At 51.9% G+C, this 56,240-nt stretch carries 54 protein-coding genes and 1 pseudogene (1 of these 55 running past the window's edge); 25 read left to right on the plus strand and 30 right to left on the minus strand.

The annotated features are described in order from the left end of the window. Positions 1–92: 92 nt before the first annotated feature. From ACFO4L_RS04855 to ACFO4L_RS04880, 6 genes are all read right to left on the minus strand, one after another. Positions 93–665, minus strand: coding sequence for a DJ-1/PfpI family protein (locus tag ACFO4L_RS04855; RefSeq protein ID WP_377908575.1), 573 nt, complete (start codon positions 663–665; stop codon positions 93–95). A 56-nt stretch (positions 666–721) separates the two neighbouring features. Then, positions 722–2,104 carry a cobyrinate a,c-diamide synthase gene (locus ACFO4L_RS04860; RefSeq protein ID WP_377908576.1) on the minus strand — a complete coding sequence of 461 codons (1,383 nt, stop codon included), beginning with the start codon at positions 2,102–2,104 and terminating at the stop codon, positions 722–724. Between the two features lie 451 nt (positions 2,105–2,555). Further along, a complete protein-coding gene (locus tag ACFO4L_RS04865) occupies positions 2,556–3,380 on the minus strand; it encodes an MIP/aquaporin family protein (protein WP_377908577.1) in 825 nt (274 codons plus the stop codon). 189 nt (positions 3,381–3,569) lie between these two features. Beyond that, positions 3,570–4,955 (minus strand): MFS transporter, encoded by a 1,386-nt coding sequence (locus ACFO4L_RS04870; protein ID WP_377908578.1) that lies wholly within the window; start codon positions 4,953–4,955, stop codon positions 3,570–3,572. Positions 4,956–4,983: 28 nt separating this feature from the next. Continuing rightward, positions 4,984–5,499, minus strand: a complete 516-nt coding sequence (locus ACFO4L_RS04875; protein WP_377908579.1) for a GNAT family N-acetyltransferase — start codon at positions 5,497–5,499, stop codon at positions 4,984–4,986. Between the two features lie 15 nt (positions 5,500–5,514). Beyond that, entirely contained in the window at positions 5,515–5,967 is a 453-nt protein-coding gene (locus ACFO4L_RS04880) for a MarR family winged helix-turn-helix transcriptional regulator (protein ID WP_377908580.1), read from the minus strand. A 274-nt stretch (positions 5,968–6,241) separates the two neighbouring features. Between ACFO4L_RS04880 and ACFO4L_RS04885 the strand changes: the two genes are divergently transcribed. After that, entirely contained in the window at positions 6,242–6,454 is a 213-nt protein-coding gene (locus ACFO4L_RS04885) for a hypothetical protein (protein WP_377908581.1), read from the plus strand. Positions 6,455–6,814: 360 nt separating this feature from the next. Continuing rightward, on the plus strand, positions 6,815–7,363 hold the full coding sequence (locus tag ACFO4L_RS04890) for a DUF1697 domain-containing protein (RefSeq protein ID WP_377908582.1): 549 nt from the start codon (positions 6,815–6,817) through the stop codon (positions 7,361–7,363). A gap of 34 nt (positions 7,364–7,397) precedes the next feature. Here the strand turns inward: ACFO4L_RS04890 and ACFO4L_RS04895 are convergent, their stop codons facing one another. Further along, a complete protein-coding gene (locus ACFO4L_RS04895) occupies positions 7,398–8,000 on the minus strand; it encodes a TetR/AcrR family transcriptional regulator (protein WP_377908583.1) in 603 nt (200 codons plus the stop codon). 170 nt (positions 8,001–8,170) lie between these two features. Between ACFO4L_RS04895 and ACFO4L_RS04900 the strand changes: the two genes are divergently transcribed. From ACFO4L_RS04900 to ACFO4L_RS04910, 3 genes are all read left to right on the plus strand, one after another. Next, a complete protein-coding gene (locus tag ACFO4L_RS04900; RefSeq protein WP_377908584.1) occupies positions 8,171–8,923 on the plus strand; it encodes a glucose 1-dehydrogenase in 753 nt (250 codons plus the stop codon). A gap of 103 nt (positions 8,924–9,026) precedes the next feature. Beyond that, positions 9,027–9,359, plus strand: coding sequence for a hypothetical protein (locus ACFO4L_RS04905; RefSeq protein ID WP_377908585.1), 333 nt, complete (start codon positions 9,027–9,029; stop codon positions 9,357–9,359). Positions 9,360–9,502: 143 nt separating this feature from the next. Beyond that, complete coding sequence (locus tag ACFO4L_RS04910) at positions 9,503–10,114, plus strand: protein kinase family protein (protein WP_377908586.1); 612 nt, start codon at positions 9,503–9,505, stop codon at positions 10,112–10,114. A 15-nt stretch (positions 10,115–10,129) separates the two neighbouring features. Here the strand turns inward: ACFO4L_RS04910 and ACFO4L_RS04915 are convergent, their stop codons facing one another. Next, a complete protein-coding gene (locus ACFO4L_RS04915; protein ID WP_377908587.1) occupies positions 10,130–11,158 on the minus strand; it encodes an AbrB family transcriptional regulator in 1,029 nt (342 codons plus the stop codon). A gap of 174 nt (positions 11,159–11,332) precedes the next feature. On the opposite strand from ACFO4L_RS04915, the gene ACFO4L_RS04920 reads away from it, so the two are divergent. The 4 genes from ACFO4L_RS04920 (at position 11,333) to ACFO4L_RS04935 (ending at position 15,545) form a co-directional block, all read left to right on the plus strand. Next, positions 11,333–11,845 carry a MarR family winged helix-turn-helix transcriptional regulator gene (locus ACFO4L_RS04920; protein WP_377908588.1) on the plus strand — a complete coding sequence of 171 codons (513 nt, stop codon included), beginning with the start codon at positions 11,333–11,335 and terminating at the stop codon, positions 11,843–11,845. A gap of 254 nt (positions 11,846–12,099) precedes the next feature. Next, positions 12,100–13,335 (plus strand): tyrosine--tRNA ligase, encoded by a 1,236-nt coding sequence (gene tyrS, locus ACFO4L_RS04925; protein ID WP_377908589.1) that lies wholly within the window; start codon positions 12,100–12,102, stop codon positions 13,333–13,335. Between the two features lie 89 nt (positions 13,336–13,424). Next, entirely contained in the window at positions 13,425–14,267 is an 843-nt protein-coding gene (locus ACFO4L_RS04930) for a D-alanyl-D-alanine carboxypeptidase family protein (protein ID WP_377908590.1), read from the plus strand. 228 nt (positions 14,268–14,495) lie between these two features. Continuing rightward, positions 14,496–15,545 carry a class I fructose-bisphosphate aldolase gene (locus ACFO4L_RS04935; protein ID WP_377908591.1) on the plus strand — a complete coding sequence of 350 codons (1,050 nt, stop codon included), beginning with the start codon at positions 14,496–14,498 and terminating at the stop codon, positions 15,543–15,545. 777 nt (positions 15,546–16,322) lie between these two features. On the opposite strand, the gene ACFO4L_RS04940 is transcribed toward ACFO4L_RS04935, so the two are convergent. From ACFO4L_RS04940 to cobA, 6 genes are all read right to left on the minus strand, one after another. Further along, positions 16,323–16,517 carry a hypothetical protein gene (locus ACFO4L_RS04940; protein ID WP_377908592.1) on the minus strand — a complete coding sequence of 65 codons (195 nt, stop codon included), beginning with the start codon at positions 16,515–16,517 and terminating at the stop codon, positions 16,323–16,325. A gap of 272 nt (positions 16,518–16,789) precedes the next feature. Then, on the minus strand, positions 16,790–17,548 hold the full coding sequence (locus ACFO4L_RS04945) for a sirohydrochlorin chelatase (protein ID WP_377908593.1): 759 nt from the start codon (positions 17,546–17,548) through the stop codon (positions 16,790–16,792). Then, on the minus strand, positions 17,487–18,587 hold the full coding sequence (locus ACFO4L_RS04950; protein WP_377908594.1) for an anthranilate phosphoribosyltransferase: 1,101 nt from the start codon (positions 18,585–18,587) through the stop codon (positions 17,487–17,489). Before ACFO4L_RS04950 ends, ACFO4L_RS04945 begins: the two co-directional genes overlap by 62 nt. Beyond that, the gene (nirD, locus tag ACFO4L_RS04955; RefSeq protein ID WP_377908595.1) at positions 18,587–18,925 is read right to left on the minus strand and encodes a nitrite reductase small subunit NirD; all 339 of its coding nucleotides are present in this window, start codon (positions 18,923–18,925) and stop codon (positions 18,587–18,589) included. The genes ACFO4L_RS04950 and nirD overlap by 1 nt, the downstream gene beginning before the upstream one ends. 20 nt (positions 18,926–18,945) lie before the next feature. Beyond that, complete coding sequence (gene nirB / locus ACFO4L_RS04960; protein WP_377908596.1) at positions 18,946–21,363, minus strand: nitrite reductase large subunit NirB; 2,418 nt, start codon at positions 21,361–21,363, stop codon at positions 18,946–18,948. Between the two features lie 27 nt (positions 21,364–21,390). Next, positions 21,391–22,158: a uroporphyrinogen-III C-methyltransferase gene (gene cobA, locus ACFO4L_RS04965; protein ID WP_377908597.1), complete on the minus strand. Its 768-nt coding sequence runs from the start codon at positions 22,156–22,158 to the stop codon at positions 21,391–21,393. Positions 22,159–22,609: 451 nt separating this feature from the next. Between cobA and ACFO4L_RS04970 the strand changes: the two genes are divergently transcribed. After that, on the plus strand, positions 22,610–23,815 hold the full coding sequence (locus ACFO4L_RS04970) for a nitrate/nitrite transporter (protein ID WP_377908598.1): 1,206 nt from the start codon (positions 22,610–22,612) through the stop codon (positions 23,813–23,815). Next, complete coding sequence (locus ACFO4L_RS04975) at positions 23,782–23,985, plus strand: hypothetical protein (RefSeq protein ID WP_377908599.1); 204 nt, start codon at positions 23,782–23,784, stop codon at positions 23,983–23,985. The genes ACFO4L_RS04970 and ACFO4L_RS04975 overlap by 34 nt, the downstream gene beginning before the upstream one ends. Positions 23,986–24,037: 52 nt before the next feature. On the opposite strand, the gene nasC is transcribed toward ACFO4L_RS04975, so the two are convergent. The 7 genes from nasC to mmuM form a co-directional block, all read right to left on the minus strand. Beyond that, the gene (gene nasC, locus ACFO4L_RS04980) at positions 24,038–26,200 is read right to left on the minus strand and encodes an assimilatory nitrate reductase catalytic subunit NasC (protein WP_377908600.1); all 2,163 of its coding nucleotides are present in this window, start codon (positions 26,198–26,200) and stop codon (positions 24,038–24,040) included. Further along, a complete protein-coding gene (gene nirB, locus ACFO4L_RS04985; RefSeq protein ID WP_377908601.1) occupies positions 26,197–28,455 on the minus strand; it encodes a nitrite reductase large subunit NirB in 2,259 nt (752 codons plus the stop codon). The genes nasC and nirB (ACFO4L_RS04985) overlap by 4 nt, the downstream gene beginning before the upstream one ends. A gap of 214 nt (positions 28,456–28,669) precedes the next feature. Then, positions 28,670–29,800 carry an NAD(P)/FAD-dependent oxidoreductase gene (locus ACFO4L_RS04990; RefSeq protein WP_377908602.1) on the minus strand — a complete coding sequence of 377 codons (1,131 nt, stop codon included), beginning with the start codon at positions 29,798–29,800 and terminating at the stop codon, positions 28,670–28,672. 349 nt (positions 29,801–30,149) lie between these two features. After that, positions 30,150–31,196 (minus strand): glycerophosphodiester phosphodiesterase, encoded by a 1,047-nt coding sequence (locus tag ACFO4L_RS04995; protein WP_377908603.1) that lies wholly within the window; start codon positions 31,194–31,196, stop codon positions 30,150–30,152. A 111-nt stretch (positions 31,197–31,307) separates the two neighbouring features. Then, positions 31,308–31,937, minus strand: coding sequence for a hypothetical protein (locus ACFO4L_RS05000; protein WP_377908604.1), 630 nt, complete (start codon positions 31,935–31,937; stop codon positions 31,308–31,310). Beyond that, on the minus strand, positions 31,903–32,202 hold the full coding sequence (locus ACFO4L_RS05005) for a hypothetical protein (RefSeq protein WP_377908605.1): 300 nt from the start codon (positions 32,200–32,202) through the stop codon (positions 31,903–31,905). The genes ACFO4L_RS05000 and ACFO4L_RS05005 overlap by 35 nt, the downstream gene beginning before the upstream one ends. Before the next feature lie 64 nt (positions 32,203–32,266). Then, positions 32,267–33,223, minus strand: coding sequence for a homocysteine S-methyltransferase (gene mmuM / locus ACFO4L_RS05010; RefSeq protein WP_377908855.1), 957 nt, complete (start codon positions 33,221–33,223; stop codon positions 32,267–32,269). Between the two features lie 86 nt (positions 33,224–33,309). On the opposite strand from mmuM, the gene ACFO4L_RS05015 reads away from it, so the two are divergent. Beyond that, positions 33,310–34,197, plus strand: coding sequence for a GNAT family N-acetyltransferase (locus tag ACFO4L_RS05015; RefSeq protein WP_377908606.1), 888 nt, complete (start codon positions 33,310–33,312; stop codon positions 34,195–34,197). 23 nt (positions 34,198–34,220) lie between these two features. On the opposite strand, the gene ACFO4L_RS05020 is transcribed toward ACFO4L_RS05015, so the two are convergent. Then, complete coding sequence (locus ACFO4L_RS05020) at positions 34,221–34,700, minus strand: Lrp/AsnC family transcriptional regulator (protein ID WP_377908607.1); 480 nt, start codon at positions 34,698–34,700, stop codon at positions 34,221–34,223. 144 nt (positions 34,701–34,844) lie between these two features. On the opposite strand from ACFO4L_RS05020, the gene ACFO4L_RS05025 reads away from it, so the two are divergent. Then, entirely contained in the window at positions 34,845–35,756 is a 912-nt protein-coding gene (locus ACFO4L_RS05025) for a DMT family transporter (RefSeq protein WP_377908608.1), read from the plus strand. Between the two features lie 69 nt (positions 35,757–35,825). Next, entirely contained in the window at positions 35,826–36,515 is a 690-nt protein-coding gene (locus ACFO4L_RS05030) for a methyltransferase domain-containing protein (RefSeq protein ID WP_377908609.1), read from the plus strand. Between the two features lie 1,365 nt (positions 36,516–37,880). On the opposite strand, the gene ACFO4L_RS05035 is transcribed toward ACFO4L_RS05030, so the two are convergent. Together ACFO4L_RS05035 and ACFO4L_RS05040 are read right to left on the minus strand one after the other, a co-directional pair. Beyond that, positions 37,881–38,348, minus strand: a complete 468-nt coding sequence (locus ACFO4L_RS05035) for a GyrI-like domain-containing protein (protein WP_377908610.1) — start codon at positions 38,346–38,348, stop codon at positions 37,881–37,883. 189 nt (positions 38,349–38,537) lie between these two features. After that, positions 38,538–38,729, minus strand: a complete 192-nt coding sequence (locus ACFO4L_RS05040) for a hypothetical protein (RefSeq protein ID WP_377908611.1) — start codon at positions 38,727–38,729, stop codon at positions 38,538–38,540. Between the two features lie 319 nt (positions 38,730–39,048). On the opposite strand from ACFO4L_RS05040, the gene ACFO4L_RS05045 reads away from it, so the two are divergent. From ACFO4L_RS05045 to ACFO4L_RS05055, 3 genes are all read left to right on the plus strand, one after another. Next, complete coding sequence (locus ACFO4L_RS05045) at positions 39,049–40,041, plus strand: NAD(P)-dependent alcohol dehydrogenase (protein WP_377908612.1); 993 nt, start codon at positions 39,049–39,051, stop codon at positions 40,039–40,041. Positions 40,042–40,512: 471 nt separating this feature from the next. Then, complete coding sequence (locus ACFO4L_RS05050) at positions 40,513–41,226, plus strand: C40 family peptidase (RefSeq protein ID WP_168009198.1); 714 nt, start codon at positions 40,513–40,515, stop codon at positions 41,224–41,226. A gap of 162 nt (positions 41,227–41,388) precedes the next feature. Beyond that, positions 41,389–42,390, plus strand: a complete 1,002-nt coding sequence (locus tag ACFO4L_RS05055) for a D-alanyl-D-alanine carboxypeptidase family protein (protein ID WP_377908613.1) — start codon at positions 41,389–41,391, stop codon at positions 42,388–42,390. A 62-nt stretch (positions 42,391–42,452) separates the two neighbouring features. On the opposite strand, the gene ACFO4L_RS05060 is transcribed toward ACFO4L_RS05055, so the two are convergent. Beyond that, positions 42,453–43,109 (minus strand): SDR family NAD(P)-dependent oxidoreductase, encoded by a 657-nt coding sequence (locus tag ACFO4L_RS05060; protein ID WP_377908614.1) that lies wholly within the window; start codon positions 43,107–43,109, stop codon positions 42,453–42,455. A 47-nt stretch (positions 43,110–43,156) separates the two neighbouring features. Then, positions 43,157–44,041 carry a LysR family transcriptional regulator gene (locus ACFO4L_RS05065; RefSeq protein ID WP_377908856.1) on the minus strand — a complete coding sequence of 295 codons (885 nt, stop codon included), beginning with the start codon at positions 44,039–44,041 and terminating at the stop codon, positions 43,157–43,159. A 117-nt stretch (positions 44,042–44,158) separates the two neighbouring features. Between ACFO4L_RS05065 and ACFO4L_RS05070 the strand changes: the two genes are divergently transcribed. From ACFO4L_RS05070 to ACFO4L_RS05090, 5 genes and pseudogenes are all read left to right on the plus strand, one after another. Then, positions 44,159–45,373, plus strand: coding sequence for an MFS transporter (locus ACFO4L_RS05070; RefSeq protein WP_377908615.1), 1,215 nt, complete (start codon positions 44,159–44,161; stop codon positions 45,371–45,373). Positions 45,374–45,439: 66 nt separating this feature from the next. Next, on the plus strand, positions 45,440–46,195 hold the full coding sequence (locus ACFO4L_RS05075; RefSeq protein WP_377908616.1) for an alpha/beta hydrolase: 756 nt from the start codon (positions 45,440–45,442) through the stop codon (positions 46,193–46,195). A 396-nt stretch (positions 46,196–46,591) separates the two neighbouring features. Further along, positions 46,592–47,464, plus strand: a pseudogene (locus ACFO4L_RS05080) (DUF6612 family protein). 243 nt (positions 47,465–47,707) lie between these two features. After that, the gene (locus ACFO4L_RS05085; RefSeq protein WP_377908617.1) at positions 47,708–48,073 is read left to right on the plus strand and encodes an ArsR/SmtB family transcription factor; all 366 of its coding nucleotides are present in this window, start codon (positions 47,708–47,710) and stop codon (positions 48,071–48,073) included. Continuing rightward, positions 48,070–50,208, plus strand: coding sequence for a heavy metal translocating P-type ATPase (locus tag ACFO4L_RS05090; RefSeq protein ID WP_377908618.1), 2,139 nt, complete (start codon positions 48,070–48,072; stop codon positions 50,206–50,208). Before ACFO4L_RS05085 ends, ACFO4L_RS05090 begins: the two co-directional genes overlap by 4 nt. A gap of 55 nt (positions 50,209–50,263) precedes the next feature. On the opposite strand, the gene ACFO4L_RS05095 is transcribed toward ACFO4L_RS05090, so the two are convergent. Next, positions 50,264–50,788 (minus strand): dihydrofolate reductase family protein, encoded by a 525-nt coding sequence (locus ACFO4L_RS05095; RefSeq protein WP_377908619.1) that lies wholly within the window; start codon positions 50,786–50,788, stop codon positions 50,264–50,266. A 124-nt stretch (positions 50,789–50,912) separates the two neighbouring features. Between ACFO4L_RS05095 and ACFO4L_RS05100 the strand changes: the two genes are divergently transcribed. Then, complete coding sequence (locus ACFO4L_RS05100) at positions 50,913–51,794, plus strand: DUF5996 family protein (protein ID WP_377908620.1); 882 nt, start codon at positions 50,913–50,915, stop codon at positions 51,792–51,794. Here ACFO4L_RS05100 and ACFO4L_RS05105 read toward each other — a convergent pair. Continuing rightward, entirely contained in the window at positions 51,762–52,688 is a 927-nt protein-coding gene (locus ACFO4L_RS05105) for a DMT family transporter (RefSeq protein WP_377908621.1), read from the minus strand. The genes ACFO4L_RS05100 and ACFO4L_RS05105 overlap by 33 nt on opposite strands. Before the next feature lie 56 nt (positions 52,689–52,744). Next, positions 52,745–53,461 carry a helix-turn-helix transcriptional regulator gene (locus ACFO4L_RS05110; protein ID WP_377908622.1) on the minus strand — a complete coding sequence of 239 codons (717 nt, stop codon included), beginning with the start codon at positions 53,459–53,461 and terminating at the stop codon, positions 52,745–52,747. 130 nt (positions 53,462–53,591) lie between these two features. Between ACFO4L_RS05110 and ACFO4L_RS05115 the strand changes: the two genes are divergently transcribed. Beyond that, positions 53,592–54,353, plus strand: a complete 762-nt coding sequence (locus ACFO4L_RS05115; protein ID WP_377908623.1) for a MerR family transcriptional regulator — start codon at positions 53,592–53,594, stop codon at positions 54,351–54,353. 363 nt (positions 54,354–54,716) lie between these two features. Here the strand turns inward: ACFO4L_RS05115 and ACFO4L_RS05120 are convergent, their stop codons facing one another. Continuing rightward, a complete protein-coding gene (locus tag ACFO4L_RS05120) occupies positions 54,717–54,986 on the minus strand; it encodes a hypothetical protein (RefSeq protein WP_377908624.1) in 270 nt (89 codons plus the stop codon). 282 nt (positions 54,987–55,268) lie between these two features. On the opposite strand from ACFO4L_RS05120, the gene ACFO4L_RS05125 reads away from it, so the two are divergent. After that, positions 55,269–56,240, plus strand: the 5' portion of a protein-coding gene (locus ACFO4L_RS05125) for an endo-1,4-beta-xylanase (RefSeq protein WP_377908626.1). It continues 237 nt past the right edge of the window; only the first 972 of its 1,209 coding nucleotides appear in the window; the start codon lies at positions 55,269–55,271; the stop codon falls past the right edge of the window.

Raw genomic sequence — 56,240 nt, forward strand, 5'->3', positions numbered from 1 at the left:
AAACGGGCGGTTTTCATATGAGATTCTGCGATACGAAACGAAAAATCGCTAGATTTTCAGTGGCCCCTCGACGTGAGGAAGGGCATTTTTCGTTAAGCGCGGCCGGCTTCTTTTACTTGCAGGATGGAAAAGAACTCCCGCATGAAGTCAGGCAGATCAGGCCAGGCGTGCCCGGTTACGAGGTTGCCGTCAACGTGAGTGCCGGCCTTTACGTATTCAGCACCAGCTGCCTCTATTTCCGGCTGACAGGCCGTGTAGCCGGTCATCTTGCGGCCTTTAATCAAATGACCGACTGTCGTCAAGATCTGCTGTCCGTGGCAAATGACGCCCATCGGTTTATCTTCTTCAAGGAAGTGAGCCGTGATTTCGCGCACTTTTTCATTCATCCGGATGTATTCCGGAGCCCGTCCGCCGGGAAGAATGAGGGAATCGAAGTCAGCAGGATTAATATCATCGACTGATTGGTGCGACTCAATTTGATACGCCTTCATCTCCGTGAACGTTTCCATGTCCGGCAGGAAATCATGCGCGACCGTTTGCAGCTTTTTCTGCGTCGGGGAGGCAATCGTGACCTCCACCTGTTCTTCCAGGCAGCGGTAGTACGGGTAGTAAATCTCCAGGCAGTCCACAGCATCACCAGTTACGATCAATACGCTTTTCGCCATTGCAATCGCTCCCTTTCTGGAATTGTCCTTCCTGCTTTACCCAGCTGCTGGAAACCCTAAACAGGTGCTTCAGTCGGATTTTTTCGTGAGCGGTAGTCCTTCAGCATAGCGACCCAATTGTCCGCAAGCTCTGGATTGGAGCCGAAATGCAGATGAACAAAGCCAGCGGTAATCGTATCGGAGGCAAAGCCGTCAGGACCGGAGCCGAAACGTCCATCCAGGTGCCAGGCCGGGCTCTCGTGCCCTGGTTCATAGATCGAATAGCGGAATTCATGTCCTTTTGCCGGACTCGTTAACAGTGCATTGAAGCTATCCGGAGTGGATTCCCGATAGCCGAGCGCGGCCAGTCGCTTCGTAAACGTCACTTTTCCCGGAATTAAGCCGAGCATCGGATGTACCGATCCGTCCGGCTTTGTGATCGATTCAGTTAAATACATGAAGCCTCCGCACTCGGCAAGCACCGGCATTCCATTCTCCACTGCACGGCGGATCGAATCGGCACTCGTTCCTTCTTCGGCAAGCTGCTCCGTAAACTCCTCTGGAAAGCCTCCCCCGATGTAGAGGCCGTCAGCATCAGCAGGCAGCGGCTCTCCTTTCAACGGTGAAAAGAAGGCAATCCTGGAGCCGGCTTGTTCCAGCAGCTCTAAATTTTCCGGATAGTAAAACGAGAAGGCTTCATCCTTTGCCACTGCCGTCACGACAGAGGCTTTTTCAGGTTCTCTAAACAAAGAAGGAGAAGGAACCAGCAGCGGCGGTGCTTCCGCCAGTTCCTTGATCTGCTCCAAGTCAAACGAGGCTGTTACGGCATCTGCCAGCTGTTCAAAAAAGCCGTCTAATTCACCTCGTTCAAGGGCGGGAATGAGCCCTAAATGGCGTTCCGGCAGAGTGATATCCGGATTTTGCTTCAGCCAGCCGACGACAGGAATCCCGCATTCCTGCTGTACCGCTGTTTCAATCAGCTCGGCGTGTCCTTCACTGCCGACGTTGTTGGCAATAACGCCTTTAATGGGAACCTTCGGATCGAGCAGCTGAAACCCCTTCACAACAGCAGCAGCGCTGCGTGCCATTGCGGCGCAGTTTACGACGAGCAGGACGGGTGAATCGGTCAGCATGCTGATATCAGCTGTGCTGCCGGCGTTTGATTCAGGATCTTTGCCGTCATAAAAGCCCATCACTCCTTCGATGATGCCAATATCAGCTCCCTCCATGCCTCGCTGCATCACTTCCAGCAGCTGACTGCGCTCCAGCATCCAGCTGTCGAGATTTCGGGAAGGTCTGCCGGTTAAGGCAGTGTGGTAGGAGGGATCTATGTAATCAGGCCCGCATTTAAAGCCCTGCACGTTCATCTCCTGGCGGCGCAGCGCCGCCATCAGCCCAAGCGTGACGGTCGTTTTTCCCGCTCCGCTGTTCGTTCCGGCTATCACAAGTCGTTTATTCATTTGATCAACACCTTCTGTAAGGAAATAGCTGCTGTTGTCATTGTATCAGCCCTGACTTGTGAAATCTTCCAATGCATCTGAACGGACTTGAACTTTGCTCTGATAAAGCATATCCAACCTGCCAACCCGCGTTTTCAACCGTTCTCTAAACTCTGAACCTGAACACTTACGAAAGGATGCAATGGATCGTCAGGAAGGTTCTATCCGTATGGAAGCCGATCGTGCAGTCCTAACCAGGTACGTGAAACGCACTGCCAGCTGCAGACATCGAAGGGTCTCGGCTCAGAACGAGGCGAAGATCCAGTGCTTGCGACGGAAGAAGGGAAAGCCGAGCCCGTTCCCTCTGAAAAGCGACTGTCTGCAGATACAGGCAGATGCAACGTTATTTACCTAAAATGATTTTATCAACACGTTGGAAAGAAGCCGGCTCATGGCCGGCTTCTTGCGAGGATCAGTTTTTCACATCGGGATTGCTTGCAACTGGTTCATGGGGTTTGGACGTAAAGCGGAGACCTGCCAGCACAACAGCTGTGACGACCGAAAAGATAATGAACGCCGTCACGTTTTCACCGAGGAAGAAGGTCGTATATGCGAGAGCTCCAAAAACACCGCCGAATACCGGTCCGGCTATCGGAATGAGGGCGTAGCCCCAGTTCGAATCGCGCTTGCCGGTAATCGGGAGCACCGCATGAGCAATTCGCGGGCCAAGATCACGGGCCGGGTTAATCGCATAGCCTGTCGGTCCGCCGAGAGAAAGGCCGATCGCCGTAATCAGAAAGCCGACGATGAGCGGATTCAAGCCCTCAGTAAACTCATTGGCACCGATGCTGAGCAGTCCGAGCAGCAGCACCGCCGTTCCAATGAACTCACTGATAAAGTTGGAAAAGCGGTTCGGAATCGCAGGGTCGGTAGAAAAGACACCAAGTTTTACATCGGGATCATCGGTTTCCTTAAAGTGATCCTGGAAGTGGAAAAAGACGATCGCGGCACCGATAAAGGCACCTACGAGCTGGGCGGCAATGTAGCCGGGAACCATCGACCAGGCAAATTCGCCGACAGCGGCAAAGCCGAGCGTCACAGCCGGGTTAATGTGCGCATCTGAATATTGACCGACCGCATAGACGGCCATCGCTACCGCGAAGCCCCACCCTAAAGCAACGACGATCCAGCCGCCGCCCTGAGCCTTTGATTTCATGAGGTTGACGTTAGCGACAACCCCGGCACCGAAAATGATCAGAATCATGGTGCCGATTACTTCTGCAATGTACACGGACATAGTATCTCCTCCTGGAAATAAGTTCGCAAGGCATAGAAAAAGCCGCACACAGAAACGGGATCCTGCTAGGATCGGTCTGTGCGCGGCGCTCATCTTCTCAGCCATACGTATTAATTTATCATTATGCTACCACGTTGTGAAAACGCTGTCAACGATATAGCGGATATTCCCAAAATTCCCAGATTACCGTCAGCGGCGCTTTTCGCGGATACGAAGAGAAAGAAAAGCAGCCGTAAGGGCCAGGATGGCCATGATCCAAAAGACATAAATAGTGCCTGTATAGACTGCTTCCTCGTAAGGGGCAGAGGACTGGGCGGTCGTTACGCTGATCACCGTTGTCAGCACGATCACCCCAAAAGCCATCCCGAACTGCCGCAGCGTATTGTTAATGGCAGCCCCGTGCGGAATATCTTCCTGCTCAAGGGAGTTGACGCTGGTTGTAACGAGCGTCATTAGCGTAAGACCGCAGCCGAGCATGAAGATGCAGAAGTAAAGCATGATCAGATATGGGCTGCTGTCGATCTGCACCGTTGCCATCAGAGCGGTAGAGAGAAACAGAAAGAAGAAGCCTGCTACTGCCGGGATCCTTCCGCCGTATGTATCATACAGATTTCCGGAAACGATCGTCATAATCGACAGCAAAATGGTGCCTGGAACAAGCAGAAAGCCAGATAAAAACGCCGAGGTGCCGAGGACATCCTGAGCGAACATCGGCAATATGCTTTCTGCCGATAACAGGAGCATCATGTTGATAAAGACGAGCAGCATCGCCAGCCGGAAAACTGGAAATCGAAACAGGCGCAGATTCAGCAGCGGTGTTTCAAGCGTAAACTGCCGGCGCACGTATATTAGCGTCAGCGCTGCTCCCGCTGCCAGCGGTCCCCAGAACATCCAGCTCGTAAATCCGGTTACGCTGATCGTACTAAGCGCCAGAATCAGCAGCGAAAAGCCGAAACCGGATAAAAAGACGGAGGGAAGATCAAGCCTTGTCGGCTTCTGTTCCGTGACGTTCTTCATGCCGTACCAGGCTGCTGCAAGCACGAGCGCGGCGGGAATGAGCATCACGAAATGAAGCGGACGCCAGCCGGTAAAATCAATAATCATCCCGGACAAAGAAGGGGCAGAAGCTGGTGCGACGTTGACGACGGCGCCAAGCAGCCCCATTGCAAAGCCGCGTCGCTCATAGGGAAATACGTTCAGGAGGATCGTCTGGACGAGCGGCAGCATAATGCCGGCCCCAATTGCCTGGACGATCCGGGAGAGGATCAGTATAGAAAATGTCGGTGCCGCGGCACCGATCAAGGTGCCGATCGTCAGCACAATGAGCGAAAACAAGACGAGCTGTCTGGATGTAAAGCGGCTGATCAAATAGCCGCTCATCGGAATGAATACCATTGTTGCAAGCAGAAACGAGGTAGTGAGCCACTGCACCTGCGTCGCGTTTACATTGAATTCGGTCATTATCGTCGGATAGGCTGTAATCAGCAGAAACTGGCTGAACGTAAACAGGAAGGTCGCCGCAAGCGTAATCGCGATGACAAGCTTATGCGGTACCGGTGCTTTCGCGGCTGTCATTCCCATTCCTCCTTTCGTTCGAACTGAGTTAAAGAAACTTGGTCATAATCAGGTCGGTTTGTTTGTCCTCTCCCATATAAAACGCGTGCGCTCCGGTTTTGCGAAATCCAGATCGTTCGTAAAAGCGGACTGCCCGTACGTTCTTTTCCCAGACGCCGAGCCAAATCTGCTGCATGCCTTCACTCACCGCTTTATCGAACGCAAGCAGCAGCAGTGCTTTTCCGAAGCCGTGCTGCTGCCAGGAACTGCGCACATAAATGCGTTCGACCTCCATCGCTGTGTCAGCACCAGCTTCGGTCTGCGCAGAGCCGGTGTTCAGCTTCAGATAACCGGCAGGTGACCCGTCAGCTTCGAGTATGTAAAAGCGGCTTTCCGGATGGGCGAGCTCTTGGCGAAGCTTGGTTTCATGAAATGCGTTCGCGATGTACTGCCGCAGGTGCTCCGGCTGATTGCCCTCTGCGAAAGTCTCCCGAAACGTATCAGCCCCAAGCTGTGCGAGGAGCATGGCATCGTTTAACCCAGCTTTTCGAATAGATGTCTGCATGTCTGTCTCTCCCCCTCAGTAGGTGCGTGTTCCGCCCTTTTTCACAAACTCCCAGTCCTTTTCTATATTCTCACGCATGCGAAGCAGCAGGGAAGCAGCAGTTTCGATCTCTTCGTTCGTAAATCCTTGCAGCGCGACAGCATCTGAATGGTTGTGTTCATCCATAATATACGGATAAATGTCCTTGCCTTTGTTAGTAGGAAATAAGCACTTGATTTTCCGGTTTGTGCTGTCGGACCGTTTTTCAATCAGTCCGTTTTGCTCAAGACGTGTAATGGCACGAGCGGCTGTAGTACGGTCCACTTTAATCATTTCTGCCAGTCGGTCCGGAAAAATTCCAGGATGCTCACAAATGCGGACGAGGTAGAGATACTGTCCTTTCGTCAGCTGATACTGCTTAAATTCAATATTGCTGATGGAGTCCAGCGCACGGGCGATCATCCCAATCTCTCGAAGTATTTCCCTCATGTCGTATCACCTCTTTGCTCAAGTGTAGAGGTAAATTGTTGTATTCGCAACAAAAACATGCCATTATAAAATAAAGGTCACAGATGAAGCTTGAAAAGCACGGGTCTTTGTTTTGTAATCATAAATTAATACAAACGCGCCTCGTAATTCTGCTATAATACAACCGGTAGAAATGTCCGGCCTTTCAGCCTGTTGAACCGGAATATTCAGGAGTAAAAATGGTTCAGAACGGGAATAGGAAAAGGTAATTCAATGTGAAATGAGGGTACATGCTATGAATATCGATGAGCGTTTACGCGAATATAGAAAGCAAGCAGCGTCCCTCCGCAGACGGGAGGCTTCCAAAGAGGAAATTGAGCGCGTGCTGCGGGAGATGGAAGGTGAATTTTCAATTCCGCCGGCTCCGGACAATGACTGGAACCGGGAGCATAAAGAAATCGTCAGGGTCTACCGGGATATTGCCTCCATCCGGGTGTACCATAAATAAAAAAAGTGCCCCTGCTGAAAAAGAAAGCTCGAGCTTTTATTTCAGCGGGGAGGTCTGTCTATTAAGGCAGGTACAAAGACTCCGTGCTGATACGGAGTCTTTTTTTAGCAAATCTGCTGCTGATCTTGTGATGCCGCGTCGCCCGTTCAAGATGCGGGAGCCGCTAATACGAAGAAACGAAAAAACGATGTCCGGCAGAAGGTAAATTCCGCCGTACAGAAGGACAATGAACCAGATAGCAAACAGTGCGGCAGCAGGAAAGCTATCGTTCATTGCTGGATCAAGGAAGAGTGGAACATGCAGGGAGAAAGCGGAGTTCATCCATGCTGTCAGACTTCAGTTAAGACGGGGGATAGAGACATGATCTATGCGGCACTGCTTAGAGGAATCAATGTCGGCGGACGAAATAAAGTCGATATGCCGGCACTTAAACGAGCGTTTGAGCAGGCGGGGATGATGCAGGTGGAAACGTATCTCCATACAGGAAATGTTGTTTTTACGTATGAAACTGTCCCTGTCGATATGCTTACACAAACCTTGGAGGATGCGATTTATCATGAATTCGGTTTGAAGCTGAACGTGCTGCTGCGAACGATGAACGACATGAGCGGCGTGATGGACGCACTTCCTGAGAATTGGGAAAATGATCAGGGCATGAAAAGCGACGTGCTGTTTTTATGGGAGGACATTGATGATCCATCCCTGCTGGACAAGCTTGTCATCCAGCCGGACACGGATTCCGTCATTTACGTACCAGGGGCTGTTCTATGGTCCGTCGACAGAAAGCATGCAGCTAAAAGCGGATTGGTAAAGCTTGCGGGAACAGCTCGTTACAAACAGATGACGATACGAAATGTGAATACCGCCCGAAACATCTATAAGCTGATGAAAGCCGTGCAGGACACCTAAAAGCCGGTGCCGGAAATTCCGGACACCGGCTTTTTCAGATGCGGTCATTTGATCCGGTAACGGTGACCATCATCGTCGCTGGTGCCTGCAGCAGCAACAGCAGCTGTTCAGCCATATATTCCGGGCTGTACATAAAGTTCCCGCGGATCCATTCAGCTGTCAGGCCAAAAAGCGCCTGTGAAAAGTAAGCCGCAGCGAGTTCGGGCTGGAAAGCCGCATGATCGGATGCGGCCAGATCATCGGCAGCCGTTTCGCGAAGCACCTGGCACATTTTCTCCTGAAAGCCGGGAATTGCTCCGGAAAGAACGACTGCCCGGTAAAAATCCCTGTGCCGGTATACGTGTTCGAATAACTGAATGCTGCCGGGAGTGAGCTCGGCAGGCAGAAAGACGGTACGGTTTTGATAGGGGTAGCGGTAGCTTGCTACCAGATCATCCAGTACGTCATCAACGACTTCCTGGTACAGGGCTTCTTTCGTGTCAAAGTGCTTATAAAATGTGCCGCGGCACACATCTGCCTTTGCTGCGATGCCGCTTACCGTTACACCTGTCAGCGGGGTGTCCTGGAGCATCTGTTGAAATGCCTGTTTCAAGGCAAGGCGGGAGCGCTGAATGCGTCTGTCTGCTCTTTCAGTCATAAACATCTCGTCTCCTTTTTGTTCAGTATGATCAACATCATTAACAAAACCGGCAGCAGCTGATGATTCATAGACAGTCTGTATGAAACTGTATCTGTCTCTTTCTTCTACTATATCGTAAACTTAAAGAGAAGAAAGCGTTTTCCAACAAAATGGGGAGGTGCAGGAAAATGAAATTGGATGGAAAAGCGGTCATCGTGACAGGAGCTGCCTCAGGGATGGGAAAAGCAATCGCAGAGCTGTTTGCCGCAGAAGGAGCAGCTGTTCTTATGACAGACATTAACGAAGAAGAGCTCCAATCAGCTTCAGAAGCAATCGAGGGGCGCACAGCGGTGATGAAGGTGGATATGGCGGATGCAGCTGACGTGGAAGCGATGATCGAGGAGGCTGTCAGCCAATTCGGAACGCTGGATATTCTTGTGAACAACGCTGGAATTATGGACGGATTTGAACCGGTGGGGGATATACCGGATGATAAATGGGAGAAGCTGTTTGCGGTTAATACAACCGGGGTAATGAAGGCAATGCGCCGGGCTGTAAACGTATTTCTGGAAAAAGGCTCGGGCAACATCATCAATATTGCATCAACCGGCGGCTTCAGCGGGGCGCATGCAGGAGCCGCATACGCTGCTACGAAGCATGCGGTAATCGGTCTGACGAAAAACACCGGTTTTATGTACGCGCAAAAAGGAATCCGTTGTAATGCGATCGCGCCAGGGGCGGTGCAGACAAATATCGGCCGCAGCATGACGAACATCAACGAATTCGGCATAGAACGGTGCGGCATGACGCACGGACTTTCCCCAAGGGCCGGTGAACCTTCAGAGATTGCAGCAGCTGCACTGTTTCTCGCCTCAGACGATGCCAGCTTCGTCAACGGGGAAATTCTGACGGTTGATGGAGGCTGGACAGCTGCGTTTTAACAGCAAAATAATCTGCAGGGAGCAGCACGTATTTTGGAACCCATTCCTTTCTTCCTGCGTATATTAGAAGCAGAGAGGCTTCTATACGAAAGGAGACAGGAACATGGAACGCACCGTGAAAGCAAAGTATATCACCGGCGCCTGCGAGGCGTTTCTCGGAATCCCGATTTTAGGCGGCATGTTTATTCTGACGCTCTCCTGGGTTCCGCTGATGGTTATGTTCGTCGCGCACTTTCTCGTCCTGCTGCTCGTGCTCCAGGATAACCGCTCCAAAGTCGGACCGGTCTTCGGGCTGGTCACATCAGCAGTCGGCTGGATTCCTTTTGTCGGAATGATCATGCATATCGTGACGGCTGTTCTGCTGATCACGGAGGCGGCCCGGGAAAACAAGATGCATGCAGTCATTGACATGCCGAAGCAGCATGAGGACCGGTAATGCATCGAAAGGCTTCAGCTCGGAATATATCCGGGTTGGGGCCTTTTTTGTTTGGCTGCCGGAGACCGGTTTGAGAAAGTGTGGTTAGCATGAAGTAAAAAACGGGCAGAGACTGAGAAGATACGGAGACAGGAGGCTGGAGAATGCAACCAACCAACGGTGAACTGGCTGCAAGCGTTTGTTATCGAAAAAAGGGAAGGCGGAATTCGGTTCTGGCCTGTGACAGCAGGCTGATTCCCATTGGTACTGGCAGAAGTGCTTCGGCGTTCCGCATCCAGGATTCGAACACGGTCATGAAGGTTTATTATCCGGACAGCCTGCATATAGCGGAAGAAGAGGCAGCCATTTACCGGAAGCTTGAGCAGGTTTCCTTTTTTCCGACACTTCACGATGCGGGGACCAACTACATTGTGATGGATTATGTCGAGGGACGCACCTTTTTTCAATGTCTGACCGGTGGCGAAAAAATAAGTGCAAAAAGCATCACAGATGTGGACCAAGCGTTAAGAGAGGTGAGGCGGCTGGAGCTGAACCCTTCTGATATTCATTTGCATAATTTGATTCTCACACCGGATGGATCCGTAAAAATGATCGATCCGGCACGCTTTAATCAGGAGAAGAACTGTACGCAGTGGGACGACTTGAGAGCAGCGTACTATAAATACTATTCAAAAAAGCTGTTTCCAAAACGAATCCCGGCCGTGCTGCTGGAATCGGTCCGGGCACTCTATCAGCGGAACTTTCTCCACGTATAAGCTTAGAAGGATACCTCAGTCAGTGCTCCTGAAATACCAGCCCAGTAAAAGCGGCAGCGTGTAAAAGACGAGGAGAAAGCGGATCAGCTGCAGCATCATGACGGTTACCGGATTGCCTCCGGCTTCTGATGCCGCAAAGCCTGTTTCCAGCAGTCCGCCTGGTGTCATGCTCATGATCCCGGAAAGGGGATCGAGCGGTGTAAGAGTTGCTAAGAGCAGCCCGGCCAAAACCGAAAAGGCGATAAAGGCAGCAGCGAATACGGAAAAGGAAAACGCATGTTTCCCGATGCTACTCAGTTCCGCCCGCTTCAGTGTTGAACCTATATACATACCGAGCAGAAGCTGGGCAGAAGCAAGCACGATTTCCGGATAAGGAGCAGGATTGATCCCGAATAAGATGAGCAGCCCCATCGTTACGGGAGCAGCGGGAAGCAGCAGACTTTTATGAAGAAGGCCTGTGCTCAGCGCCAGACCCGGCAGCAGATACCACCAGTAGGAAGCGCCGGGTGCCTCCTGTCTGAGCAGGTCCGCTGAATCGGAAGCAGTGCCTTCTTGAGCAAACAGAAGAATCAGAAGCGGAAGACTGGCCAGAACGAGCAGGCGCCGGATGGAATGGAGCAGCATGATCGAGGCGGTTCTGCCACCGTGTTTTTCGCTGAGCATGAGCACTGCCGATGGAGCACCAGGGACCAGTCCGAGCATGCTCGTCTTTTGATGCAAGCCGAAACGGCTGGAGAGGACGAAGCCCAGAAACAGACTCATCACGAGCATGAACATAGAGAGCGGAAGATAAACAGGCAAAACCGGCGCCGTTTCCAGCACGGTATCAACATGAAGGTATAAAGCGAAATAGGTGCCGAGCAAAATAAAAGCTGCAGGCTTAAACAGGGCGGGAGCCTGGACCTCCCGCTTGCTGATCCATTTCCACAGAAAGGCAAAGCATGCGGCACCCAGCAGCCACGGAAGAGGAAGCTGAAGCAGATAAAAGATAGTACCTCCGGCTGCTGCAAAGCCGCTCATGCCCAGCCACTGGCGGTAAGGCACGGCACTCCCTCCTTTCAGAAATCGTTTCTGTGCATTAGAGTTCACTCTATCAGAGAAGCACAGCAAGTACCAGAATGAGTGCCAGGAAAAACGAAACGGTTTTAAAGGAACTGTTGACAGACTCCCGGAAGCGTGATAAATTCGTTTGAAAGCTAACGAATTGGAAAGGTGGTGGTGGCCATCCGAAGCATTGATGACTATAAACGGCTTCCGGCTTCCGAAAGGCAGCTGCTGGAAGCACTTTCGGGAACGCCCGACAGCAGCCTGGATGAAGAGGCGGTGCTGCTCACGACAAATTTGTATACCGCTTCCCGGCGCATGGTGCAGCTGTTGGAGCAGCGGCAGCTCACGCCTCAAGGACTGTCCTGGACAGCTTTTTCGATTTTATACGACGCATGGGTCGGGGGTGGCGAAGAAACGTGGGCTCTGGCAGAATCAGCAGGCGTTTCCAAAGCGACAGCGAGCACGGTCACCAAACGGCTCGTACAGGAAAATCTGTGTCACCTGCAGCGGGACACGGCGGACAGGCGCCGGACCCGGGTCGAACTGACGGAAGCAGGCAAGCAGCTGATGAAAGAGCTGTATCCTGTTTTTCATGAGCAGGAAAAACAGTTTGCCGCACGGCTGAACAAAGAGGAGCAGCAGCAGTTGAACCACTTGCTCAGAAAGCTCATTACAGCTAAATAGCATGCAGCAGAGACGGAATCGAAAGCGACTGTATCCCTGTTCCCAGAGAGCCGGCGGGTGGTGTGAGCCGGAAACAGATGCAGCGTTATGTACAATTCCAGAGCGACCCGGACACGTTTCGGGCGGGGCCCCCGTTACAGGCAGAGTGGAAGAAGCACGTTCTTCAACAAAGGTGGTACCGCGCATATCAGGCGTCCTTTGCTGTGAGCGTGCTTTTTTTTGGTGTTCGATCTATTTTAAAGGAGGACTTAAGCATGACAGTATTAACAGATTGGCAGAAGCAGGAAGTTGACAGACAGATGAATCTATACTGCGAAGGAGCGGCAGAAGTCATCCCGCCGGAGGACCTTCGCCAGAAAGTGGAGCAGTCGCTTTTAGAGGAGCGGCCGCTGCGAATCAAGCTGGGGCTCGATCCATCGGCCCCGGACGTACATTTCGGTCATACCGTTGTGCTGCAGAAGCTGCGTCAGTTTCAGGAAAACGGGCATCAGGTGCAGCTGTTAATCGGTGATTTTACCGGCCGAATTGGAGATCCAACTGGAAAATCGACAGCCAGAGCGCCGCTGACATCAGAGGACGTAAAGCAGAATGCACGAACGTACGTGGAGCAGTTCGGAAAAGTACTTGATATGGATCAAGTGACCGTTCACTACAACAGCAGCTGGCTCGCTGACTTATCATTCGAAGAGGTTATTCATCTGGCCGGTCAGATTACCACGGCAAGACTGCTCGAGCGGGACGATTTTGATGAACGGACAGCTCTCGGAAAACCGATTGGGTTGCACGAATTTTTCTACCCGGTGATGCAGGGGTACGATTCGGTTGTGCTGGAAAGTGATATTGAGATTGGAGGCACAGATCAGCATTACAATACGCTGATGGGACGGCACTTCCAGGAACGCTTCAAAAAAGCGAAACAGGCCGTGATTTTGATGCCGCTTTTGGAAGGGCTGGACGGAAAAGAAAAGATGTCAAAGTCTAAACACAACTACGTCGGAGTAGAAGATAACCCGGATGAGATGTTCGGAAAAACGATGTCTGTTCCAGACGAGCTCATGGGAAGGTGGTTCCGGCTTGTTTCGGGCTTCAGTTCCGATCACGTCGACCATCTTGAAGCCGAGCTGAAGTCAGGAGCGCTGCATCCGCGTGAAGGGAAGCGGCTGCTTGCAGCCAGAATGACAGAGCTTTACCACGGTAAAGATGCTGCAGAAAAAGCTGCGGACCGGTTTGACGCTTTATACCGGGACAACAAGCTGCCGGAGGAAATCCCGGAGCATCGTACGGAGGCTGGGCTTATCTCTCCGCTTGATTTGCTCGTTGAATCAGGACTGCTTCATTCAAAAAGTGAAGCGAAGCGAATGATTGCCAACCGTGGTGTGAAGATCGACGGAGCCAGACTGGAAACAGCGGATGAATCGCTCCGGGTGCGGGACGGAATGGTGATGCAGGTAGGGAAACGGAAGCACGTCCGCTTAAAGCTCTCCCAGTAATGGTGTTTATTCTCAGTTTCAAGTTGAAGCTTTGAGGTTAAACAACAGTATAGACAGAGGGGGAACTTCAGACAGGATGGAGCAGCACGATGAAGCAAAAGCTTGCAATGCTAGTAACAGCGGCGTTATTGTTTATGCCGGCAGAAGTTTCGGCAGCATCTGTCCCGGCGCCGCAGAGTGAATCTGCGATTGTCATGGATATGGAGTCCGGAGAAGTGTATTACAGCAAAAACGCTGAGCGCCGTATGTATCCGGCGAGCATCACTAAAATCGTCTCCGGTCTGCTTGCCGTTGAAAAAGGCGGCTTGGATGATACGACCACTGTCAGTGCAGACGCAGTGGATACGATCGGGACAAGCGTCTATTTGCTTGAAGGAGAAGAGATGTCGATTGAACAGCTCGTGCAAGGCATGGTCATTAATTCCGGAAACGATGCCGGGGCTGTCCTTGCTGAACATTATGCAGGAGACGAATGGTCATATGCGCAGGAGATGACCGAGCTTGTACAGGAAAAAGCCGGTGCAGAGCAAACGAGGTTTGCGAACCCGCACGGACTGCACCATCCCCTTCAATACACGACAGCAGCTGACATGGCTGCCATCGCCCGTTATGCGTCAGAAAACGATACGTTTATGGACATTGCTGCAACGGTTGAGCTTCCGTGGGAAGGAGAGGGCTGGTCGACCGTTATCCGGAACCACCACCGTATGATAGGAAACGATGAGCGGGTGACCGGGCTGAAAAACGGCTTTACGTCGCGGTCGGGATACACGCTCGTAACAACTGCTGAGCAAAACGGAGCGGCTTTAGCCGTCGTCACGTTGAACGCTGAAACCGCTCAGCAAAGCTATGATGACACGAGAGCGCTGCTTGACTACGGATTTTCGGCAGCAGGCAGACCAGAATCAGCCTTCGCCGGAATAAAGCCTTAACAGCTGCCTGGTAAAGGAGGAGAGTCGAACGTGCGGCATCTGCAAAAACGCAGATGCCGTTTTTCTGCTGAACAGGGTTGCCGGCGGTTTTTACCAGCATCATATTTTGATATACCTGCCGGGGGGACGACAGACCGGTTACCTATTGAGGAATTGGCGAGAAAACCAGGTTCATCCATCTGTGGAAGGGGTAGGGAAGAGTAACCTATGAAAGGGAGGGTATAATGGATGGCGACTACAAACGAAATTCTTGGTGAGGATGGCCAGAGCCTGCTTGAGCATGAATGCCGTACAATTCCGAAAGAGAAGCTGTATCAGCCGGGGCCGGACATGGTGCGTGACATTTACCAGGCTACAGACAGAATGCCTTCTGTGCTGCGGAGCCTGCAGACACTTTTGAACGGGGGCAGGCTGGGCGGCACCGGATTTTTATCCATTCTGCCGGTAGACCAGGGAATTGAACATTCGGCCGGAGCGTCATTTGCTAAAAACCCGATGTACTTTGACCCGAAAGAAATTGTAGAGCTGGCGCTGGAGGCGGAGTGCAGCGCGGTTGCCTCCACGCTCGGCATACTTGGATCGGTGGCACGTGATTATGCACACCGGATCCCGTTTATTGCAAAGCTGAATCATAATGAACTGCTGACTTACCCGGAAACGTACGATCAGATTTTATTCGGCTCTGTCGAAAAAGCGTTTCAAATGGGAGCTGTCGCTGTCGGAGCAACGGTTTATTTCGGCTCCAAGGAAAGCGGCCGGCAGATTCAGGAGATTACCGCTGCGTTTGAACGCGCTCATGAGCTCGGCATGGCTACCATTCTCTGGGCTTACCTCCGCAATCCAGAATTCAAGCGGGACGGTACCGACTATCATACGTCTGCCGACCTCTCGAGCCAGGCAGTACACCTGTCTGCCAACATGGGGGCAGACATCGTCAAGCAGAAGCTGCCTACGAATAACGGCGGCTATACGGCGATGAAATACGGGAAGACGGATAAGCGTGTTTATGAAGAGCTGACGAGCGAGCATCCAATTGACATGACGCGCTATATGGTGGCAAACGCCTTTATGGGCCGGGCTGGATTGATTAATTCCGGAGGAGGATCTGGTGAAAACGATTTGAAGGAAGCCGTCAAAACAGCTGTTATTAACAAACGCGCCGGCGGCATGGGACTTATTCTCGGAAGAAAAGCGTTTCAAAAGCCCCGCGATGAAGGAGTCGAGCTGATCCGGGCTGTGCAGGATGTGTACGCAGACACCTCCATCACGCTGGCATAGAAAGCTGCAAAACCAGTAAGAAACCGTCCTGCATGTGTGCGGGACGGTTTCTTCAGGCTGTTGAAAAAGTTTTTCAACTTACATGTTTATTCGTTTGGTTGTATTTCCGCTCTGCTTACCTAGCCTGACGTGGGCTGGCCTTCAGCTATTTCTCAGGGGCCATGTATGGAGGGAAGAATGGCAGGGGAGGATGGCGCGGCTGCACTCGGACACAGGCTTCTCTCAAGGAGCCTTTAAAAGCCAGTCCGGCTCCGCACGTGCGTGGATGCCGTTCGCAGAACTGAACGACACGAAATCTTCAGACTGCGTGGCTTCCACGGGCACGCCGGACATATCGGGAAAACGGCTCTGTTTGTTGGAGAACAACGTCACGGACAGGCAGACGCGACTGCTTTTTTACGTTTATCATGATTTCTAGAAAGTCCGGACACTCCCATTCAATGTTGAAACGTCTCATCGGGAAGGTTTTATCCTGTATGGAAGCTGATTAACCAGGTATATGAAACGTACTGCCAGCTGCCTACATCGAAGGAGCTCGACTCCGAGAGGATTAGAACGAGGCGAAGATCCAGCGCTTCCGACAGCAGGAGAAAGCGGTTAGCTGAGCCTGTTCCCTCCGGAAAGCGAGGGGCCGCAGATACAGGCAGAGGCAACGTGATTCACCTGAAATGATTATATGAACACTTTGAGGAAACCGTCCTGCATGTGTGCGGGACGGTTTCCTCATGATCAACGTAAGGGATCGATTCATAAATGAGGGCTGATTCTGTCCATTAATTACCCTGAACGGCTGTCGTCCTCTTCCTCTGCATAAAATACGTGCCAGTGCTTGGCAGGCACAGTGCGAATATTAAGTGAACGTGCGAAGGCCGCAGCCTGTTTTTCTGTCGAAAAGGTCTTCGGAATCCAGCATGCACCCGACTTATGAAGCACTTCTTCGACACCCCTGTATTGCCGTTTTAAGTAGTACATGACTTTCCCCTCCTGTTGCCGCTTAGCACCAATATACCCGTTAAAATAGAGTGGAAAACACCTGTTTTTATCACTTTTTTATGATCCGAAATGAGGAAGAAGAGGGTTTTCGACGACGAAGCCTACAGACATGTTGGTGTAACAGCGTCTTTTAGTCTAAAAGCGAATTAACGCCGGCAGAACGTAACACCGGGGCGTCAAAATGCCATTTGTCTATCAGATTTGCGAACGGAAACGAAGCCCGCCGGCTGCAGCCGGCGGGCTTCGTTTAATTATGATATTTTTCTTGCATAGCGGACGACAGGGAGCGTCGTAGAGCTTAAAATCCGGTCGACGAGTATATCGTGAAATAGCTCGCCTGTTCCGAAGCAGGAGGCGGCGGGGATGCCTGCTTCCTCAGCCTGGTGCTGAATTTTTTTGTACATCGTCCCGTCAAACAGGAAAAACGGCACCACGAGACAGCGGCCTTCATACGTCTCTTTCACCTTGGCAAGCACCGTTTTTAAGTCGGGCTCTGCCATCACCATATAAGCGGGTTCGACGCTCTCGCAGGCAGCGGTCTGAGCGAGGTCGTGGCAGAGGGAGGTGGTCATCGCTGCAGCCCCGGGATCGCTGCTTCCCTGGCTGACGACGATCAGCACGTCTTTTTCGGCTTCAGCTCCGTGCTCGCGTTCCCAGCTGCGGCGGCTGTCGTTCAGTGCATGCACAATAAGCGGATGACTGCCGAGGTGCTCACCGAAATGTAGCGTCATAGAAGGATAGCGTGCGGCCATTTTCTCCAGCTTTTCGGGGATATCCCGCTGGTAGTGGCCAGCCGGCGCGAGAATAAGCGGGATGACCGTAACGTCCAGAGCGCCTTTTTCATGGAGAGCGGTGATGCCTTCCTCGATCGATGGGGAGCTGAGCTCCAGATAACAAAGGGAAATAGTCATATGCGGGAGCGTCTGCTGCACACGTTCTGTCACGCTCTCACACGCGCTGATACTGTCCTGGTCGCTGCTGCCGTGTCCGATAAACAGAATGTGTTTCATGAGTAAATTCCCTCCATTGTAAGTAGTGGTGCCATGCTTTTCCGGAAGCGGCCGTTTCCTCGGCGAGTGAAATACCTTCCGAAATGCTGGCGGTGTGACCAAATAGAAACAGACGGACGCCAGCATTTAACATGACGATGTTCCAGGCATTCTGATCTTCTGGAGATGCTTTTTTGCCGAGCAGCACGCGCTGAATAAGCGCTGCCTGGCATTTCGGAGTTAAGTCCTCCAGCTTGCGCACCCGGTCTGAGCCGAGTCCGTAATCGGCAGGGTTAACATCAAAGGAAGTCGTCCGCTCTTCGGTAACGTGAAACAAAAAGCTTTTGCGGTGGACTGGAATGTCTTCTGATCCTTCCACCCCCTGCACCATGTAACTGTGCTGAAAAGCAAGGTTCCGCATCAGTCCGGAGTTCGTTTTCACCACTGTTCGGTGAAAAATACCGGTCAGCGTGGATGCAGCCTGAGGCGGGCTGAGCAGCTTTTCAATCGTATTTAAATAGGTACGGAATCCAAGTTCTTCCCGGAGCGGACGCAGCTTTGCGAGTGGCGGGCAAAGATCCTCGGTGCGGCCAAAGCCAATATTCAGCGTATCGAGCCCCTTGCCGAGCGCTTCAGGAGGCAGGAACGTTTCAATGCCGAGCTCCTGAAGCAGGTTTTCCAGCGAAGGGTTGTACTTTGGCGGAAGAGTCGGTGCACTGTGCAGGTATACAGGAATGCCTGCCGCACTCAGAATAATGGATACCGGGATGGTAGCGGCAAACTGCCGGCGGCCGTTATATGGTCCCGCAGAATCAATCATCCGGCTGCGAACGTCCTCGGATACGGGAACTTCTATCGTGTGACGCTTTAACACTGAAGCAAATCCGGCTGTTTCATCTGCACTTTCTTCCTTCAGCCGCTGGGACGTGAATAAGGCAGCGGTTTGTGCGGGTGTAGATTCACCGGAGACAATCCGCTCTGCGGCAAGCACCGACTCGTCAAAGCTAAGGTCCTGGGCTCTGCGTTTGCCGCGGGCTGTTTTTTTCAGCAGCTCCTGCATCAGGTAGCCTCCTCTTGCAGCTCGATCAGGACACGGCCGTCTTTCAAGTGCGTAGGAAATGTTTCCACGCAGCCTTCGTCCGGGTCCTGTACCTTGCCGTCTGTCACGCTGATTTTCCAGTTATGGAGTGGACAATAAACGTACTCCCCGCTGATGATCCCCTGCGAGAGGGGTCCTTTCTGATGTGGACATTCATTTTTAATCGTATAAAATTCGTCATCCCCGAGTCGAAAGACAGCGAGGGGGATTCCCTCGACGATCACTTCTTTACTGATTTTGATCGGGAACTCTTCCAAACTGCCTGCGTCAATGATCTTCGTTCGAACCGTTTCCTGCATGATCCATCCTCCTTCTATGCTCACGTTGTGACGTGCTTGACGTCGAAATAGTCCTGCTTGATCGTACCGCTGTTCACAATCTGCTCCCATGGCTCTTCCATTTGGGCAATCGTTCGCTCCATTCGTTCTGCGAGCGCTGCGCAGTTGGCATCATTGTCAACGAGCTGCTCCTGAACCCATTTAAGTCCGACTCGTTCGAGCCAGTGTGAGGTGCGTTCCAGGTATTTAGCGGTTTCCCGATAAAGCTGCATGTAGGCCGCTGTCATATGAATCACGTCTTCATCAGTCGTCACGGTACAGAGGAGGTCACCCTGACGCAGATCGACACCGCCATTACCGCCGACATACATTTCCCAGGCTCCTTGAAGACCGACGATGCCAATATCCTTGATACCTGATTCTGCACAGTTACGCGGGCAGGCTGAAACGCCCATTTTGACCTTGTGCGGAGTAGGCACTCCCTGAAACTTCTTTTCGAGGTCAATGCCCAATTGAATCGAGTCCTGAGTGCCGAAGCGGCAAAAATCCTGGCCGACACAGGTTTTGACAGTCCGTACTGCTTTTCCGTAAGCGTGCCCGGAAGGCATGCCGAGCTCTTCCCAAATCGACGGCAGGTCGGCTTTTTTAACACCGAGGAGATCGAGACGCTGTCCGCCGGTCACTTTAACCATGCGCACGTTGTACTTGTCTGCAACGTCCGCTATTTTGCGGAGCTCCTCCGGATTGGTTACGCCGCCGTACATACGCGGCACAACGGAATACGTGCCGTCATTTTGAATATTGGCGTGCACCCGTTCATTGATAAAGCGGGAATTCGCATCATCCTCCGCTTCTTCCGGATTCACCATGTTGATGTAATAGTTAATCGCGGGCCGGCAGGAGGAGCAGCCCTCTGGTTCGGACCAGCCGAGAACATTCATGACTTCCCGCACGAGTGTCAGCTTTTTATCTCTGATCTCTGCAGTTACTTCTTCGTGAGAGAGCGTGGTACAGCCGCACATCGGTTCCTTCTGATCGGCTTCACGGAAAGCATCGCCAAGCGTCAGCTCCAGCAGTTCGGAAACGAGTGGCTTACACCCGCCACAAGAGCGCCCGGCGTTTGTGTGCTGGGTAACTTCCTGCAGAGAAGAGAGCTCCTTTTCCTGAATACTTGCGACAATGTCTCCTTTGCATACGCCGTTACAGCCGCAGATCGTTTCATCCTCTGCCATACTGACGACAGCACTTTCAGCTGATGCTTCCCGCTTTTCTGAAGGAAGGATCGCTGCTTTATCCATCTCGGAAATATCAGTTTGCTTTTTAATCATATCGAGCAGCCGTGGTGAATCGGACGTATCTCCAAACAAGACAGCACCGATCACGCTGCCGCCGCGGACGACGACCTTCTTATAGACTCCTTCAAACTCATCATGCACGCGGATCGCCTTCGTATCAGCACCGTCTGTAAATTCTCCAGCAGAAAAAACGTCTACGCCTGATACTTTAAGCTGCGTGTACATAAGCGAGCCTTCATAGGCGCTTTCTGCTGTTTCAGCCAAATGATCAGCGAGTACGGAACCTTGCTCATACAAGGGAGCGACCAGTCCGTAAACCGTTCCGCGGTGCTCGACACATTCACCAACAGCGTATACGTCGGGCACGTTCGTGCACATCTGATCATCGACTAAAATGGCCCGATCCGTTTCCAGACCTGAAGCAGCGGCAAGGGTGACGTTCGGCCGGATGCCGACAGCCATGACAACGAGATCGGTATCAAGGGAAGTGCCGTCTTTGAACAGCAGTCCGGAAACGCGATCTTCTCCTCGGATTTTGACAGTCTGCTTATTCATATGGAAGCGCATGCCCTGGCCTTCCAGTTCTTCCCGCAGCATCGCAGCTGCAGGCTCGTCCAGCTGGCGCTCCATGAGAAATTCCGGCAGGTGAATGACGTCGACTTCCATGTTCAGGTTGAGCAGCCCGCGTGCTGCTTCCAGTCCGAGCAGTCCGCCGCCGATCACCGCCGCGCGTTTATGGGTTTTAGAAGTCTCAATCATCGCTTCGCAATCTTTGATGTCACGAAAGGCAATCACACCTTCTTTATCCGCCCCGTCAATTGGCAGCATGAATGGATCAGAGCCTGTGGCGAAAATAAGCTTATCGTAAGCCGCTTCAGTTCCGAAGCTTCCATAAACGACCTTCTGTTCGGTATCGACCTGAACTGCTTCTTCTCCACAGTGAAGGTTACAGCCATTTTTTTCATACCAGTCATAGTCATTCAGAATGATATCTTCCACGCTGCTGTCTCCCTGCAGGACAGAGGAGAGTAAAATCCGGTTATAGTTCGGGTATGGTTCTTTTCCGAAAATCGTGACCTCAAATCTGTCCGGATCACGTTTGATGATTTCTTCCAGTGTGCGGATACCGGCCATGCCGTTTCCGATTAAGACGAGCTTTTCCATTACATAATTCCTCCCAGCAGTAATTAGTTATACGACTTTTTCAAACGGTGCAGCGGGTTTTTCAAACCAGGACAGCGAATCGTGAAGCGCAGCGACTTCGCCGATGACGACGAGTGCAGGAGCCTGTAAGTTTGCGGCTGCGGCGTCCTTGCTTCCACTTCCGAGTGTGGAACGGATCGTACGCTGATTCTTGGTGGTTCCTTGTTCAATAAAGGCGACCGGGGTATCGGCGCAGCGGCCTGCGTTGATCAGCTTCTCGGAAAAGACCGGCAGCTGCTTCACTCCCATGTATACAACGATCGTATCGGCTGCGTGTGCGAGTGCGTGCCATTGTACGTCGCTGTTATCTGAGCAGCAGTGACCAGTGACAAACGTAACAGATGAGCTGTATTCCCGGTGAGTCAGCGGAATGCCTGCGTAAGCAGCTGCGCCTGTACCAGCGGTGATGCCTGGTACAATTTCGAATGGGACACCGGCTGCGGCACAGGTTTCTGCTTCTTCGCCGACTCTGCCGAACATCGAGGGATCCCCGCCTTTCAAGCGGACGACCGTTTTTCCTTCGCGTGCCTTTTCCACTAACAGAAGTTGAATTTCCTCCTGCTTCATTGCATGCAGACCGGACCATTTACCGCAGAAGATCCGTTCCGCGTGTTCGGGAGCTTCGTTTACCAGCTCGCGGCTGACCAGCCTGTCATAAACAATACAGTCGGCCTGCTCCAAAGCGCGCTTTCCTTTTACTGTAATGAGGTCGGGGTCTCCTGGACCGGCACCGACTAAATAGACTTTTCCGTTCATGGGAACGACTCCTTTGTCAATAAAATACGGCACCCGGCTCCGGGTGACTGATAGGCTTCATGATAAAATAGGTGTATTTTGAATACTACTTTATTGTGAGACTTTCTGACAGTATAATTTCAGAATATTCCATCGCTTCATATACAGGCATATACAGTCGTTTTTTCACATGGAAGGCGTTTTCATCCATCATTTCCGCATAGATATCTGCCTGTAGCTGACCTGCATTATTTTTGTAGGTAATAAACGGAAAGAAGGAAGCAAGAGGATAAAAGATAGATAATATATGCATGTTTGAAGCCAGTGAAACACGTTGGGGGACAAGGGTTTATCCGGATATTTAGATATCAGATAATTCAAAAAACATGTGATATTACCTGACACATGTGATGATATTCACAGCTTGGACTGCCACAATGCAGAGGACAAATTGATGAAGGAGTGTTGAAACGTGAAACTGTCGGATCTACGAAAAGGTGGTCATGCTCCGTCGCTGCTTTCTGCATTTTTATACTTTGATATCAGCTTTATGATTTGGGTGCTTTTAGGGGCGCTCGGGGTGTATATTACCGCTGACTTCAACTTATCGGCAGGCCAGATTGGATTTATCGTCGCTGTTCCCATCCTTGCCGGATCGATTTTTCGAATTATAATCGGCATATTGACGGATCGGTTCGGGCCAAAGAAAACGTCTATAGGCGGGATGATTATCACCATGATCCCGCTTTTCTGGGGCTGGCAGTTTGGAGTGACGGTAGCTGAACTTTATATGATCGGGATCCTGCTCGGGGTAGCGGGAGCGAGCTTCAGTGCCGCACTGCCGATGGCAAGCCGCTGGTATCCGCCTCATCTGCAGGGAGTGGCGATGGGCATCGCCGGGGCAGGTAACAGCGGGACGCTGCTTGCTACACTATTTGGTCCAGGACTTGCGGAAGTGTTCGGCTGGAACGGTGTATTCGGGCTTGCCCTGATCCCGCTGACGCTTGTGCTCCTGACCTATATCTTTCTCGCTAAAGAACCGCCGAATCAGCCGCCGCCTAAGCCGGTGAAGGACTACTTTTCCGTGTTAAAAGAAAAAGACGCCTGGTATTTCTGCGTTCTGTACAGCGTCACGTTCGGCGGTTTTGTCGGGCTGGCAAGCTTCTTAAGCTACTTTTTTGCATCTGAATATGCGGTTTCCGGCATTGTAGCCGGCTATCTCGTATCGGTCGTGATCGCCTCGGGAAGCTTTTTAAGACCAGTAGGAGGACTGATCGCCGATAAAATCGGGGGCGTCCGGCTGCTGCAGTATTTATTTATCGGTGTCGCTGTGTGCATGATGGGAACAGCGCTGCTGCCGCCGCTTGCTGTCGTGCTTCCGCTTCTCTTTCTCGGGATGGGTTGTCTTGGAATGGGCAACGGGGCCGTATTCCAGCTCGTACCGCAGCGCTTCCAGAAGGAAATTGGCATGGTGACCGGCATCGTCGGCGCCGCAGGCGGGGTAGGCGGTTTCTTCCTTCCGAACGTGCTTGGCATTCTTCGCGATTTGACCGGCACATATGGCTCAGGGTTTATCGTCTTCTCCTTTGCCGCCGTATTTGCACTTGGTTTGTTAACCTTTGCCCAGGCAGAGTGGAAACGGGAATGGAAGCTGTCCAGAAAATCCGTCAGAATTTAATCATCAATACAAAAGCCGCCGCTCTCGGAATCCGAAAGCGGCGGCTTTTAGGTGCAGCGGCAAACAGCTCGTGCACGTGCGCGCCACTCTGGAGGCAGCCGGCAGCCAGAACGCTGCTGACAGGGAGTACGAAGCAGACCGTCGTTATTGCAGCATATTCCAACGAATAAAAGCACGAAAGAGAGGCTGATGCCTTTCTTTCGTGCTTTGGTTTGTACGTTTTCAGTTGTGTGCCGGCTGCAGAGCCGGTTCGTGGCGTTTAATTGTAACCGGTGTTGATTTATAGCCTGGCATGCGGGAAACAGGATCTAGCTTGCCTGGGATGAGCATGTTCACATTCTGATGCTCGGCCCAATGAAACGGAACGAAAACCGTATCGCGCCGTATATCAGGTGTGAGCTGAGCGCGAACGGTGATCGCCCCGGCCTCGGAGGTGACGTCTACAAGATCGCCTTCAGTGATAGCGTATGCTTCGGCAGTTGCCGGGTGCAGTTCGATGAACGATTCATACAGGCGGGCCGCAAGCTTCGTGCTGCGTCTCGTCTGGACACCGGTCAAGTAATGAGCCATCACGCGGCCGGTCGTCAGTAGGAGCGGATACGTTTCAGTCGGCTTCGAGGTCGTTTGTGCAGCTTCGCTGTCAACAGCGGTTAAAAGCGCCCGTCCTTCTGGTCTCGCAAATCCTTCTGCAAACAGGCGAGGTGTACCTGGGTGATCAAGCGCCGGGCAAGGCCAGAATAAGCCTTCTTCACGGCGGATCCGTTCATACGTCATGCCGTAGTAATCTGCCGCTCCCCCGCGGCTCGCGTGACGAAGCTCATTGAATACATCCTCGGCTGAACGAAATGGAAAGTAAGCTCCGGCTCCGAGCGCCTCTGCCAGTTCACAGATAATTTTCCAGTCAGGCTTCGAGCTGCCGGGCGGTTTTTTAGAAGCCTCCCGCAGCGTGACACGGCCTTCCAGATTCGTCATGGTACCTTCGTCCTCCAGATAGGAGGCAGCCGGGAGGATTAAATCTGCATACTGCGCCGATTCAGAGATGAACAGGTCGACAGCGACAAAAAAATCGAGCGTCTGAAGCGAGTCTTTAATAAACGAAGCATTCGGGTTGGAGACGACCGGATTGGAGCAGACGAGCAGCATGCCGCGTATTTCCCGGTCCTTTACTTTTTCCAGCATTTCATACGCGGACACCCCGCGGCCGGGAAGCTCTGGTTCAGGAATCCCCCAAAATTCCGCGATATGCTTACGGTCCTCCGGATTGTCGATCATGCGGTAGCCAGGCAGCTGATCTGCTTTTTGGCCGTGCTCGCGGCCGCCCTGTCCGTTCCCCTGTCCGGTGACGGCTCCGTAGCCGCAGCCTTCACGTCCGATTTTGCCGGTGAGCAGCACGAGGTTCAGCAGGTTGCGCACAGCCATATGGCCGTCTGTCTGCTGCTCGACGCCCCGCGCGGTCAGCACCATGCCGGTGTCCGCTCCTGCAAAAATGCGAACGGCGTCCTCGATATCCTGAACGTTTACGCCTGCGTAATCAGCCGTTTCCTTTAGAGAAATGGTCTGCAGATGTTCCTGCAGCTCGTCCCAGCCTTCTGTACGTTCCTTCACAAACGCTTCGTTGATGAGACCCTGCCGTTCCAGAGAAGCGAGCAGCGCATTCGTCAGCGCAGCATCCCGGCCTGGCGTGACGGCGAGATGAAGATCAGCGATGGCGGCGGTTTCCGTTTTTCTTGGATCGATAACGATAATGAACGCCCCGTTTGCCTTCGCTTCTTCCAAATAAGGCATCATCACCGGCTGACACGAGGCAATATTGGTCCCGGACAGCAGCAGCACTTCTGCTTTAGGAATATCCGCTAATGCATTTGTGAGTCCCCGGTCGATGCCAAGCACAGCTTTGCTTGCTGTCGCTGCAGAAGACATACAAAACCGGCCGTTGTAATCGATATATTTGGTCTTTAAAGCGACTCGTGCCAGTTTGCCGAGCAGGTACGATTCTTCGTTGGTAATGGAAGCACTGCCGTAGACGCCGATACTGTCTGTCCCGTGCTGCTTCTGCAGCGTTTGGAACTGATCGCGTACCAGCTCAAGTGCTTCCTGCCATGAGACTTCCTTCCAGGAACCATCAGGCTGCTTTCGCACAGGGTGCATAAGACGATCTTCATGAACCGCATGAGCATAGGCATTCATGCCTTTCATGCAAAGGCGTCCTTTTGTGACAGGGTTATCTACTCCCTCTGTTTTGTACTGCTTTCTTGTCACGAAGGACTGCTCGATTACTTTCTTTTTACACTGCATGCTGCAAAAGGGACACTGTGTCTCATAGACGTTTTCGACTTCCGACTGCTTCTGTTTTTCGCGGTAGTAGTGCAGAAGAGAATGTTTCATACGGTACTCCTTTCCATATGCTGCTGTGCTTCTTGAAGGCGTGCATGCAGCAGGCGGCAGTTTTCTTCATCAAGCAGAACTTCACGAACCGGGACAAAGCCGATCCGGGAGGCCCAGCTGTCGATCGGCTCTTCATAAAAAGCACTCTCACGGTAATATTGCACGAGTGCGCAAATAAACGAAAACACGTCTGCATGTGCGGTGTAAAACAGCTGTTTATCTGCAGAGCCGAGATAAATATCCCACCCGGCATCTGAGCGGGTGAGCGACAGCTGAGCAGAAGCCGAAAGAGAACGGTCGCTGATTTCAACCACTATATCCGCAGGCGTCGGCACACGACCCAGCTGTTGGTCCAGCTCCCGGGAAAGGTGATTGCCAGACGCCCCGTTCGTAACCACAGGTCTGATCCGGTAATAGTCCGTGGGTTCAGCAGCAAGACCGATGCAGCGCTTAAAGGTGTCTGCCTCCTGCTGGCGGATGCCGGTAAACAGCATGCGCTGTTCGCTTGTCAGTTGGATGGAAACGTGCGGAAACTGCTCCAGTGCTTGTTCGAACTGCTTTAATTGAGCAGGAGTGACAAGGCCGCCCGGGAGTTCCGGCATAAAGGAGACAGTGTCCTGCGATGCTGGAGCCGGGTAAGGTGTTTCGATGATAAGACCGGCTTCCGGCTTAAACAGATGAAGCATGTATGGCAGCGCGCCGCGGCAGTAGCTGCAGCCGTTGCGGTTTGAAAAAGCCAGCGTTTTTCGCACAGTTTCAGGTGTAGCAGCTTCCATCGTCATCACTTCAGCAGCTACGGCATCGGTATGCAGATTTGTGCAGGAGCAGAACGCATCCGAGGGAAGATCATCTTGCAGCGTGCCGCTGTTTAACAGCGTGACAAGCTCTGCAACAAGAGGGCGGCAGCCGCCGCACGAGCTTGCAGCCCCGGTATGCGCTTTGACTGCCTGCACCGTGTCGGCTCCGCTGCGGCAGAAAGCAGCTGTAATATCGCCGCAACTGACGCTGTTGCAGTGGCAGACGGTGTCCGCCGCCTTCATGGAAGCTGCTCCCGCCCCGGATTCGGCAGCGAGAATACTGCGGGCTTCATCCGGAAGCATAAGCTTACGGCTCCGAATGAGGGTAAGCACCTCCTGCTGTCCGGCTTTATCACCGTATAAAACAGCACCTTCAAGCCGGTCCCGATTCAAGATCAGCTTTCGGTAAACGCCCATCGTGTCGTCCCGGTGAATCAGCACCTGATCAGCCGGACCAGCTTCGATCCGGCCGGCGGAGAACACATCAATCCCGGCCGCTTTCAGCTGCGTGTAAAGAATAGAATCCGCATAGGAGGAGGTTTCGCCGCATAAATTGGCAGCGAGAACCTCTGCCTGTTCATAGGCCGGTTTCACAAGGCCGTAGGTCACACCGTCAATTTCAGCGCATTCACCGACAGCATAGATGCCCGGCGCGTTCGTTTGCAGCTCCCGGTTCACGACGATGCCGCGCTGACAGGCAACTCCGCTTGCCGCCGCCGCTGCCGTATTCGGACGAATACCCACCGCCATCACCACGAGGTCAGCAGCAATCGAACGGCCATCTTTAAAGTGAACGGCTTCTACGTCGTCCGTTCCCGTAAATGATGCTGTTTCACACTGCATGTGAAAGGTGATCCCGAGCTGTTCAAGTTCCTCCTGCAGAAGGCTGGCCGCAAGCTGGTCGAGCTGCCGCTCCATTACTGATTCTGCCAGATGGACTACGTGTACATTCATTCCTTGATGAAGCAGCCCCCTCGCAGCTTCAAGACCGAGCAGGCCTCCGCCAATGACTACTGCTTCTTTCGCCGAAGCGGCGCGGCGGATCATATAGCGGCAGTCGTCTATCGTTCGGAACGGAATAACAGAGGGGAAGTCGGTTCCTGGAAGCGGGAGAATAAATGGGTCAGACCCGGTTGCAAACACTGCCTTGTCAAAGGAATCTTCCGCGCCTTCCGCAGTATAGAGCAGGCGGTTAGCCGGATCGAGCCGGACGACTTCCTCCTGCTTATGAAAGTGAATATGGTGCTTCTCATACCATGCTTCCTCATGAATGATAATATCCTGCTCCTCTGACGTTCCCTGAAGCAGAGAAGACAGCATGATGCGGTTGTAATTCGCATACGGCTCCCGGCCGTATACGTGAATCTCAAACCGGTCCGGGTCCCGTGCTAAAATGTTTTCCACCGTATGCATACCAGCCATGCCATTGCCAATAACGACTAATTTTTCTCGATTCATAATTCCCTCCATCATGACGCGCGGTTCTGCCCACGAGTATGCCAGAAACATAGCTGGAAGCGACCATCTCCGTCAGGTTATCTGACGCTGTTTTTTCAGAATATTCAATGAAAAGAGCGGGCAAAATCCGCTGGTTTAAGGAAAGAAAGCGCCTTCATAAATAACGGAAAAAAAGCTTCAGGGCCTAAGGGCTCCTGAAGCTTGCACCTTGCGATCAATAACCGAACAAATCCGGATTCGTTTTCCGATGCACCGGTTCGATTCTGCGGATGATTTCATGCAGAACGTAGGAAGCGACTGCGGGAGAGGCAGTAACGCCAGGGGAATCCAGGCCGGCAAGGTGAATGAGCCGCGGATAGGTGGCTGACGGTCGAATATAAAAGTCAGGGTCTGTAATGCTGGAGCGGATGCCTGCATATAACCGCTCCGTCAGCTCATACGGAATATCTGCAGCGAGCAAATCGATCTCCCTGCGAATCTGCTCCATGCCCTGTTCGGTCGGCAGTGCATGCTGGAAGCTTTCCTGCTTCGTATCTGTCGGGCCGAGACGGATGGTGCCGTCCGGCTGAGGGATGATCAGCACGCCTTTCGTCTTGCTCGTCGGCGGCGGATAGATGATGTGGTTGATATAGCCGGAAGCCTGCTTGCCAAGCACCATGTACTCTCCGCGCCGGGGCACGGTCTCAAACGGAACGTGCTCTTCGATCATACTGGCAATGCTGGCGGAAGCGGCACCGGCGGCATTGATCACAAACCGGCTGTGAAACACGCGGCCTGACGTCGTTTCTACTTCAAACGCGCTTCCTGTACTGCGCAGGTCGGCAACTTCCATCCCGGTATGAATTTCCGCGCCATTCCGGCGTGCATTTGCAGCCAGACGACCGGTAAGGAGGGCGGTATCGGCACTCATTGCTTCAGGCATAAACAGCCCGCCCTTCAGCTCCGGATTGAGATTTGGTTCACGCTCAAGCATTGCTTCCTTGCTCAGCAGCGTGAGCGTATGAATAGATTCTTTTTCACTCTGCTTCTTCAGGGCAGCAAGTGCCTCAATCTCTTCATCCGTGCGTGCAGTCACAATGGCGCCGTTTTGGAACACCGGCACATCAAAGCGGTCGGCCAGCGTCAGATGAATCCGGCTGCCGTGACGCCCAAGCTCTGCTTTTAATTTCCCTTTTGCCGGCGGCATCATGGCAGGCGGATGAACGAGCGCGCTGTTGTGTGTAGACTGTACACCGGAAAGCATTCGGCCTTTCTCAAGCAGGACAGTGCGTCCTTGATAGTGGGACAACTCGCGGACGAGAGCCGAACCAACGACTCCGCCGCCGATAATTAAAAAGTCGATCATCTGCCTCAGTCCTTTTCTAAAGGATCATTCGCAACGTACAGGAAGACGAGGGTATAATCCTATCTTATCGCCGGCGAAAGAGGACAAACAACTGATTTGCCTGACACGATCAGCTTGGTATCAAAAGACTCAAAGGAATGGCGCAGAGTGGAAACTATCAAGGCAGGGAGCGATGAACAGCAGCGTTGCAGTGGAGAGTCATGAGGTAGGAGGGAGGAATAACCATGCATTCACATGATCACTGAAGCAAACACGCGATGAAGACGAAAAACGGCAGCCGGAAAAGTACGGCTGCCGGATGAAGCTTGGAACGAACAGCAGCGTGCTGCCATATGTTCAGACCACGAACCTATTCGCTTCGCTCATCAAGCACGTTCTGCATGCGGTCCGGGAAGTCTGTGAACAGACCGGTCACACCCCAGTCAAGCAGGCGGTGCATATCTTCTTCTTCGTTGATCGTGTACACGTGGACGTCAAAGCCTTCGTCACGGGCAGTCTGCACAAACGATTCGTCGATGACTTCCGTGCCGTCATAGTATTCGAGATGAGGACCGATACCGACGGCGTACTCAGCAATTTCTGCAAAGTCTTCTTCCGTCATGTCATCCGGAGCAGGTGTAATATCCAGCCACTCTTCCATATCACCTGTCTCTTCATCGACTTCCCACCAGAGAAGCTGTACGAGCGGGATGGAATCGTTCAGCTCATGAACCGTCTGCAGGCTGTCCTGATGGAAGGACTGAATCATCACGTTGCCAGCCTCATCGAAGCCGAATTCTTCGATCAGCTCGACCATCGGCTCCTCCATCTCTTCATTCAAATACGTCGATTTCGTTTCCAAGTAGTAATTCTCATCTTCGCCAAACTCCTCGAAGATTTCCTCGAGTGTCAAAATCTCGACCCCTTCAAAGCTCTCATCAGCGCGATCCGGATATTCTTCATTGAACCAGGAACCGGCGTCAAGTTCTTTCAGCTCTTCTAGTGTATAGTCGCCGATTTCACCTTCACCGTCGGTCGTGCGATCGATTTCATCGTCGTGAAACGCGACCAGCACGCCGTCAGCAGTCATCTGAATATCAAGCTCAAGCCAGTCTGCGTCCATCTCGATGGCTTTTTCAAGCGCAGGCATCGTCTGTTCAGGCGCATGGCCGCTTGCGCCGCGGTGGGCGATCACATCTGCATCGCTTTCGTCTTCTTCGGAAGCCTCCTCGTTAAGATCGGCTTCTTCTACATTTTCATCTTCCTCTGCTTCCGCATCGTCGTTGACGTCTGCGTTCTCTTCAGCTGCCTCATTTGGCTCTGCGATGTTATTGCTGTTGTCTGCACCATTGTCAGACTCCGCTCCGCACCCCGCGAGAAAAATCGCTGCTGCTGCGGTAAGATAATACTTTTTCATGGTGATTCTCCTCTCTTTGCTGATATACGTGTTTGTGGGAGGGAAGTCCCGCAACGTAGTATAGCAGACTCAGAAGATCGTGCAACCGGAAGAGAATCCCAGTATGGCGGGTTACAGCAGGTCTTCCATTCCTTCCGGTGTTTCCAGATCGCCTGCTTCATTCAAATCATCGTAGCGGATATGAATGCGGAGAATTACTTCTTCATTAGTCGAGTGATTGGCAGCTTTCGCTTCGTAAAACACCTCTTCAAGCAGCGCATCCCCATTGAATAAGTACCGGACATCGTTTTCAACAGAGGCTGTATCCACCCCGTAAAAATCGAGCTCGAACAAGCTTCGGAACGCGTTATAAATTTGAGCATCCTGACCGAAGTAGCTCACTTCCACCGTGTTTGCAGAGGGGGTAACAGTGAAGTGCCGCTCATTTCGTTCGAGAATATCCCATAAGTTATCGTATTCGGTGTACGAGAGCTCATCAGGTCCGTATCCGCTGATATCCTCCATCCAGCCAGCCCCGTCATGAAAGTACACGACGTTATCCACCGTATAGCTGTGAAAGTACCGAAGCCCCATATCCTCGACTTCGACAAGGATGTGAGGCGGATCATCACGGACGATCGTGTTATACATCAACAGTGCGTCCTGATCAACAGTGGCGCCATCCTGATTGACGATAATATCCAGTGCGGTTTCAGACGTGTACGATTCAAGCGACGCAAAGGCTTCCTCTGCATCTGTCATAAAGTGGCCTGTCTTCAGCAGGCTCTTCGTTCTGGTCGAGCTCGTTCGTCTCGACGGATTCTGTCTCTTCATCTGCTTCACCAGCATCTTCCGTATTTTCATCGCTGTTTTCTTCCGGCTCGTCTTCCACTTCTTCCTGATCATCATTCACTTCCGCCGCTTCATTCTGCTGTTCTTCTGCACCGGCGTTGTTTAACTCGTCGTTATTGGCGCATCCTGCAGCTATGAGCAGACAACCACCTGTCATGAGCACCGCTTTTTTCATCATGCCGCCTCCTGTTCTTTTTAAGGTTGACGAATGACTGGACATCCAAACATTAGGAAGGGATTCAAGGACGGTTCGTTTCGGACTGCTGTCTGCGCCGCAAGGCTTCAAGCTGTCGGATTTCATCAGGGCCGGTTCGGCAGCAGCCTCCGATGAGTCCGGCGCCGCGATCGATCCAGTCTTCAGCACGTTCCTGAAAGGAAGCGACAGAAGAGTCGCCGTACCACTGATTGGTGGAAGCATCGTACTCTTCCCCGGAGTTTGGGTAGACGACAATCGGTTTGGCGGTCGTCTGCCTGATGCGCTGGATGAGCTCCTCCGCATAGACAATCGGAGTGCAGTTTATGCCGACAGCCGCAGCCGCATCGGCCTCGTCCAGCATCGCTGCGCACGTCTCAATCGGCGTACCGTCGCTTATGCGAGTGCCATCTTTACAGCTGAAGCTGAACCAGGCTCGAACGCCGGGATAATCTGCAAGCAGAGACGCAAGGGCTTCGGCTTCTAAAAGGGAAGGGAGGGTTTCACAAGCAAAGAAATCGGCGCCTGCGCGGATGAGCAAGTCGATCCGGGGACGGTGAAAGGCCATCAGCTCCTCTTTAATGAGGCCGTATCCGCCCCTGTATTCGGAGCCGTCAGCCAAATATGCACCGTATGGACCAATGGAAGCGGCGACAAACGGCTTCGGTCGGTCCGTACCGGAATAGGAGGTCCAGAACTCATCCCGGGCATCCACTGCGAGGGAGAACGTCTGCTGAATCAGCTCTTCAGCTGTTTCCTGTGAATAGCCTGCTTGAAGAAAGCCGTCAGGTACGGCCTGATAACTGGAGGTAATGGCACAATCAGCACCTGCTTCAAAGTAAAGCTGATGCACGCGCTTAATGTTGTCCGGGTCTTCTGCAAGTATTTTGGCTGACCAAAGGCTGTGGTTCAAATCACAGCCTGCTTTTTCCAGCTCTGTAGCGAGGGCACCGTCTAAAATGACGAACCCGTTTTTCTGTATAATAGATTCGATCATCCTGATTCCCTCCAGATTTCTGTCTGTTGGTAATCATTCGCCACGAAACAAGAAATTCCTGCACAGGCGGGAAGAAAAGGGAGTGCTGTTTTATGATGAAAGGAATCAGTCATCTTTGTTTTGCTGTTTCGGATCTGCAGGTGTCGCTTACGTTTTACCAAACTTTATTCCAGGCAGAGGTGCACGCGGTCGGCCGGACAACGGCTTATTTAACAGCAGCTGGCGTTTGGATTGCGCTGAATCAAGAGAAAAAGAACGGGAGCGGCGAGCGCGCTTCCTATACGCATACGGCATTTTCGGCAGATGAGGAAGATCTCGTTCTCGTCCGGGAGAGGCTGAAGCAGATGAACCGGGAGCCGGTTATCGGACGGGACCGCTCCGAGCGTGATAAAGCGTCTTTTTATGTGCAGGATCCTGACGGGCACCTGTTGGAGTTTCACACTGGCTCACTTGAAGAAAGGCTGGCGTATTACAGAGAAGAAAAGCCGCACATGTCGTTTCCTGAAACGAAGCCTGTTATCAAGGTAGCAGAAGAAACGGGGAAGCGTGAGCCGTGGATAGACGATCTGCTCATGGCGGATGAAAGCCGGGAGGAAGTAGAGGCCTACATGCACAGCGGGACGCTGTACCGCATGGAGGCGGACGGTGAAACGGCAGGAGTGCTGCTGCTCGTGCCGGCAGAAAACAAGGCGCAGGAAATACGGAACATGGCAGTTCGGCCAGTTTGGAGAGGGAAGGGAGTCGGACGGGAGGCGCTGGAGCAAATCGCCGTCCTCTGCCGCAGCAGCGGAGTCTCGCGTCTGCTCGTCGGCACGGCCAACTCCAGCATCGGCAATCTCGCGTTTTATCAGCGCGCGGGCTTCCGGCTGCTCGAAATCCGCCGTGGTTATTTTGAGAGGTATCCAGAGCCGTTTTATGAGCACGGCATTCAAGGCCGGGACATGGTTATGCTGGAAAGGCAGCTGGAAGCGGAACGATAGAAACGATCATCCTGCGGCTGGATTCAACGCAGTGGGAGACTTGTTGTATCTTTAATCCGTCTCAGAGACAAGCTCGTTTGAATACGGGTCCCGCCAAGCTCGTTCAGCCGTCTTACAAATGTTTCCAGTTCACGCCGGTTGCGGATCACGACTTTCAGCAAATAGTCGTATTCCCCCGTCAGGCAGCAGCATTCGAGTACTTCCGGCATGCGGGCCAGCTGTGTCTCCAATGCGGTCAATTCATCCGTCTGATGCAGGTTCGTGCTCATAAATACGAAGCAGAGCAGGTCATAGCCGAGCTTTTCAGCGTTCAGAATGATCGTAGAGCGCTCGATGATCTGTTCCTCTTCTAATTTCCGTACCCGGCTTAACGCTGCCGGCGGTGACAAATTAATCCGTTTAGCAAGCTCGCTGTTACTGATGCGGGCATCCTCCTGCAAAATATCGAGGATGTGTAAATCGGTCTGATCCATGTAAAACACTCCTTTCAAATCTTCAAGCATCCAGGGGGTTTTCTGATATATAACGAATAATATAAAGTATATAGCTCATTATATAAATGAATATATCGTATTTTTAGGAAATGACAAAATAATTTACAGAAAATGCTACACTAGCAGCAGATGATTCAGAGAGGGGAATGGAGGATGAAGTACGTGCTGCTGCTCGTATTAGCGAGCTTTTTCTGGGCGGGCAATTTTGTCATTGGCAAGGAACTGACCGCCTATGCATCTCCAGGATCACTGACCTTGCTCCGTTATGCGCTTGCTGTGATGGTTTTGCTGCCGCTGGTCTGGTGGAAAGAGCGTCAGCTGCTGCCGCCGAAAGCAGCTCTCCTGCCGCTGTTTCTAATGGGGGTAACGGGTGTTGTCCTGTTCAACCTGCTGCAGTTTTTAGCGCTCGCCAATACGACGGCCTCGAACGTAGGGGTGATTTCCACGTTAAACACGTTTTCGATAGCCATTTGTGCGGTTTTACTGCTGAAGGAGCGCATTACTCTTATCCAGGCAGGCGCAATGATCGTTTCCTTTGCCGGTGCGTGTCTCGTGATAACAAACGGGAGCGGAGGAGGCATGCAGGGAGTACAGAGCGGAGATCTGTGGATGCTCGCTGCCGTTGGAGTATTCGGGATTTATTCCATTTGCAGCCGCTGGGCGACCTCCTATGTGAGCCCGATGATGTCCGTTTTATACTCAGGGATCATCGGAGTGGGCATTCTGCTGCCGGTGGAAGGAGCTTCTTTCGCGATTCACGGCGCAGACAGCTATTTTGTCGGGGCGGTGCTTTATATCAGCCTGATCGCTACCATTTTATGCATGGTGTTCTGGGGAACCGGAGTGAAGCATCTGGGTGCTTCAACGGCAGGCTTGTTCATGAATTTAAATCCGGTCTTTACTGTCATCCTGGCCTTTATTCTGCTTGGTGAACAGCCGGCTTTGCTTCAGATTGGCGGCACAGCCATTGTCATTGCAGGGTGTCTGTTGTATTCATATGCTTCCATGGAAAGAAAGCCGGTCACCGTGCCGGTTTCGGCATCAAAACAGACTGCAGTCGAATAAAAAGATTGGAATCTGTTCTTAGTATCTAGTAATATGATCTGCAAGAAGTCTTGTGCAGAGGTGAACGGAATGAACGGAACAGATCTGGAAAACATCGTCTTTATCGGCAGAACGATGGAGGAATATAAGGCGTTTTTTCAGCTGGAGGAAAAGGATCTTCAAGGCAGGAGGATTCTCGACTGTCCGGCAGGAGCCTGTTCGTTTACAGCCGAGGCAGCAGCTGACGTCACGGCGGTGGACCTTGCTTATCGGTTTCCGGCTGGAGTGCTGTACGAAAAGGGATCTCAGGATATTGACCGTGCTGCAGCTTTGATCCAGGGAGCTTCGAATCAATACGTATGGAACTACATAAAAGATGCCTCTGAACTTAAACAGCGCAGGGAAAGAGCGCTGCGACTGTTCACAGAAGACTACGAGCGCCGCGCAGAGCGGTACGTCCAGGCTCGCCTGCCGGAGCTGCCGTTTGAGGACGATGCGTTTGACCTTGTCCTCTCCGCGCATTTTTTGTTCACCTACGCGGATCGTCTTGACTATTGCTTTCATGAGCAGGCTGTCCGGGAAATGCTGCGTGTGACAAGCTCGGAGCTGCGCATGTTTCCACTGCTCGATTACAAAGGACGCCGCAGCCGCTATGTGGATGATGTGAAACAGTTTGCGGAGCGGGAAGGATGGCTGGCTGAGGAAATCCCTGTATCGTATGAATTTCAAAAAGGAGCAAACGTGCTGCTGCGTATCAGAAAGAGGGAAGATACTTGTTAAGCAGTGATAGGTCACTGCTCTTCAAGTGTAAAAAAAGAAGCTTCCGGCAGAATTCCGGAAGCTTCTCAGGCTGGTGTGCCCGGCATGTCTGGCAGCTTGGTGGTGAAAGTCCACTACGGGCTTGGCAATGGGAACCGTTAGCGAATGGCAAGGGTGTCCGGGGCGACCCGGAATCTGAAGGAAGCCGGACGCAAACACACGCGGTAACGAACAGAAACAGGATACAAGGCTGAATAGGGAGGGATGAGTCTGCCAGCCAAGACGAAATCCCACATTGCCCGAATCCCGTTCAGTAAATTCTGTGCCGACGAGTGGAAAGCGGTCAGACTTACCCGGGGAGATCTGTATGGAATGCTCTAACGAGTAACGATTGCCGTGAGGCAATCCTGAACATACAGAAGTCAGTTCAAGTCATAGTACCGGGGACGATCCCTGAAAAGGGAAACGAGGGAAGGACTTGACGGTTGGTATCTCCATGTCCGCAGACGTGTGAAGTTGTGATGATCACAGACAACGGAATTGAATTTCCGGCTGCTCCCGGAAGGATAGAGTGGAACTCGAACGTACTGGGAGAGCGTGTAGCAACCTTTGCGGGGAAGCGACAAGGAAGGAAGATGCCATCGAACCGCCGTGTACGAGATCCGTACGCACGGTGGTGTGAGAGGACGGGGGTTAGCCACCCCCTTCTACTCGATTTGAAAAAGTCTTTCAACTTACATATTTATTCGTTTGATTGTATTTCTCCTCTGCTTACCGAGCCTGCCATGGGCTGGCCTTCAGCTATTTCTCAGGGCGACCCCTGAGAAAGGATCTTCAGACTGCGCTGATCCCACGGGCGTCCCCTCCGGACACATCGGGGAAACGGCTCTGATTCATGGAGAACAACGTCACGACAGGCAGGTGCGACCGCTTTTTTTACCTTTTATACTGAGTTGTAGGAAGAATTGGCATCCCTATTCAACATCGAAACGTCGTATAGGGAAGGTTCAATCTGTGTGGGAGCCGATCGTGCAGGCCTAACCACACATATGAATCGTACTGCCAACTGCCGACGTCGAAGGAACTCCGGGAGGATCAGAACGAGGCGAAGATCCAGCGCTTCCGACAGCAGGAGGAAGCGGTTAGCTGAGCCCGTTCCCTCCGGAAAGCGAGTGTCCGCAGATACAGGCAGATGCAACGTTATTCACTTAAATTGACTTTATCAACACTCTGAGAAGCTTCCGGCAAAATTCCGGAAGCTTCTTTTCGTTTGACGGCAGTGAGGAAGCTGCTGTGGGTTTTTTAACAGAAGCGGAGCGCGGGTCGACTAAAGCACGTATAAGAAAATCGAATTGGCGCCCGAGTTTGCTTCTCCTTCGCTGGAGTTTACGTTACTGGAATCCAGATCTCGCTCTCATAATCCTCCTGATACGGGTCTCCCTCTGTGCTGTATACTTCCAGCTCAGGGCTGCCAGCGTGCTCGTACCCGGTAGCGGGAAACCACTCGGCAAAAATACGTTCCCATACCGGTGGCATAGCGTGCGGCATGGCACCTCGAACAGGGAAAACGGCCCACTGATGCGGAGGGATCTCCGCAACGGTCCAACTCGAATCCGGCTGATGTTCTCCTTCTACAGCGATCATATACGTGAGCTGATCACCTTCCGTATGCATGCAAATACCGAGCACTCCCAGTTCGCCGGCCAGATGATCGAATGTATCGATCCAGCCTTCATCGTGAGCTTCGCGCCAGAAAGCAGCAATATCGCGGTGATGCTGACCGTTCTGAAGCGAGGTGACAACTTTCTTTCCAGAAACCAATTGTTTTTCGCGTTTGACAACTTTGTAATCCAATTCAACCGCTCCTTTCAATTGAAGATGAAAAGAAAGTTTTGGGTACGCCTTTAGTGGATGGGACTGAACGCGAACGCTGGACGGGGGAATGCCGTGCAGGGTTTTAAATGCTTTGGAAAACGACTCCGGTGTTTCATAGCCATAGTCCCACGACAGCTCTGTGATCGATCTGCTGCTTGCCTGCAGCTCCTAAGCTGCCAATGTCAGCCGGCGATTGCGAATATATTCCTGCAGCGTAAAGCCGGTGAGGATTTGAAACATTCGCTGATAATGAAACGAAGACAGACCGGCAGCTGCAGCAATATCCTCTGATTTGATTTTTCCGGGCAGCAGTTCCTCAATCAGATCAAGACTCTGCTGTATCGCTTTCAAGCCTTCCATGGAGACCCTCCTTTCTTTTCTAACCTTAGTGTACGGAAGCGGAACGAAAGCTGCCGGTCATGTTGTGCGCGTTTGGAACAGATAGTCTGATTACTGGGCGATTCGCTGCTCTTCGGGTTCGGATGCTGTAGTTGGAACAGCTCTCCCCGGCTTCAAAAAAAAGCTTAATACAAGAGCGATGGCTGCCATGATCAGGTTCAGATAACGTATCACAGCGTTTTCCTCGATAACAACAAATAAACTCCAATTTTGTCAAAACAATGCCGTACCCCTTTCACCCGGCTGGGCGTATGATAGAGAAAAGAGGGAGGGAGCGGACATGAAAGCAGTACGAGTTACCGCTTACGGAGGCCCGGAAAACATTCGCATAACAGAGGAGAATGAGCCGGTTCCACAAGAGAATGAACTGCTGATCCGTGTGGAAGCAGCGGTTGTAACTCCGCCGGATTGTGCGTTCCGGGCAGGCAGACCGGCGGCGGTCCGTTTGTTTACAGGGATAAGGCGGCCGAAGCGTGTACCGGGAGATACGTTTGCCGGTGTCATCGTCAAGACAGGTGACAGGGTGAAGGAGTGGCGAAGCGGCATGCACGTATTTGGGTCATCCTCAACGCAGTTTGGTGCCCATGCAGAGTACATGGTGATTCGTGCAGACTCGGCGTGCGCCTTTATCCCCGAGGGCACGAGCTATGCAGAAGCTGCTTCGCTCAGCTACGGCGGACTTACGGCGCTTCCGTTTATCCGGGATCATGCGCAGGTGTCCCCGGGAAAGGCTGTCTGGATAAACGGTGCAGCCGGAGGAGTAGGTGTGTATGCAGTACAGCTTGCGCGTCTGTTCGGAGCGGACGTGACAGCGTCTGCTGCCGGAAGAAACAGCGTTTTTTTGCAAAATCTCGGCGTCGATAACATTCATGATTACAGCTGCGGACCGGCTCCTGAAGGCATGGCATATGACATTATGTTTGATATTCCCGGAACCTATTCATTTTCTGAAGTGCGTCCGTTTTTGGCAAAGCAAGGCCGCTACATGACATCTGATTTGAAGCTGAATGTTCTATACCGTATGCTGACCAGCCGCTTCCGCACCGGGCCTAAGGCTGTCTTTGCCGCTACAGGTCTTCGAAAGCCGGCCGACGTACAGCAGGACCTCCGCTATTTAGCGGAGCTTGTACGGGAAAAACGGATCCGGCCGGTGACCGACCGGATCTTTGGACTCTTAGAAGCTGCGGAGGCTCACCGATACGTGGAAACAGAGAAAAGACGGGGACCGGTCATTCTTGATGTCCGAGGAAATGCTGCGTTGACGCCAGCTTAATTAATCATGTGATACGAGAAAAAGAGCTGTCCCGAGTGGAAAAGGGGCAGCTGTTTTTTGTTGAGGTAAGCGTTCCGGCTGCATGAGCAGAGCACACTGCGTTAGCTCATAAAGGGAGAAGGTAGACGGCACTTCCTGCAATATGCGAAAAAATCTCTTGTAAATGTAACAAAACGAAACGTTACATGTTTTATTGTTACGGAAATATTACACAAAATATTCTGAAAACGATGTCATGACATCGTTTAATTACCGCCATGAGCGCTTTGAAGGAATATCAAAAAGCGTTCTTTTTTTGCATAAAATATTACAAAGTGTAACAGGTCGTTTTAAGTTTATTGACATTTGGAGATAAAGCTACACTTTTTACCCGATATCGTGTACGATTAAACACGTTGAGAGAAAACATTAGAGAGAGAAAACATAAAAACAAAAAACTAATTAAATTTGAGAAAGTGGGAGAGAGTACTTATGAAAAAATTAGTAATGAGCCTCGCAGTAGCAGGAGCAATTTTTGCAGCACCAACTGTAACAGATGCAATGAGCATGGGAGATCGCGGCGGGGATGTCCGTGAACTTCAGCAGACGCTTGCTGACGAAGGGTACAACAATGCATCAAACGTCGATGGCGTATTTGGTCCGCTGACGCTTGCAGCAGTACAGCGTTACCAGCTTTCAAACGGCATTTCCAGCCCAGCCGGTAACTTTTACGGAGTAGCTGGTCCTGCTACACAGTCTTCCCTGGGTCTTGCAGACGGAAGCAGTGCTTCTTCTTCAAGCAGCACGTCTTCTACAAGCAACACACAGGTAGCGGGAACAAGCTCTTCAAGTGATGCAAGCGCTATGATTTCAACTGCACGCAGCCTGATCGGAAGCCCTTATGTCTGGGGAGGCATGAGCCCGTCCGGATTTGACTGCAGCGGATTCATCAACTACGTTTTCAACCAGCACGGTGAAAGCCTGCCGCGTACAGTTGCTCAAATGTGGAGCGCAGGTACACCGGTGTCCAACCCGCAGCCGGGAGACATCGTATTCTTTGAAACTCGTACAGGTCCTTCCCATTCAGGAATCTACCTCGGAAACAACGAGTTCATTCACTCCGGAGCTTCTACAGGTGTAACGATTTCCAACCTGAGCAGCAACCCTTACTGGAGCAGCGCGTACATCGGAGCACGCAGCTTCTAATAAACACGTATGATTGTTTTACCAGCACGGTGCTACCTGCGGATATCGCAGCAGGCCGTGCTTCTTTTTTTCAACGAACACTTTCGTGTAGTAGAGCAGGAAAGAATCTCAAATCAACTACTACTTCCTTCCAACAATAGATGCTGAAAAAGGTGATGGAAGATGAAAAGACAGACATGGAAAATGACAGGAGCAGTCATTGCTGCAGCAAGTCTGCTCCTGATCGGAGGCGGGCAGGTGTCAGCGTATGGAGAGGCGCCCCGGATCGAAAGTGAATCCGCTTTTCTAATGAATGCCGGAACTGGAGAAGTACTTTATGAAAAGAACGCCTCCGAACGCATGTATCCTGCAAGCATCACGAAGATCGTCTCCGGTCTGCTGGCTGTGGAAGAAGCAGACTTATCTGAAACAGCGGTTGTCAGTGAGAACGCAGTGGAAACGGATGGGACGAGCGTTTTTCTGCTTGAAGATGAGGAAATGGAGCTTCGTCAGCTCGTTGAAGGGCTTGTCATTAATTCCGGAAACGATGCCGGGACGGTCATCGCGGAGCACCTTGCCGGAAGCGAAGAGGCCTTTGCCGAAGAAATGACAGACTTCGTTCGTGAAAAAGCAGGAGCGGTGAACACGCAGTTTCAAAACCCGCACGGTCTTTATCATCCGGAGCACTTTACAACGGCTGAGGATATGGCTGCGATTGCTCAATATGCGATGAAAAACGATGAGTTCATGGAAATCGCCGGCACGAGAGAGCTTGACTGGGAAGGAGAAGGATGGGAAACAACGATTTACAACCACCATCTTCTGCTAGGAAACTATGCCGGGGTAACTGGTTTGAAAAACGGGTTTGTTTCCCAGTCAGGGTTCACACTGGTGACGACGGCGGAACGGGATGGAACGAGCATCATCGCCGTAACCCTGAAAGCGCCGACGTCGGATATCATGTATCAGGATACAGAGGCACTGCTTGACTACGGTTTCCACCAGTCTAAAAAACGTGGCATCGGGCTGCTGCCACGCGCCTCTGCCGCGGAGCTGAATCAGCAGAAGCTTCCTTTAACCATTGCGATTGACGTCAGCGGCTATGGCAGCGTTCGTTTGAAAAAATGGAATGGGGATATTTTGCTCGAAGAAATGCTGCAGGAGCCGCCTGAACAGCTTCGATAAATGAGGAAGGCCCGGATCAACTAATAAACCTGATCCGGGCCTTTGCTTGTGTTATGAAAGGGTTACGCGCTCTGTTCTTTGTAGATGGTCTCGAACGCCGGGCGCTTTTCATAAAAGCTGTAGATTGCATCGGCAATTTTATCCGGTGCGAAAAACGTTCCCTCCTTCACCATGCCAGCAATCGTAATCGTGCCAACGAACAGACCGTGCTCCTTCATTTCATCGTGCAGCGACCGGGTCAGGTTGCGCTGAGCTGCTTTGTTCAGCGATAAGGAAGCAAATGGAGCGTACGGCTCGAGGGAGAAGGCTCCACCGGTAACGAGAAAAGCAGCCTGGTCGGTGAAAAGCGGCCGCAGGTGCTGAAAAACGTGAAGCATGCCTCCGATGCTGACCTGCAGATCCTGCATCACAATCGATGTCGACAGCTGCGACGGAACTTCCGGCGTGCCGCCAACTGCATTAAACAGTACCGCTTCCACTTCCGTTTCCTGCTCCTTCAGCGTATCTGCAACCCGTTTGACTGCAGGTTCGCTTGCAGCATCCATCACCATGTGCGAGGCATCAATGCCCTTTTCCTGCAGATCACTGCTCAGCTGCTCAAGCCTTCCCCGGTTTCGTGCCGTCAGCATAACGTGAAAGCCTGCTTTCCCAAAACGCTCTGCTGTATGAAAACCGATACCGGTTCCTGCCCCGACAATCACGACTGTTTTCGTTCCCATAGCGAAGCTCCTCTCTTTATTATTTTCTTTACTGCTCTATACCCGTTTCAGCGGTCTTTAACGTGTCGGCCCAGGTGTTTAGCAGCATAATCTGCAAACGCTTCTGCGGCCGGGGACAGCTGGGAGCGGCGCATTCTGGACAGACCGATTGTGCGCGACGAGCCTGAAGGCTGAATGGGCACCTGTACGATTCGCAGTGTCCTGGCAGTCGGCTGCTTTGGAAGAATCGACACGCCAAGACCGGCTCCGACTAAACCTGCGGCAGTATCCGCTTCATCTCCCTCAAACGCAGGCGTAAGCGGCAGTCCTGCTTCACGAAACAGACGCTCTACGGACCGCCGCAGCGAATATCCTTCCTTTAAATGAATGAACGCTTCTTCCTGAATATCCGACAGGCGCAGATGAGTTTCAGAAGCCAGCGGGTGACCGTCCGGGAGCGTGATGTAGAACTCTTCCTTCCATAAAGGCTGCCAGTCGACAGAAGACGGATTTTCAGGCTGGACGGTCAGACAAAGATCGAAAATGCCCTCTTCAAGCTGAGACAGCAAGGTGTGGGACGGCCCCTGGCCAAGCGCAAACGATACGTTCGGATATCTCTCCTTATAAACAGCAAGCAGCTCCGGCATGAGCCCGGTGCTGAGCGTGTGCAGGAAGCCGACAGAAATTCGGCCCATATCCGGCGCCTGAAGCTCTTCGGCCTCCTGTTTTGCTGTGTCCAGTTCCTGTACAATCCGGCGGGCCCGGATAAAAAATTGCTTCCCAAAGCGGTTAAGATAGATCGAACGTCCGCGCCGGTCAAACAGCGGTGACCCAAGCTCGTCCTCGAGACGGGAAATGGCTCGGCTCAGCGCCGGCTGGGTGACTGACAAAAACGCTGCCGCCTTCGTCAAATGCTCACGCTCTGCGGCTGCAATAAAATAGCGAAGCTGCATATCATCCAATACCATCAGCCTCCTTATGCAAATTAGACATGAATAACATAATTATCATGCATTATACAGCATAAATATCGCGTGCTACGATGGAAGAAGAAGTAAGGAGGGGGAAGCGTGCCGCGAATTCGACGAGGAACGAGAGTATTTACAAAAACGTCTGCTGCTTTTTTTGCGGCTGGATTTAATACATTTGCGATTTTATACTGTGTGCAGCCGCTAATGCCGGAGCTTTCTGCCGCGTTTGATGTGTCACCGGCAGCTGCAAGCTGGGCTCTTTCCGGCACGACGATTGCGCTTGCTGCGGCGATGCTCGTATTTGGGACCATTTCAGAAGTGTACGGCCGAAAGCGGCTGATGGTGATCACCATGTTTGCCGCATCGATTCTCTGCTTTCTAACTGCTTTTATGCCAGGCTACACGGAAATGGTCGCGATGCGGACGCTCACCGGCGTTGCGCTTGCCGGCCTTCCTGCTGTTGCGATGGCGTATTTAGGAGAAGAGATCGAACCAGGGAGCCTCGGAGCAGCGATGGGACTCTATATTAGCGGGAACGCAGCAGGAGCCGTGTTTGGGCGCGTTTTTTCCGGCGTTACCGGGGGGATGTTCGGCTGGGAAACAGCTGTTGCAGGCACAGGCCTGATCAGCATTGCAGCAGCTGTCCTGTTCTGGAAAAGCCTGCCGGAGTCGCAGCACTTCAAAGCAAAGCAGGCGGATCCGGCGGCACTGGGGAAGGGCATGCTGTATCACTTGCAGCAGCCTGCTATGATTTGTTTGTTTCTCATGGGCTTTATGCTGCTCGGGAGCAACACGGCACTGTTTACGTTCATTGGCTATGAGCTCATGCAGGAGCCTTACAGCATGTCTCAGACGCTGGTCGGCTGGCTGTTTCTCATTATGATCGTCGGGATGTTCAGCTCTGTACTCACAGGACGCCTGCTCGACCGTTTCGGCAGGCAGCAGGTTTTAATCGGAAATTTGCTGCTTGCAGCGGGCGGAACGGCGCTGACGCTTGTGCCCGATGCAGTCGTTAAAATAATCGGCATCGGTGTGTTTACGTTTGGCTTTTTTATCAGCCATTCGGTTGCGAGCGGCTGGGTCAGTCAGCTGGCAGCGACGAATAAATCACAGGCGTCTTCGATCTATCTCTTCCTGTATTACGGAGGATCGACAGCAGCAGGACCGCTCGGCGGCTTGATTTGGTCGGGAGGAGGCTGGCCGGGACTTGCGGGACTGACGCTCGCCTTTCTTCTGACAGCTGTGCTGCTGGCTCTGCTGCTGGTTCGGCTGACCTCTGTGAAAGAGGAAGTACGTGTGCCATCCAGAGCCTGATCAGTCGATCTTGCTGCGGTTCTCTACTATAATTAAGAGCGATGAAGAGAAGAGCAGGAGGTAGTTATGAAGCTTGTCAGACCGAAAGCATTTACGATGAAGGCAGGAAAGCGTGCCGTTTTGCTGCTGCACGGTTTTACCGGCAATCCGGCAGATGTGCGCCGGCTCGGAAGGCATCTGCACAAGGCCGGATACACGTGTCACGCGCCCATCTACCGCGGACACGGTATGCAGGCCGAGACGCTGATAGATACTAACCCCGATGACTGGTGGCAGGACGTTCTCCAAGGCTATGCCTGGCTGCGGGACGAAGGGTATGAAGAAATTGCCTGTGCAGGTGTATCGCTCGGCGGATTGTTTACATTGCGGGCGGGAGCAGAGCTGGACGTGAAAGGACTCGTTTCGATGAGTGCACCGATTTTGGAAAAAAGCATGGACAGCCTCCGTCGCCGCGTTACTTCCTATGCAAACGAATATAATCGAGTTACCGGACTCGCTCAGGAAGAGGCAGAAGCAGCAGAGCAGCAGCTGAATCAGCATCCGATGCCTTTTCTGGAGCCGCTGCAGCAAATGATTACAGGGGTGAGAGAAGAGCTCGGTGACATCGCAGCGCCGCTTTACGTGATTCAGGGTGAACGGGATGAGCGGCTATACTTGGAAAGTGCGCCGATTATCGAACGAGAAGCCGGATCCGCGCAAAAGAAGCTGTCCTTTTACAAAGATTCCGGTCATTTAATTACAGTCGGGCGCGAAAAAGAAGCACTGTTTCAGGACATCGAAGCATTTCTCGATACGCTGGACTGGAAAGAGCCTTTAGGATGAGAGATTCCAAAGGCTCTCTTTTTGAGTGGAGAGGGGGGAGGTAGAGAGTTGCTTTTGCTCGTCCTTATGTTGCTTTATTCGTTATAACGGTCTGTTGAGCAGCGTGAGTTACACTCGAACGATGCCGTGTTTCTTTCAGCCGGTCTTGTGTTACGTTTGCGCTCAGTTGTGTAAGCTTTCCTCCTCGTTAAGTAGCTTTTCAAGTCTTGTTATTCTTAAGGAGTAAGAAAACTGCTGCATTGCCTAAGCTGTCAATACGAAAAAGGGTTTTTAATTCCTTATTTGGAAAAAAGAAGTTTATCATTTCCATATGAGAGGAAATGGAAGAGGGATGCCAGTTGTGCCGCGGATATAATACATAACAGGCGGGATTTGATGAAAAAAGAAGTTATTTGCATGAGCGCAGCCGTCCTGTTTGCAGCGCCGGCAGCCGTGTCAGCTAATGGGGACGCAGCAGATATTCTGGCGCAGTCCAACGACGCGATGGACAGCCTCGAGAGTTATTCCAGCACGATTGAGCTGGAACAGACGATCTCGGAAAATGGGGAAGACTTTACGACAGAGTCGATAATCGAGCAGGATATTATCGTCGAACCGTTTAAACTGCGTCAGGAAACGACTACCATCATACCGGAGCTTGGAGAAGAGGAAACGCTGCTGTCCTATTGGACGGATGAAGGCTTCTTCTAGGAGGATGGGGAAGGCGGCTGGATCCGTCTTGATGACAGCATGGATGATGCCATGATGGCCCAGGATTCGCTCGGTGATACAGAGGCATGGGCAGATGATTTCGATGTCTCTGAAGAAGACGGGTACTATGTACTGACATACACAGGGGATGCCGATGATTTCGACGATCTTGCAGAGGCGTTTGACGATATGAACGGGGATATGGAAGGCATGCCTGAAGAGATGGAAGCGATGATGGAGGTCGAGGACTTCTCCTATGAGCTTCATATCGATTCTGAAACCTATTATGTGACAGAAGCCTTGATCGACTTATCGCTGGACATGGACATCGACGGCATAACGGCGTCGATCGAACAGCTGATGACGATCTCCTTCCATAACTTCAATGGCGTAGAAGATTTCGACGTTCCTGAAGAAGCGCTTGCCGCTGAAGATCTGGAAGAAGTTTTAGAAGACGAGCTCGGCGATGAACTGCCAGCGACGGCAACCTCCTATCCACTTTGGATGGGCATCGGTATCGCACTTGCAGCAGCAGGGACCTTTTTCATTACCGGAAGAAGAGGCACCACGACATCCTAAATCAAGCAGGCCCCCGAATGGTGGATGAGAGTCCATCGTTCGGGGGTCTTTATCGTATCAGAGTAGTGTGCCGTATGGGAGCGATGGTAGTCAAAAAAGAGCCCTTGTGGTATAGAAAAGGTCATCTCACATTAGACATAGTACAGATAATAAATCGATTCATTCAAACTAATATTTGAATGAATCGATTTTTATGCTATACTTCATTCAAATGAATATTTGAATGGAATGGGGGCTTGTCATATGAAAGGAGAACAATGCAGTGTTTATATGGTGCACGAGCAAAAAGTCCAACGAGCTAAATCAGCTATACAGTCAAAACAAATCAAGGGAATGACATCTATTTTTAAGGCACTCGCAGATGAAACTCGACTGAAAATTGCTTTCGCTCTTTGGATGGAAGAAGAGCTCTGTGTTTGTGATGCAGCAGCGGTTATTGAATCCTCAACTGCTTCTGCCTCGCATCACCTTCGATTACTGCATCGACTTGGATTAACAAAGCAGCGCCGTGAAGGGAAACTTGTTTATTACTCGCTAGATGATGAGCATGTTCGTCAGCTTATCCTGATTGCTGCTGCACATCAGCAGGAAAGGAAGGGAGAGTTGTGAAAACGTACCAGATTGAGGGGCTGACCTGCGCCTCGTGTGCTGCTAGATTCGAGAAAAACGTAAAGAAAATTCCTAGTGTCACGAAAGCTGAGGTGTATTTCACCTCTTCTAAACTGCGTGTTGAAGGACCTGTATCTATAAAAGAGCTGGAGCGGGCAGGTGCATTTGAAAAGTTGACGTTGACGGAGGGGCGTCATGCACAGACAAAAAAAGCGTGGTGGTCTATCATGCGCACATGGACCACAATCGGTTCAGGCCTGCTGCTGGCAGCCGGGCTTTTTCTAATTGGCATCGGCGAACGGGATATGGCTCTCCCGCTATTTGCAGGTTCAATTCTCATCGGCGGTTCGTCGCTACTTTGGCAAGGGCTGAAAAATTTGTTTTCGCTCACGTTTGATATGAAAACCTTGATGACGATTGCTGTAACAGGAGCTGCCTTAATCGGAGAGTGGGCCGAAGCGTCCGCCGTCGTTTTTTTATTCGCGATCAGTGAATGGCTAGAGTCCTATTCGATGGATCGGGCTAGATATTCATTGAAATCGCTGATCAGTCTGGCTCCAAAAGAGGCGGTAGTAGATCGATACGGCCATCCAGAAACAATTCCTGCCGAGGAGGTCCAAGTCGGAGACAGGCTGCTCGTTTATCCGGGAACGACGATAGCTGCCGATGGAAAAATAACTGCAGGATTTTCAACCATCAATCAATCTTCCGTTACTGGAGAATCGGTGCCGGTAGAAGCGAAACCCGGAGCTTGCGCACTTGCAGGTACGCTAAATGGAGAGGGGATGCTGGAGTTAACAGTCACTGAAACGCAGGAGGATTCGAGACTTGCCAAAATCATTCATCTAGTTGAACAAGCGCAGTCAGAAAAAGCACCTGCCCAGCAGTTTATTGATCGCTTTGCTGCTATTTATACTCCTGCTGTTGTCGTTTTAGCTGCTGCTGTTGCTGTACTGCCGCCGGTTGTAGTCGGAGGGGGATGGGAAGAATGGATATACCGCGCCTTAGCGCTGCTCGTGGTGGCCTGTCCATGTGCATTAGTACTTTCTACCCCCGTAGCAGTTGTCACAGCACTTGGGACGGCCGCGAAGAACGGGGTATTAATAAAAGGAGGTCGTTATTTGGAGCAGCTTGGATCTATCCAGGCTCTGGCCTTTGATAAAACGGGGACGTTAACAACTGGAAAGCTCTGTGTGACTGACTGTATCACATTTGGAAGAAAGGACTGGATGCTTGAGGCAGCAGCTTTGGAGCAATTCTCCAAGCATCCACTGGCTGGAGCTGTGGTCGACTATGCAGAACAGCAATTTGGGAAGATTGAAGCTTCCGTGACCGAGGTACAATCCAAAACAGGAAAAGGCCTTTCAGGTAATGTGAACGGAAGGCAGCTTTTCATCGGCAGTCCAGCATTTGTAGCCGGGCTTTCTTCTGGATGGAGGGCTGACATGGAACACCTCGTTCAAACATTTAGAGAAGAAGGAAAGACTGTGCTGGTATGCGGAGATCAAACGGGTGTCCTCGGCTTGTTTGCTTTAAAGGATAGAGTCAGAGCGGAGAGCAAGGAAATACTTTCAGACCTTAAACAAGTAGGACTAAAGCAGATGATTATGCTGACAGGCGATCATCCCCGTACTGCTAAGGCGCTGGCTGCTGAGCTTGGAGGTATAGAAGTGAAGGCTGGGCTGCTTCCGGAAGAAAAGCTGCAGCATATAAAAAAGCTGCAGCATAAGTATCATAAAGTTGGGATGGCCGGAGATGGTGTTAACGATGCGCCAGCTCTGGCAGCGGCTGATATAGGTATTGCAATGGGAGGAGCTGGAACCGACGCTGCTCTGGAAACAGCAGATGCAGCATTGATGTCGGATGATCTCCGACAGCTGCCGCATATCATACATTTAAGCCGGCAGACAATGAGGATTATCCGCCAGAATATATTCTTCTCGCTATTAATCAAGACAGCAGCTGTACTGCTGATTGTTGCAGGTATGCTGCCCCTCTGGCTCGCTGTTGCAGCTGACGTAGGGGCGACCCTTCTTGTCACTTTAAATGGGGTAAGGATCGCTGCTATTTTTCATAACAAGAAGCAGAAAGAGGAGGTTGGACCCGGGGCAGGAGTAAAGGAACAAATCATTTAGCAGTCAAATGTGCGCGGAAATACTCTCAGTTCCCGTAAAAATGCAAAAGGATATTTTACCGCTTCCGCCGGTACGTCAGTTCGACGAATTCATCAAACTGGCGGGTGCCTTCCAATACCAGATCATGCTCGTAATCGCCTTCCGGAAACAGCCTGACGCCGCGGCCGATAAGTACGGGTGCGACGGCTATTTGAAAACGGTCAATCAGATCGGCTTCTAGCAGCTCTCGGATCACCTCACCGCCGCCAACGATCCAGACCGGCTTGTCTGCTGACTTTTTCAGCTCCATCACAAGATCCGCCGGTGACTGCCGGGACACTTCCGCATCCGGGACGTCCTGAACCGTTCTGGAAAGGACCCAGCACGGCTTATCAGCGTAAGGAAACCCTTCTGTCATCTCCTGCTTGATCCATTCATAGGTGCGTCGGCCCATCACTACCGTTCCAATCGTTTCGTAAAACGCCTCATATCCCGTATCGCCGCCCTGCTCCTGACGAAACAGCCACTCGAGTGAATCTTCTTCTGATGCAATATAGCCGTCCAGGCTGACAGCAATAAATACATGGACCTCTGCGTACATGAAATCGCCTCCTTTTTCCTTCTATTATACGTGTTCTCAGCAGGAAAGTTGCCAGCGAATCTCGAAACAGTTCAGCAGACAGCGGAAGCGTACAGACACGGAAAAACGATGAGGAGGTACTAACATGCATCACTTAAAACACGAAGACTGGAAGGACACAAAAATGACGCTGCATCTGCTGTCGCAGATTCTCGGGAAAGTCCGTCTGGAAATGGCAGAGCAGCAGCCGCAGTGGGCGCACGTAACGCTGCCGCTGACGCCAGGCGGCTTTACAACGGGCAGGCTGTATCACAACGAAAGCTGTTTTTCGATTGAACTCAATGTTCTGCAGCACAAAATCATCGTGACCTGCGAAGGAGAACGCGCGATCATTCCCCTGGAGGACGGGACGACCATTCAGTCCTATTACCGACAGCTTGCTGCCGCGCTGGAGCAGTTCGGCTGCCCTGTGTCCATCTTCACGAAGCCGCAGGAAATGACGTATGTCACCCCGTTTGAATCGTGTACCGATGTGTTTACGTATGATCCGGAGCTCGCTGTTGCCGGCTTTCGGCTGTTTCAGCACGCAGAGCGGGAACTGACTGCGTTTTTGGCCCCTCTTCGCACGAGAAAAGTCATGCCGGTGCTTTTCTGGGGCACGTTTGATGTGTCGGGCCTGATCGTCAGCGACCGTTACGAACCATTCCCTGAAGACAAAGTTATTGAAAAAGGCGCCTTCGATGAGCAGTTTGTTGAATTCGGGTTCTGGACAGGCGATGAGCAGGTGAACGAGCCAACCTATTTCGTGCTTCCGTATCCGTTTTTATTTCAGGAGCTGACATCCGGCACGCTGGAGCCGGAGGATGCCTGGTATGATGCTTCCTTGAGTGAAGCCTTTTACAGAGGCAGCGACGTCCAGACCTTTTTAACAAGCTCCTTTACGCTGCTGGCAGAGGAGCTTGGCTGGGAGAAAACCGATCACATTTTCCGTCCGCTATCGATGCCGCCCCAGAAAAATCGGCGCTGATGCCTGATGTCGGCGCAGCTTCCGCTGGATAGCAGGGTAGTACGGACGCAGGACGAGAACAGCAAGTCCGAAGGTAACAAGGAACAGCCCGGCCCAGGAAAGCGCCTGCAGCTGTTCACCGATAAAAAAGATGCCGAGCAGCGCCGCTGTCACCGGTTCCGCCAGTGAGAGTGTCACGGCGTTGGATGACGTGATATGCATTAAGCCGGTAACGAATAATGCGTAGGCGATGCCGGTAGCTGCGATGCCTAAATGAAGAGCCGTCAAGGATCCGGCAGCTGAAAGAATCCAGCTTGTATCGGTAAATACAAGAAGCGGTGCGAGTATCAGGCCGCTGAGGCTGAATACGACCGCGGCGGACGCAAGCGGCGGCTGTTCGTGCACGAGGCGTTCGCTCGCAATCGTATAGAGTGCAAAGGAGCAGCCGGCCCCGAGTGCAGTGAAGATGCCGGCAGGGTGAACGGTGATTGCGGACTGATTGATCATAAGCAGCGTGCATCCGCTTCCAGAAAGGACGGTGGAAATCCACCAGACGGCTGTCGGACGGCGCTTGCGCCACTTCCACTCCATGAATCCGGCAAATATCGGGGCGCTGCCAATGGCAATGACCGAGCCAACCGCAATACCGGTCAGAGATACAGCGGAGAAGAAGAACGGCTGATAGCAAGCCATGGCAACGGCTGCAGTTAACACAGAAGGCATGTGCCAGCCGGAAAGCCGGAATCCGCCTGCTGCGACTGCGATTATGATGAGAAACAATCCGCCGATCAACAGCCGAACGGCGCCGATCGAAAGAGGAGACGTGTTGTCCGGTCCTAAAAACTGAGCGGTTCCGGTCGTTCCCCACAGCAGGGCCGCGCTCAGAATGAGAAATGGTGCCAGTTTGACAAACATAAAACTCCCTCCTTTTCCTGTATACGTTCATCGTAGGAAAAAAAGGGAGTGGACGTTTACCTATTAGTCGGGTGATCTTTATCTATTGTCAGGCTTCGCCTGAACTGTCTCGGGGAAACGCCCGCGTTTGCCGTGAACCAGCGCGAAAACGAGGACAGGTTTTCAAAACCTAGCTCAACCGCAATCGTCGTTGCTGAATACGAACTCCACGTCAGCAGCCGCCTTGCTTCTTCCATTCGAAGGCCGGTGATATAGGCGTACGGGGTCGTGCCGGTACGGCGGCGGAACCATTCAATGTAATGACTCGGATGGTAGTGCTCCAGCTGCGCGAGCTTTTCGACGGGAATTTTTTCACGGAAATGCTCGTGAATGTACTGGAGAGAAGGGGACGGCGCCGTCTGCAGCTGGGCCAAAATATATTTCGTCAATTCCGTAATCGTCCGGTTGTCCTGCCGGATCTCCTCCAGCAGCAGAAAACGCAGCGCCTTCCACTTTTCATCCAGCCATTCATATGTGACTGCATCATAGCTCGGAGGCAGATAGCCGGGCGGGATGTCCAACGCCAGAAATTCGTTGTAAGAAGGAGAAAAATACGTATGCTTCCACTGCGGCGGAATATAAAAATACGATTCCTCACGCACAATTGATTCCTGGTTGTTGATGTCAATATGAAGGGACCCCTCCAGCGGAAACAGCAGCTGCCCGTATGCATGCTCGTGCGTCTGCACCCACGAAGAATATGTCCTCTTTTCACAAACGATTCGCTCCTGCATCTGCTCACCTCCCCTTGATCCGTTAATTTGTAAAAAGATTACCACGTTCTGCGAAAAGAAGCTACTGTTTCATGGTTGACCTTGACGCAGCGTTATAGCACAGACTGAAGGCAGAAGGGAGGGAGCTGACATGAGCTGGACAATTCAGCAGCTGGCCAAACTCTCAGGAGCCAGCCCGCGCGCACTGCGGTTTTATGAACAGAAAAGGCTTCTGACTCCGAAGCGGGGAGATAATGGCTACCGTCAGTATGAAGAAACCGATCTGGCGCGGCTGCAGCGTATTTTGTTTTTCCGCGAGCTGGATCTGCCTTTAGCAGAAATAAGGGGTATTCTTGATCAGACAGAAGCCGAACAGCGGCAGGCTTTAACCGATCACATGAAGCGCCTGGAGGCCGAAAAAGAGCGTCTGGAAAACGTACTCTATACGATGAGGAACGAACTGGAGGGGAATGCTATGCGCGCAGAGGAACGGTTTGAAGGATTTAAACGAAGGAAAATGGCGGAGAACGAAGCGACGTACGGCGATGAAGTACGGGAAAAATATGGGGAAGCGGCAGTTGAGCAGGCGAACGAAGCATGGAGACAGATGAGTGAAGAGGATTACAAACAAATGCAGCAAACAGAAGAGGAGCTGTTCGCGATTTTAGCCAGGGAGGCACCGGACGGAGATCCGCGTTCAGAAGCAGGGAGGCAGGCAGCTATGCTGCACCGGAAATGGCTGACGTTCAGCTGGGAGACTTATTCGCCCGAGGCGCATGCTGGTATCGTGCGCATGTACACGGCTGATGAGCGGTTTCAAGCCTATTATGATGCCTGTGCAGCAGGCGCGGCTGTTTATTTGCGTGATGCCGTTTTAGCTTGGACGAATCAGCAGAAGAACAGAACCGAATAAGCGGAAAAGCCGGTTAAATGCCGGCTTTTTTGCTGGAGAAATTGATTACGGCGGCCGGAGGATAATAAGTTGAGGGTTGAGAATGAAAAGATTAAGGGGAAGAATGATAAAATATTCGCTATGACGAACGGAGAATGATAGCAAACATAAGTTTCAGCCTGAGAATAATAAGTTTGGGAGGAAGGATGATAAAGTTTAGCCTCAGGATGAAAAGTTGGAAGCTTCGGGCAATAACTTTTCATCAGAGGCAGCAGGAGGGCCAGGCTGCAGGCTCAAAAGTAAATGCTGCAACGAAAAAACTGCCCCGCGGCGACATCGCTGGACAGCTGTAAGTATGATTTCTGTTGGGGAGTAAGCAGGAAGTCAGATACGTTTTATTCCGGACGGGTGAAGGCGATCCAACAGTGTCCGCTGGAGAGACTGCTTTTCGCGGATAACCTGATTGAGCCGTGACTCGTTCTGGCGTATCTGAAGCCGGAGATCGGACAGTTCATTTACGGCGCGCTGGGCGAGATCCCGGGAGCGATGAGCGCTGCTTGTCATCATAACAGCGGAAATCTGTACTTTGTATTCCCGGATCCGGTCCTGAAGCTTTGTTGCTTCTTTTTCCAGCGTCTGCAGCTTTTGTTCCATGTTCATCCCTCCTAGTAAGATAATGTGGCGTTTGACCACATTTTTTCATATTTTAGTTTCTTTACCCCTTCGGACGGAAAGAAAAACCAAAAAACCGGAAATAGGCACGAAGCGAGCCGGCAGCTATCGATGAAATACCTATAAAAAAACAAGGGCTATAGAATCTTTTTTCAGAATAGATAGTTTATTCAGTGTACAAACAATGTAAGCGCTATTATAATAGAGGATAGTTAGAAAAGTATTTCTTTTCTACAAAAATACGGAATAAAGGGAGGAAATGGAATGCAGTCATTTTGGAAACGTACGGCAGCTGCCGGTCTGGCGGTATCACTGCTGGCAGGAGCAGCAGCAGGTTCAGCTGCGGCACAGGGAAAAGGACAGCAGGGACCACCGAAAGGCGGAATCTTCGGAGAAGGGGAGATGGGCAACGGTAACGTACAGCCTCACGCTTGGCAGGTGCAGTCAATGGCAGACAGATTCAGTGATTCCTTTCCGATCGGAGCAGCGGTGGAACCTTGGCAGCTGAACGGCAAGCAGGGGAAGATTCTGAAGCACCACTACAACAGCATTGTTGCTGAAAATGCGATGAAGCCGATTTCCCTTCAGCCGGAGGAGGGCGTCTGGGATTGGGAAGGTGCAGACCGGATCGCTGACTTTGCCAGAAAGCATGACATGGAGCTCCGCTTCCATACGCTCGTCTGGCACAATCAGGTACCGGACTGGTTCTTCCTGGATGAAGACGGCAGCCCGATGGTGGATGAAACCGATGAGGCGAAGCGGGCAGCAAACAAAGAGCTGCTGCTGGAGCGTCTCGACACACATATTGAAACCGTAGTAGATCGCTATAAAGATGTTGTCACCGCCTGGGATGTCGTAAATGAAGCAATTGATGACGGCGGCGGTCTGCGTGAAACCGCCTGGTATCAGATTACCGGCACGGACTACATCAAAACAGCATTTGAATCAGCGCGTGAGCATGCTGGAGATGATGCGATGCTTTACTTAAATGACTACAACACAGAAGTTCCTTCCAAGCGGGACGACCTGTATGATCTGGTTACGGATCTGCTGGAGGACGATGTGCCGGTGGACGGCATCGGTCACCAGGCACATATTCAAATTGGCTGGCCTTCGATTGAAGATACCAGGGACTCCTTCGAGCTCTTTACGGAACTGGGGCTCGACAATCAGGTGACAGAGCTCGACGTCAGCCTGTACGGATGGCCGCCGGATAACGCCTATGCAACGTATGAC

The organism is Bacillus daqingensis, from assembly GCF_042654445.1.
Taxonomy (GTDB): Bacteria; Bacillota; Bacilli; order Bacillales; family Salisediminibacteriaceae; genus Alkalicoccus; species Alkalicoccus luteus.

Coding starts and splice junctions, on each gene's coding strand:
- ACFO4L_RS04935 (WP_377908591.1), top strand. CDS start 14,496: ATGGCGACTACAAACGAAATTCTTGGTGAGGATGGCCAGAGCCTGCTT.
- ACFO4L_RS05055 (WP_377908613.1), top strand. CDS start 41,389: ATGAAAAGACAGACATGGAAAATGACAGGAGCAGTCATTGCTGCAGCA.
- ACFO4L_RS05005 (WP_377908605.1), bottom strand. CDS start 32,202: ATGAAAAAAGCGGTGCTCATGACAGGTGGTTGTCTGCTCATAGCTGCA.
- ACFO4L_RS05045 (WP_377908612.1), top strand. CDS start 39,049: ATGAAAGCAGTACGAGTTACCGCTTACGGAGGCCCGGAAAACATTCGC.
- ACFO4L_RS05030 (WP_377908609.1), top strand. CDS start 35,826: ATGAACGGAACAGATCTGGAAAACATCGTCTTTATCGGCAGAACGATG.
- ACFO4L_RS04875 (WP_377908579.1), bottom strand. CDS start 5,499: ATGCAGACATCTATTCGAAAAGCTGGGTTAAACGATGCCATGCTCCTC.
- ACFO4L_RS04860 (WP_377908576.1), bottom strand. CDS start 2,104: ATGAATAAACGACTTGTGATAGCCGGAACGAACAGCGGAGCGGGAAAA.
- ACFO4L_RS04945 (WP_377908593.1), bottom strand. CDS start 17,548: ATGAAACACATTCTGTTTATCGGACACGGCAGCAGCGACCAGGACAGT.
- ACFO4L_RS04990 (WP_377908602.1), bottom strand. CDS start 29,800: ATGATCGACTTTTTAATTATCGGCGGCGGAGTCGTTGGTTCGGCTCTC.
- nirB (WP_377908601.1), bottom strand. CDS start 28,455: ATGAATCGAGAAAAATTAGTCGTTATTGGCAATGGCATGGCTGGTATG.
- ACFO4L_RS05050 (WP_168009198.1), top strand. CDS start 40,513: ATGAAAAAATTAGTAATGAGCCTCGCAGTAGCAGGAGCAATTTTTGCA.
- ACFO4L_RS05000 (WP_377908604.1), bottom strand. CDS start 31,937: ATGACAGATGCAGAGGAAGCCTTTGCGTCGCTTGAATCGTACACGTCT.
- nirD (WP_377908595.1), bottom strand. CDS start 18,925: ATGCAGGAAACGGTTCGAACGAAGATCATTGACGCAGGCAGTTTGGAA.
- ACFO4L_RS05100 (WP_377908620.1), top strand. CDS start 50,913: ATGCATCACTTAAAACACGAAGACTGGAAGGACACAAAAATGACGCTG.
- ACFO4L_RS04895 (WP_377908583.1), bottom strand. CDS start 8,000: ATGACTGAAAGAGCAGACAGACGCATTCAGCGCTCCCGCCTTGCCTTG.
- ACFO4L_RS05095 (WP_377908619.1), bottom strand. CDS start 50,788: ATGTACGCAGAGGTCCATGTATTTATTGCTGTCAGCCTGGACGGCTAT.
- nasC (WP_377908600.1), bottom strand. CDS start 26,200: ATGAAACATTCTCTTCTGCACTACTACCGCGAAAAACAGAAGCAGTCG.
- ACFO4L_RS04870 (WP_377908578.1), bottom strand. CDS start 4,955: ATGACAGCCGCGAAAGCACCGGTACCGCATAAGCTTGTCATCGCGATT.
- ACFO4L_RS05075 (WP_377908616.1), top strand. CDS start 45,440: ATGAAGCTTGTCAGACCGAAAGCATTTACGATGAAGGCAGGAAAGCGT.
- ACFO4L_RS04940 (WP_377908592.1), bottom strand. CDS start 16,517: ATGTACTACTTAAAACGGCAATACAGGGGTGTCGAAGAAGTGCTTCAT.
- ACFO4L_RS04885 (WP_377908581.1), top strand. CDS start 6,242: ATGAATATCGATGAGCGTTTACGCGAATATAGAAAGCAAGCAGCGTCC.
- ACFO4L_RS04950 (WP_377908594.1), bottom strand. CDS start 18,587: ATGCAGGAGCTGCTGAAAAAAACAGCCCGCGGCAAACGCAGAGCCCAG.
- ACFO4L_RS05065 (WP_377908856.1), bottom strand. CDS start 44,041: ATGCAGCTTCGCTATTTTATTGCAGCCGCAGAGCGTGAGCATTTGACG.
- ACFO4L_RS05115 (WP_377908623.1), top strand. CDS start 53,592: ATGAGCTGGACAATTCAGCAGCTGGCCAAACTCTCAGGAGCCAGCCCG.
- ACFO4L_RS05105 (WP_377908621.1), bottom strand. CDS start 52,688: ATGTTTGTCAAACTGGCACCATTTCTCATTCTGAGCGCGGCCCTGCTG.
- ACFO4L_RS04910 (WP_377908586.1), top strand. CDS start 9,503: ATGCAACCAACCAACGGTGAACTGGCTGCAAGCGTTTGTTATCGAAAA.
- tyrS (WP_377908589.1), top strand. CDS start 12,100: ATGACAGTATTAACAGATTGGCAGAAGCAGGAAGTTGACAGACAGATG.
- ACFO4L_RS04900 (WP_377908584.1), top strand. CDS start 8,171: ATGAAATTGGATGGAAAAGCGGTCATCGTGACAGGAGCTGCCTCAGGG.
- ACFO4L_RS04890 (WP_377908582.1), top strand. CDS start 6,815: ATGATCTATGCGGCACTGCTTAGAGGAATCAATGTCGGCGGACGAAAT.
- ACFO4L_RS04905 (WP_377908585.1), top strand. CDS start 9,027: ATGGAACGCACCGTGAAAGCAAAGTATATCACCGGCGCCTGCGAGGCG.
- cobA (WP_377908597.1), bottom strand. CDS start 22,158: ATGAACGGAAAAGTCTATTTAGTCGGTGCCGGTCCAGGAGACCCCGAC.
- nirB (WP_377908596.1), bottom strand. CDS start 21,363: ATGGAAAAGCTCGTCTTAATCGGAAACGGCATGGCCGGTATCCGCACA.
- ACFO4L_RS05120 (WP_377908624.1), bottom strand. CDS start 54,986: ATGGAACAAAAGCTGCAGACGCTGGAAAAAGAAGCAACAAAGCTTCAG.
- ACFO4L_RS04855 (WP_377908575.1), bottom strand. CDS start 665: ATGGCGAAAAGCGTATTGATCGTAACTGGTGATGCTGTGGACTGCCTG.
- ACFO4L_RS04865 (WP_377908577.1), bottom strand. CDS start 3,380: ATGTCCGTGTACATTGCAGAAGTAATCGGCACCATGATTCTGATCATT.
- ACFO4L_RS05015 (WP_377908606.1), top strand. CDS start 33,310: ATGATGAAAGGAATCAGTCATCTTTGTTTTGCTGTTTCGGATCTGCAG.
- ACFO4L_RS05085 (WP_377908617.1), top strand. CDS start 47,708: ATGAAAGGAGAACAATGCAGTGTTTATATGGTGCACGAGCAAAAAGTC.
- ACFO4L_RS04880 (WP_377908580.1), bottom strand. CDS start 5,967: ATGAGGGAAATACTTCGAGAGATTGGGATGATCGCCCGTGCGCTGGAC.
- ACFO4L_RS04930 (WP_377908590.1), top strand. CDS start 13,425: ATGAAGCAAAAGCTTGCAATGCTAGTAACAGCGGCGTTATTGTTTATG.
- ACFO4L_RS05110 (WP_377908622.1), bottom strand. CDS start 53,461: ATGCAGGAGCGAATCGTTTGTGAAAAGAGGACATATTCTTCGTGGGTG.
- ACFO4L_RS04995 (WP_377908603.1), bottom strand. CDS start 31,196: ATGAAAAAGTATTATCTTACCGCAGCAGCAGCGATTTTTCTCGCGGGG.
- ACFO4L_RS05020 (WP_377908607.1), bottom strand. CDS start 34,700: ATGCTTGAAGATTTGAAAGGAGTGTTTTACATGGATCAGACCGATTTA.
- ACFO4L_RS05040 (WP_377908611.1), bottom strand. CDS start 38,729: ATGGAAGGCTTGAAAGCGATACAGCAGAGTCTTGATCTGATTGAGGAA.
- ACFO4L_RS05060 (WP_377908614.1), bottom strand. CDS start 43,109: ATGGGAACGAAAACAGTCGTGATTGTCGGGGCAGGAACCGGTATCGGT.
- ACFO4L_RS05025 (WP_377908608.1), top strand. CDS start 34,845: ATGAAGTACGTGCTGCTGCTCGTATTAGCGAGCTTTTTCTGGGCGGGC.
- ACFO4L_RS04975 (WP_377908599.1), top strand. CDS start 23,782: ATGGAAGCTGTCCAGAAAATCCGTCAGAATTTAATCATCAATACAAAA.